The sequence below is a fragment of the Providencia sp. genome, assembly GCF_040396775.1.
Lineage (GTDB): Bacteria > Pseudomonadota > Gammaproteobacteria > Enterobacterales > Enterobacteriaceae > Providencia.
Window position 1 is genome coordinate 56,796 of sequence record NZ_JBEBNT010000012.1, and the last position, 57,671, is coordinate 114,466.

Annotated in this window: 54 protein-coding genes (2 of these 54 cut by a window edge); 18 read left to right on the forward strand and 36 right to left on the reverse strand. The window is 42.2% G+C overall.

Annotated features, from left to right (window positions below; all coding sequences use genetic code 11):
- Positions 1 to 256, reverse strand: partial view of a metalloprotease PmbA gene (gene pmbA / locus ABWP91_RS13480; protein WP_353243665.1) — the beginning only. The gene continues 1,085 nt to the left of window position 1, outside the view; the window shows 256 of its 1,341 coding nt (coding positions 1-256); its start codon is at positions 254 to 256; the stop codon falls past the left edge of the window.
- A gap of 179 nt (positions 257 to 435) precedes the next feature.
- Between pmbA and yjgA the strand changes: the two genes are divergently transcribed.
- From yjgA to ABWP91_RS13495, 3 genes are all read left to right on the forward strand, one after another.
- The gene (gene yjgA / locus ABWP91_RS13485) at positions 436 to 981 is read left to right on the forward strand and encodes a ribosome biogenesis factor YjgA (RefSeq protein ID WP_353243666.1); all 546 of its coding nucleotides are present in this window, start codon (positions 436 to 438) and stop codon (positions 979 to 981) included.
- 155 nt (positions 982 to 1,136) lie between these two features.
- The gene (locus tag ABWP91_RS13490) at positions 1,137 to 1,370 is read left to right on the forward strand and encodes a hypothetical protein (RefSeq protein ID WP_353243667.1); all 234 of its coding nucleotides are present in this window, start codon (positions 1,137 to 1,139) and stop codon (positions 1,368 to 1,370) included.
- Positions 1,367 to 1,699, forward strand: a complete 333-nt coding sequence (locus tag ABWP91_RS13495) for a low molecular weight protein tyrosine phosphatase family protein (RefSeq protein ID WP_353243668.1) — start codon at positions 1,367 to 1,369, stop codon at positions 1,697 to 1,699. The genes ABWP91_RS13490 and ABWP91_RS13495 overlap by 4 nt, the downstream gene beginning before the upstream one ends.
- Here the strand turns inward: ABWP91_RS13495 and ABWP91_RS13500 are convergent.
- The 11 genes from ABWP91_RS13500 to ABWP91_RS13550 all read right to left on the reverse strand — a co-directional run bounded on the left by ABWP91_RS13500 (position 1,680) and on the right by ABWP91_RS13550 (position 14,026).
- Positions 1,680 to 2,267 carry an RBBP9/YdeN family alpha/beta hydrolase gene (locus ABWP91_RS13500; RefSeq protein WP_353243669.1) on the reverse strand — a complete coding sequence of 196 codons (588 nt, stop codon included), beginning with the start codon at positions 2,265 to 2,267 and terminating at the stop codon, positions 1,680 to 1,682. The two genes, ABWP91_RS13495 and ABWP91_RS13500, sit on opposite strands and share 20 nt — an antisense overlap.
- Positions 2,268 to 2,326: 59 nt before the next feature.
- Positions 2,327 to 2,614, reverse strand: a complete 288-nt coding sequence (locus ABWP91_RS13505; protein WP_219244584.1) for a barstar family protein — start codon at positions 2,612 to 2,614, stop codon at positions 2,327 to 2,329.
- A 13-nt stretch (positions 2,615 to 2,627) separates the two neighbouring features.
- Entirely contained in the window at positions 2,628 to 3,113 is a 486-nt protein-coding gene (locus ABWP91_RS13510; protein WP_353243670.1) for a ribonuclease domain-containing protein, read from the reverse strand.
- Between the two features lie 86 nt (positions 3,114 to 3,199).
- Positions 3,200 to 4,645 (reverse strand): metalloprotease TldD, encoded by a 1,446-nt coding sequence (gene tldD / locus ABWP91_RS13515; RefSeq protein ID WP_353243671.1) that lies wholly within the window; start codon positions 4,643 to 4,645, stop codon positions 3,200 to 3,202.
- A 5-nt stretch (positions 4,646 to 4,650) separates the two neighbouring features.
- Positions 4,651 to 5,505, reverse strand: coding sequence for a deaminated glutathione amidase (nit1, locus tag ABWP91_RS13520; protein WP_353243672.1), 855 nt, complete (start codon positions 5,503 to 5,505; stop codon positions 4,651 to 4,653).
- The gene (yhdP, locus tag ABWP91_RS13525; RefSeq protein ID WP_353243673.1) at positions 5,505 to 9,287 is read right to left on the reverse strand and encodes an AsmA2 domain-containing protein YhdP; all 3,783 of its coding nucleotides are present in this window, start codon (positions 9,285 to 9,287) and stop codon (positions 5,505 to 5,507) included. Before yhdP ends, nit1 begins: the two co-directional genes overlap by 1 nt.
- Before the next feature lie 24 nt (positions 9,288 to 9,311).
- On the reverse strand, positions 9,312 to 10,781 hold the full coding sequence (rng, locus tag ABWP91_RS13530) for a ribonuclease G (protein ID WP_353243674.1): 1,470 nt from the start codon (positions 10,779 to 10,781) through the stop codon (positions 9,312 to 9,314).
- Positions 10,778 to 11,365, reverse strand: a complete 588-nt coding sequence (locus ABWP91_RS13535; protein WP_353243675.1) for a Maf family protein — start codon at positions 11,363 to 11,365, stop codon at positions 10,778 to 10,780. The genes rng and ABWP91_RS13535 overlap by 4 nt, the downstream gene beginning before the upstream one ends.
- Positions 11,366 to 11,402: 37 nt before the next feature.
- Positions 11,403 to 11,891, reverse strand: a complete 489-nt coding sequence (gene mreD / locus ABWP91_RS13540; RefSeq protein ID WP_353243676.1) for a rod shape-determining protein MreD — start codon at positions 11,889 to 11,891, stop codon at positions 11,403 to 11,405.
- Positions 11,892 to 11,936: 45 nt separating this feature from the next.
- Positions 11,937 to 12,899, reverse strand: a complete 963-nt coding sequence (gene mreC / locus ABWP91_RS13545; RefSeq protein WP_219244592.1) for a rod shape-determining protein MreC — start codon at positions 12,897 to 12,899, stop codon at positions 11,937 to 11,939.
- A gap of 83 nt (positions 12,900 to 12,982) precedes the next feature.
- The gene (locus ABWP91_RS13550; protein WP_047756254.1) at positions 12,983 to 14,026 is read right to left on the reverse strand and encodes a rod shape-determining protein; all 1,044 of its coding nucleotides are present in this window, start codon (positions 14,024 to 14,026) and stop codon (positions 12,983 to 12,985) included.
- Between the two features lie 607 nt (positions 14,027 to 14,633).
- Here ABWP91_RS13550 and acuI point away from each other — a divergent pair.
- The 4 genes from acuI to accC all read left to right on the forward strand — a co-directional run bounded on the left by acuI (position 14,634) and on the right by accC (position 18,161).
- On the forward strand, positions 14,634 to 15,617 hold the full coding sequence (gene acuI / locus ABWP91_RS13555; protein WP_353243677.1) for an acrylyl-CoA reductase (NADPH): 984 nt from the start codon (positions 14,634 to 14,636) through the stop codon (positions 15,615 to 15,617).
- Between the two features lie 231 nt (positions 15,618 to 15,848).
- Complete coding sequence (gene aroQ / locus ABWP91_RS13560; protein WP_353243678.1) at positions 15,849 to 16,313, forward strand: type II 3-dehydroquinate dehydratase; 465 nt, start codon at positions 15,849 to 15,851, stop codon at positions 16,311 to 16,313.
- An 18-nt stretch (positions 16,314 to 16,331) separates the two neighbouring features.
- The gene (gene accB, locus ABWP91_RS13565; RefSeq protein WP_219244595.1) at positions 16,332 to 16,802 is read left to right on the forward strand and encodes an acetyl-CoA carboxylase biotin carboxyl carrier protein; all 471 of its coding nucleotides are present in this window, start codon (positions 16,332 to 16,334) and stop codon (positions 16,800 to 16,802) included.
- Positions 16,803 to 16,814: 12 nt separating this feature from the next.
- On the forward strand, positions 16,815 to 18,161 hold the full coding sequence (accC, locus tag ABWP91_RS13570; RefSeq protein ID WP_219244596.1) for an acetyl-CoA carboxylase biotin carboxylase subunit: 1,347 nt from the start codon (positions 16,815 to 16,817) through the stop codon (positions 18,159 to 18,161).
- Between the two features lie 74 nt (positions 18,162 to 18,235).
- On the opposite strand, the gene ABWP91_RS13575 is transcribed toward accC, so the two are convergent.
- The 5 genes from ABWP91_RS13575 to ABWP91_RS13595 are packed head-to-tail and all read right to left on the reverse strand — an operon-like array spanning position 18,236 to position 23,485.
- A complete protein-coding gene (locus tag ABWP91_RS13575) occupies positions 18,236 to 19,486 on the reverse strand; it encodes an anaerobic sulfatase maturase (protein WP_353243679.1) in 1,251 nt (416 codons plus the stop codon).
- Positions 19,487 to 19,515: 29 nt separating this feature from the next.
- Entirely contained in the window at positions 19,516 to 20,232 is a 717-nt protein-coding gene (locus ABWP91_RS13580; protein ID WP_353243680.1) for a GntR family transcriptional regulator, read from the reverse strand.
- Between the two features lie 49 nt (positions 20,233 to 20,281).
- Positions 20,282 to 22,051 carry a sulfatase gene (locus tag ABWP91_RS13585; protein WP_353243681.1) on the reverse strand — a complete coding sequence of 590 codons (1,770 nt, stop codon included), beginning with the start codon at positions 22,049 to 22,051 and terminating at the stop codon, positions 20,282 to 20,284.
- Positions 22,052 to 22,063: 12 nt separating this feature from the next.
- Positions 22,064 to 23,065 (reverse strand): PTS sugar transporter subunit IIC, encoded by a 1,002-nt coding sequence (locus ABWP91_RS13590; protein WP_353243682.1) that lies wholly within the window; start codon positions 23,063 to 23,065, stop codon positions 22,064 to 22,066.
- On the reverse strand, positions 23,066 to 23,485 hold the full coding sequence (locus ABWP91_RS13595) for a PTS transporter subunit EIIB (RefSeq protein ID WP_353243683.1): 420 nt from the start codon (positions 23,483 to 23,485) through the stop codon (positions 23,066 to 23,068). It lies immediately after the preceding gene.
- Between the two features lie 164 nt (positions 23,486 to 23,649).
- Between ABWP91_RS13595 and ABWP91_RS13600 the strand changes: the two genes are divergently transcribed.
- The 7 genes from ABWP91_RS13600 (at position 23,650) to fis (ending at position 28,736) form a co-directional block, all read left to right on the forward strand.
- Positions 23,650 to 24,006, forward strand: a complete 357-nt coding sequence (locus ABWP91_RS13600; RefSeq protein ID WP_353243684.1) for a YidH family protein — start codon at positions 23,650 to 23,652, stop codon at positions 24,004 to 24,006.
- Between the two features lie 8 nt (positions 24,007 to 24,014).
- Positions 24,015 to 24,314, forward strand: coding sequence for a DUF202 domain-containing protein (locus ABWP91_RS13605; RefSeq protein ID WP_353243685.1), 300 nt, complete (start codon positions 24,015 to 24,017; stop codon positions 24,312 to 24,314).
- A 145-nt stretch (positions 24,315 to 24,459) separates the two neighbouring features.
- Positions 24,460 to 24,702: a YhdT family protein gene (locus ABWP91_RS13610; protein WP_353243686.1), complete on the forward strand. Its 243-nt coding sequence runs from the start codon at positions 24,460 to 24,462 to the stop codon at positions 24,700 to 24,702.
- Positions 24,692 to 26,131, forward strand: a complete 1,440-nt coding sequence (gene panF, locus ABWP91_RS13615; RefSeq protein ID WP_353243687.1) for a sodium/pantothenate symporter — start codon at positions 24,692 to 24,694, stop codon at positions 26,129 to 26,131. Before ABWP91_RS13610 ends, panF begins: the two co-directional genes overlap by 11 nt.
- A gap of 116 nt (positions 26,132 to 26,247) precedes the next feature.
- Positions 26,248 to 27,132, forward strand: coding sequence for a 50S ribosomal protein L11 methyltransferase (gene prmA / locus ABWP91_RS13620; protein WP_353243688.1), 885 nt, complete (start codon positions 26,248 to 26,250; stop codon positions 27,130 to 27,132).
- A gap of 316 nt (positions 27,133 to 27,448) precedes the next feature.
- On the forward strand, positions 27,449 to 28,432 hold the full coding sequence (dusB, locus tag ABWP91_RS13625; RefSeq protein WP_353243689.1) for a tRNA dihydrouridine synthase DusB: 984 nt from the start codon (positions 27,449 to 27,451) through the stop codon (positions 28,430 to 28,432).
- A 7-nt stretch (positions 28,433 to 28,439) separates the two neighbouring features.
- Positions 28,440 to 28,736: a DNA-binding transcriptional regulator Fis gene (gene fis / locus ABWP91_RS13630; protein WP_004258438.1), complete on the forward strand. Its 297-nt coding sequence runs from the start codon at positions 28,440 to 28,442 to the stop codon at positions 28,734 to 28,736.
- A gap of 80 nt (positions 28,737 to 28,816) precedes the next feature.
- On the opposite strand, the gene ABWP91_RS13635 is transcribed toward fis, so the two are convergent.
- Positions 28,817 to 30,373 carry a methyl-accepting chemotaxis protein gene (locus tag ABWP91_RS13635; RefSeq protein ID WP_353243690.1) on the reverse strand — a complete coding sequence of 519 codons (1,557 nt, stop codon included), beginning with the start codon at positions 30,371 to 30,373 and terminating at the stop codon, positions 28,817 to 28,819.
- Between the two features lie 464 nt (positions 30,374 to 30,837).
- Here ABWP91_RS13635 and ABWP91_RS13640 point away from each other — a divergent pair, with 464 nt between their 5' ends.
- Both ABWP91_RS13640 and ABWP91_RS13645 read left to right on the forward strand, forming a co-directional pair.
- Positions 30,838 to 33,003 (forward strand): TonB-dependent receptor, encoded by a 2,166-nt coding sequence (locus ABWP91_RS13640; protein ID WP_353243691.1) that lies wholly within the window; start codon positions 30,838 to 30,840, stop codon positions 33,001 to 33,003.
- Positions 33,004 to 33,023: 20 nt separating this feature from the next.
- Positions 33,024 to 33,974, forward strand: a complete 951-nt coding sequence (locus ABWP91_RS13645) for an energy transducer TonB (RefSeq protein ID WP_353243692.1) — start codon at positions 33,024 to 33,026, stop codon at positions 33,972 to 33,974.
- Between the two features lie 87 nt (positions 33,975 to 34,061).
- Here the strand turns inward: ABWP91_RS13645 and ABWP91_RS13650 are convergent, their stop codons facing one another.
- From ABWP91_RS13650 to ABWP91_RS13670, 5 genes are all read right to left on the reverse strand, one after another.
- The gene (locus ABWP91_RS13650) at positions 34,062 to 35,309 is read right to left on the reverse strand and encodes an aromatic amino acid transporter (protein WP_353243693.1); all 1,248 of its coding nucleotides are present in this window, start codon (positions 35,307 to 35,309) and stop codon (positions 34,062 to 34,064) included.
- A 66-nt stretch (positions 35,310 to 35,375) separates the two neighbouring features.
- Positions 35,376 to 36,779, reverse strand: a complete 1,404-nt coding sequence (locus tag ABWP91_RS13655) for a tryptophanase (RefSeq protein WP_353243694.1) — start codon at positions 36,777 to 36,779, stop codon at positions 35,376 to 35,378.
- Between the two features lie 536 nt (positions 36,780 to 37,315).
- On the reverse strand, positions 37,316 to 37,972 hold the full coding sequence (locus tag ABWP91_RS13660) for a DUF799 domain-containing protein (protein WP_353243695.1): 657 nt from the start codon (positions 37,970 to 37,972) through the stop codon (positions 37,316 to 37,318).
- Positions 37,969 to 38,325, reverse strand: a complete 357-nt coding sequence (locus ABWP91_RS13665; protein WP_353243696.1) for a DUF4810 domain-containing protein — start codon at positions 38,323 to 38,325, stop codon at positions 37,969 to 37,971. Before ABWP91_RS13665 ends, ABWP91_RS13660 begins: the two co-directional genes overlap by 4 nt.
- Before the next feature lie 6 nt (positions 38,326 to 38,331).
- Entirely contained in the window at positions 38,332 to 39,006 is a 675-nt protein-coding gene (locus ABWP91_RS13670; RefSeq protein ID WP_353243697.1) for a CsgG/HfaB family protein, read from the reverse strand.
- Positions 39,007 to 39,657: 651 nt separating this feature from the next.
- Between ABWP91_RS13670 and ABWP91_RS13675 the strand changes: the two genes are divergently transcribed.
- Positions 39,658 to 40,953: an MFS transporter gene (locus ABWP91_RS13675; RefSeq protein WP_353243698.1), complete on the forward strand. Its 1,296-nt coding sequence runs from the start codon at positions 39,658 to 39,660 to the stop codon at positions 40,951 to 40,953.
- Positions 40,954 to 41,003: 50 nt separating this feature from the next.
- Here the strand turns inward: ABWP91_RS13675 and ABWP91_RS13680 are convergent, their stop codons facing one another.
- Together ABWP91_RS13680 and ABWP91_RS13685 are read right to left on the reverse strand one after the other, a co-directional pair.
- Entirely contained in the window at positions 41,004 to 42,134 is a 1,131-nt protein-coding gene (locus tag ABWP91_RS13680; RefSeq protein WP_353243699.1) for a hypothetical protein, read from the reverse strand.
- Positions 42,131 to 43,384, reverse strand: coding sequence for a hypothetical protein (locus tag ABWP91_RS13685; protein WP_353243700.1), 1,254 nt, complete (start codon positions 43,382 to 43,384; stop codon positions 42,131 to 42,133). The genes ABWP91_RS13680 and ABWP91_RS13685 overlap by 4 nt, the downstream gene beginning before the upstream one ends.
- Before the next feature lie 276 nt (positions 43,385 to 43,660).
- On the opposite strand from ABWP91_RS13685, the gene hutC reads away from it, so the two are divergent.
- Positions 43,661 to 44,374, forward strand: a complete 714-nt coding sequence (gene hutC / locus ABWP91_RS13690) for a histidine utilization transcriptional repressor HutC (protein ID WP_353243701.1) — start codon at positions 43,661 to 43,663, stop codon at positions 44,372 to 44,374.
- A 92-nt stretch (positions 44,375 to 44,466) separates the two neighbouring features.
- Here the strand turns inward: hutC and ABWP91_RS13695 are convergent, their stop codons facing one another.
- The 11 genes from ABWP91_RS13695 to livH all read right to left on the reverse strand — a co-directional run.
- On the reverse strand, positions 44,467 to 46,149 hold the full coding sequence (locus ABWP91_RS13695; protein WP_353243702.1) for an electron transfer flavoprotein-ubiquinone oxidoreductase: 1,683 nt from the start codon (positions 46,147 to 46,149) through the stop codon (positions 44,467 to 44,469).
- A gap of 9 nt (positions 46,150 to 46,158) precedes the next feature.
- Complete coding sequence (locus ABWP91_RS13700; protein WP_353243703.1) at positions 46,159 to 47,109, reverse strand: electron transfer flavoprotein subunit alpha/FixB family protein; 951 nt, start codon at positions 47,107 to 47,109, stop codon at positions 46,159 to 46,161.
- Between the two features lie 15 nt (positions 47,110 to 47,124).
- On the reverse strand, positions 47,125 to 47,880 hold the full coding sequence (locus ABWP91_RS13705) for an electron transfer flavoprotein subunit beta/FixA family protein (RefSeq protein ID WP_353243704.1): 756 nt from the start codon (positions 47,878 to 47,880) through the stop codon (positions 47,125 to 47,127).
- Between the two features lie 152 nt (positions 47,881 to 48,032).
- Positions 48,033 to 49,472, reverse strand: coding sequence for a purine-cytosine permease family protein (locus ABWP91_RS13710; RefSeq protein WP_353243705.1), 1,440 nt, complete (start codon positions 49,470 to 49,472; stop codon positions 48,033 to 48,035).
- 283 nt (positions 49,473 to 49,755) lie between these two features.
- Positions 49,756 to 50,895 carry an acyl-CoA dehydrogenase family protein gene (locus ABWP91_RS13715; RefSeq protein WP_353243706.1) on the reverse strand — a complete coding sequence of 380 codons (1,140 nt, stop codon included), beginning with the start codon at positions 50,893 to 50,895 and terminating at the stop codon, positions 49,756 to 49,758.
- Complete coding sequence (locus tag ABWP91_RS13720) at positions 50,892 to 52,076, reverse strand: CaiB/BaiF CoA transferase family protein (RefSeq protein ID WP_353243707.1); 1,185 nt, start codon at positions 52,074 to 52,076, stop codon at positions 50,892 to 50,894. Before ABWP91_RS13720 ends, ABWP91_RS13715 begins: the two co-directional genes overlap by 4 nt.
- 51 nt (positions 52,077 to 52,127) lie before the next feature.
- Complete coding sequence (gene hutU / locus ABWP91_RS13725) at positions 52,128 to 53,795, reverse strand: urocanate hydratase (protein ID WP_353243708.1); 1,668 nt, start codon at positions 53,793 to 53,795, stop codon at positions 52,128 to 52,130.
- Positions 53,796 to 54,397: 602 nt separating this feature from the next.
- Positions 54,398 to 55,099, reverse strand: a complete 702-nt coding sequence (gene livF, locus ABWP91_RS13730; protein WP_353243709.1) for a high-affinity branched-chain amino acid ABC transporter ATP-binding protein LivF — start codon at positions 55,097 to 55,099, stop codon at positions 54,398 to 54,400.
- Positions 55,099 to 55,878, reverse strand: coding sequence for a high-affinity branched-chain amino acid ABC transporter ATP-binding protein LivG (gene livG, locus ABWP91_RS13735; RefSeq protein WP_353243710.1), 780 nt, complete (start codon positions 55,876 to 55,878; stop codon positions 55,099 to 55,101). The genes livF and livG overlap by 1 nt, the downstream gene beginning before the upstream one ends.
- The gene (locus tag ABWP91_RS13740) at positions 55,875 to 57,146 is read right to left on the reverse strand and encodes a high-affinity branched-chain amino acid ABC transporter permease LivM (RefSeq protein ID WP_353243711.1); all 1,272 of its coding nucleotides are present in this window, start codon (positions 57,144 to 57,146) and stop codon (positions 55,875 to 55,877) included. The genes livG and ABWP91_RS13740 overlap by 4 nt, the downstream gene beginning before the upstream one ends.
- A protein-coding gene (livH, locus tag ABWP91_RS13745; RefSeq protein ID WP_353243712.1) for a high-affinity branched-chain amino acid ABC transporter permease LivH crosses the window boundary here: on the reverse strand, positions 57,143 to 57,671 show its 3' portion. 398 nt of this gene lie beyond the right edge of the window; the window shows 529 of its 927 coding nt (coding positions 399-927); its start codon lies off the right edge, out of view; its stop codon occupies positions 57,143 to 57,145. The genes ABWP91_RS13740 and livH overlap by 4 nt, the downstream gene beginning before the upstream one ends.

Here is a 57,671-nt window from a genome sequence, read left to right on the forward strand (position 1 = left end):
CAATGGCTTCAGGGCTTAAATCTGTTGAAGATGCGCTACCTTTACGCTGTTGGTGGTAAACGGTGATACCTAACGCGCCATCGCTATTAAATTCCACATTTTCAACTTCACCTTGACGGGTGCTAACACTGATCCCTGTGCTTTTATTCACCGCCACTTCCGCGGCATCACAACGTGATTTGGCAAATTCTAATGCGTGCGCAACTGCATCTTCGAGTTTTTTACGTTGTTCTGTGACTTGTTCGGTTACACTCATGCATTCAATCCAATAATGTGGGGAAAATGTTTTTCTGCCCTAACATGCAAATGCTAGGTAGTCATAAAGGGGTTTTCCCAGTTACAATAGATAATAGTCAAATGTTAACACTCACAACGCAGTAAATCATATTAATTACGCGTAATTTCACTACTGTGTTTGAAAAAAGGAAAATCGATATGGCCAAACAGCCTGATGACTGGCTGGATGACATCCCAGCGCCGCAAGACGAAGAAGATGAGGAGATCATTTGGGTCAGTAAAAGCGAAATTAAACGCGATGCTGAGATCCTCAAAAAACTGGGGGCTGAACTCGTTGATTTAAGTAAAAGCGAGCTTGAACGTATTCCATTGGACACTCAATTACTTGAGGCCATTGAGCTTGCTCAGAAAATCAAACGTGAAGGTCGCCGTCGACAATTACAGCTTATCGGTAAATTATTGCGTTCACGTGAAGTGGAACCGATTACCGAAGCCCTTGATAAACTAAAAAACCGCCATAATCAGCAGATCGTCATTTTGCATAAATTGGAAGATTTACGCACCCGTTTACTGGAAGGGGGTGATGATGTGATTGAAGAAGTGGTTACGTTGTTCCCAACAACAGACAGGCAACAACTGCGCGCCCTTGTGCGTAATGCGAAAAAAGAGCGTGAAAGCAACAAACCGCCAAAAGCGTATCGTCAAATATTCCAATATTTGAAAGACCAGTCTGAAATCGCCTAATCGTTTTCCCCTACGCCTATTTTGGGCTAGGGGAAAATCCTAAAAAGCATCCCTTCCATTGATAGCCCGCGTAAAGCGGCGTACTATTCGCCTGTTAGTCATACTCTGACCCGTATTATCGCGGCTGCTGAACCCCGATAAATCATGAGGAAGATATGGATAATACTCGAAATAGAGCATGGCGCAGAGCCCAAGCTCGTACCAATAAATCACGTGATCAACTCAACGCTCGCCTTGTCGACTGTTATGCACCAGAAAAGAACTGGAAACAGATGTATGGGCGCAGTGAAAAAATGATCCGCGCAGCTCAACTTGGCATGGCCTACCCACAAGTAAGCAGTGCCAAACTGGTGCGTAATAGCCTTGATGAGATACAAAACGATCAGTGAATATTTTATTCATTTGCAGTAAAAATCAATGGCGTAGCCCAACCGCTGAACAGATCTGGCGCAATCATGCAAGCTGGGTCACCCGTTCAGCGGGAACAAGCCGCCACGCGAAGCGCCCTATCAATGCTGAGTTAATCCGTTGGGCGGATGTCATTTTCGTGATGGAACAAAAACACAAAAATCGCCTTAAAGCTGATTTTTCGCGCCTACTTGAGCACAAAACCCTTCATGTTCTGGATATTCCTGATGATTATCAGTACATGGATCCCGAACTGATCGCCCTATTGGAAGATAGCGTTCCTCACATCCTTAACCAAACTGCTGTTTAATTGCCTCAAGCAAGGTGGGAAACGCCGTATAGCCTTCTCTGTCGAGAAAATGCCCTGCATTCTCTTCCAAAATAACCTGTGTATTTAATGTTTTTGCCAGTGCTTTTGATGACGATGGTGAAACTATTTCATCATTGGTGGATATGATTGAAATACGCTTATCGGCTATATCAATTAATACAGTGTGATCGAGTGGGCTTAAGGTATGACCGCGCAGCTCAGGTAGCGTCTGTTGCTCTTCATCAAAACCAGACACTAAGATATACCCTTTAACAGCTTGCTGCTTATTTTGTAAAAAACGCAGTGCGGTAACACAGCCAAGGCTATGACCAATCAGAATGGACTCTTCATCAATATCAAAAGGAAGCTGTTGCAAACGCTGCTGCCATTTTTCTGGGTCTGGGGATAAAGCATCTGGCATTTCTGGCACATCCACTTGCGCACCAAGGGCTTCAAGCTGGCTTTTTAGCCATGGGAACCAGTTTTTTTCGGGAGAAGCTGTATAGCCATGGATAATAACGATTTTTTGATTTTTTAGTGGCTGTAATGCCGAAGTGAAGTGACTCATCCTAGAATTCCTATCAATTCAGTTGTCTTGCTTAGACTGTACCATGAGTGATAGGGTGATCAGTTAGAGCTTTTTGTTATATCTAACGCAAAAACAAATTCTTCTTCCCACATATCTTGTGCATCATTCATCACATCAATGACATCAGCAAATTCGATGCGTTGCTCTGCACTCATATGGCTAAAAATAATGGTTACGGGAAGCTCAATGCCTGCGGAAACCATGTCCCACAAAGCATCGAGGTTATGGCCAAACCAATCTGGAAGCGAAAATTGCTGAGCAAATTGCTGATAAAAATCATTCAATGTGTTTATCTGGCGAAAATCAAAGCTCACCTGTTTGCTCATCACTACGTTTCCTTTAATTGACTTGTTTAAAGCTCTTATAATGGTCGTGGGTTACAAAAATCATCCCATCTGAAGAGTATAGCAAACGATCGGCCCCACGGTGCCCACAACGGTAGTTGATATCCGCTTCAAACCATTGGCGATTATCTGCGATAGGCAACGATTTTTCGCGATTTGAAAAACGATCGCCCCCAATTGCCCGCCCCGGTAAGACATCACAAAGATTGCCCTTTTTGGCATCCCAGCCCGCTTGCCTCGCCTCTTTTTTTGTTAGATAAAATGCAGGAAGCTTTTGGTATTTCTGCATATAACTAACGACATTCTGCTGTTCAGTAAGTTGGTCTATGGTTTTTGGCTGGGCATTTTCTCGGGTGGTCGCTTGCTCAGAAGCCGCTGGTTTGTCTGCTTGTGGCTTATCTTGAACATCGCCACCACGGAAATACAAGCTCAGCACAATCAAAATAGCCATCAATACCAGTGATATGACTCTTTTATTCATTTAGTACCTTCATTATGACAATAACGGCAACCAATACTTTCGCAAAGGCTGCCGTTTAACTCGCTATTGCGTGGAAGATCGCAAAATTACGCGGTACCGCCTACCGTTAATTTATCCAATTTCAACGTTGGTTGACCGACGCCCACAGGCACGCTTTGGCCTTCTTTACCACACACACCCACGCCTTTGTCTAATGCAAGGTCATTACCCACCATGGAAATTTGCTGCATCGCCTCAACACCTGAGCCAATCAGTGTTGCTCCTTTCACTGGCGATGTGATTTTTCCATTTTCAATTAAATAGGCTTCAGAGGTTGAAAATACAAATTTACCTGAGGTGATATCAACCTGACCGCCACCAAAGTTTGGTGCGTAAATGCCTTTGTCGACGCTAGCAATAATTTCTTCCGGTGTTGAAGAGCCGGCAAGCATGTAAGTGTTCGTCATACGCGGCATTGGCAGGTGCGCATAAGATTCACGACGTGCATTACCTGTCGGGGAAACTCCCATCAGGCGTGCATTCAGTTTATCTTGAATATAATTACGCAAAATACCATTTTCTATTAGGACGTTATATTGCCCTGGTACCCCTTCGTCATCAATTGCCAGGGAACCACGACGACCCGCTATCGTCCCATCATCCACCACGGTGCACAGTGGCGAGGCCACCTGCTCACCCATTTGCCCAGAAAATACAGATGTGCCACGGCGGTTGAAATCGCCTTCAAGGCCATGACCAACTGCTTCGTGTAACAACACGCCTGGCCAGCCCGCACCTAATACCACAGGCATCATACCAGCAGGTGCTGCAATGGCAGATAAATTCACCAGCGCCATACGTACGGCTTCACGCGCATACTGCTCAGCCACGATTTGACCTTGGTGAATTTCTAAGAAATATTCATAACCATAACGACCGCCACCACCACTGGCACCACGTTCACGTTTGCCATCGTGTTCAACTAACACGCTAACCGAAAGGCGAACTAACGGGCGAATATCTGCCGCCAATGTGCCATCTGTTGCAGCAACTAGCACTTGCTCATAAACCCCCGTTAAGCTGGCGTTCACTTCGATAACTCGCGGGTCTTCAGCTCGTGCGACTTGGTCAACACGGTGCAATAAATCAATTTTCTGTTCACGAGACAGGCTCTGTAAGGGGTCGGCTACAGAATACAATTTTTTGTACTCAACATTGCTTAAGACACGTGATTTACCAGAGCCTTGTTCGTTCACAATGCTTCGTGCTGCGGTCGCGCTTTGCACCAGCGCTTGCAGTGAGATTTGGTCTGCATACGCAAACCCTGTTTTTTCACCGCTTACCGCTCTTACACCAACACCTTGGTCAATATTGTAAGAGCCATCTTTGATTATTCTATCTTCAAGCACCCAAGATTCATGGAAACTTGATTGAAAAAATAGATCCGCATAATCCAGATGGCGCTCAGATAATAACCCTAAAATGTCATACAGATTTTCTTGCCCAAGGCGGTTGGCGGCCAGCAAATGTTCGCTGACGGAAGCTAAACTCATATTCGTTACTCTTTGGTTGCGTCTTTTTTAATCAGAGAGGTCAGTTGCGGTCTGAAGCGGTTATGTTTTACCACTCGAATTTGCTCACGCATGACACTCAAGCTGTCTGTTTTGATATTCAATACTGTCGATGCCACTGCATCGACGTTCTTTTTCATCACTTTACCCCAGCCATCAACGGCAAGGCTGTGGCCCCACGTGCGTCGGGTTCCATGCACACCCACTTGAGCAGGCGCCAAAATATAGCATTGGTTTTCAATCGCACGGGCACGCAGTAATGGTTCCCAGTGTGCCTGACCGGTATAGCGGGTAAATGCGGCTGGAACAGAGATAATTTCCGCACCTTGCTCACGCAGCGCTTGGAATAAACCAGGGAAACGCAAGTCATAGCAAATCGTCATCCCTAAACGGCCAACAGGAGTATCCACCACCGTGATATGCTCGCCACGTTGATAAATGACTGATTCGTTGTAATTCCCTTGCTCGTCTTCAATATTCACATCAAACATATGAATTTTATCGTAGCGAGCTTTGATATTACCTTTGGAATCAAATAATAAGCTGCTGCTTGTAATACGTTCAGGATCTTCACGGCTGATCATCGGCATCGACCCAACGAGGATCCACACATTATACCGTTTCGCCATGGCGCTGATAGCGTCTTGCAACGGGCCTTTCCCTTGAACTTCAGCTTGTTTACGGTAGGTCGCCGCGTCCGCAAAGAGCAATGCATTTTCAGGTGTCAAAACTAACTGAACAGTCTCTGGCAACTGTTTGATTTGTTGCTCGATTTGCGCCAAATTGTGCTTAGTATTATTTCCGCTACATAACTGCAAAAGTGCAACGTTACCATTTTTCATTACTCTTGAGTCTCCTTTAGTTGACGTAATACTTCATCAATTTTTGGCTCGTCCAAGCTACCTGTCACGCGATAACGAATAACAGAAACTTTACTCCATAATGGGCCGAGCACTTTCGTCGCCGCAAACACCGCAGCGCCAGCAAATGGGTTGACCACAAACGCGGTTGCTACCCCTACTGTAGCAGAAATTTCAGGTGTAATAACCGCTTCTAAGTTAATTTGACGTTTAACAAGGTCAACCTCACCATTTAAAGCAATGTCCGCGACTAGACCGTCCACAACGGTATTTTTTGATGTCATCACGCCATTATGCAAGGTCGCATCACCTTTAATCGAGTCAAAATCGAAATCGTTGTTAAATGTATCGCGAAAATCGAACTGTAGCTTACGTAACAAAGCATCGAAACTGACTAAGCGCAGGATCTGCCCTGCTCGCCCACCACCCATTTTCGCAATAGCCCCTTTACCGAGTTTCACCGACAACTTCCCGTTTAATGAGGCAATGTTCGGTGACCACGGTAAATTGGCCCAGTCTAAATTAAATTCAATCGTATACGGGGACTCAATAATGGGCACTAACATACCAAAATAAGCTGCACTTTCATCGAAAGCTTCTCCCGTTAAGGAACCCGCCACTTCAGTTTTATTGCCGTCACCACTGTGCCAGATAGCATCTAATTTTAGCTGCATGGCACTATTGTTTAGCGTGCCATCGGTCAGTTGCAAAGAGTCGCCTTTCGGAATGATATTAGCGCTAATTTCGCCCAGCTTTTGCCCTGCAATCCAACACTCTTTACAGGTTATATTTAATTGCGGCCATTGGCTAAAGTCAACGCGCTCAGAGCCTGTTGTGCTTTCGGCCACCGAACTTGGGTTGTAATACAAGTAATCAACAGCCACTTTCCAAGGTTGTTTTGCATAGATTTGTAGCGAGCCTTTGAGATTTTCGCTATCCACGCTAACCGCTTGCTCATCACGTTGTAAATCATAGGAAAAATTTAAATCTTTCCAGTACTGCCCGCCCAAATAAATGGAGGCGAGTTTAACCTCAAGCACTTCAGGGAGGCGAATATTCCCCCCACCTTGTCGGCTATTTGATGAAACGAGCAACCCTGCGAGTTTGTCCAAATCCATCTCTTTTACTGGTGGTAAATCAACAACAATCGCCGCATTTTTTGGTAATTCAGGTGCTTTGTTTTGCCACTGAGCAATATGCGCTTTGACAAGCCTTAATGGCTTGTCGGTTAAGTTCCATTGGGTATTAAATCCAAGGCACTTGCCAATATCACCACCAATAGTCAGTTGCTCAGTATCGCCTTTCGCTTGAACATTAATTTGCCCCAATTCCGCCAGTAATTGGCTATTTAGGACAGGTAACTGGCTTTTTAGCTGCTTAAGGTCTGCGGTAACATCAATTTGTAAACCGACTTTTTCTTTTGCTGAATCAGGTAAGTTAATCGAGACATGGCTTTTCCAATCACTGGTACCCGACACTTTCTGTTTGATTTCATCGGGGATCATCGCCAGTTTATTCAGCGCCCAATTCCCCGCAATATTCACATCAACCTGATAATCTTTCTGGCCTGTCAGCGTCGTAAAATCAACCGAAATAGGCTGGCCAAACCACTGCCCCTGTAACTTATCACCTATCAAGTCGCCATTATTAAAGCTAAAGCTACCGGTTAAAGACGAAATAGTGCTATCAATTGGCTGAATCAATAAATCATTTTTATTGAGGTTAACCTTCCCTTTTGCGACAACCTCTTTCCCCGCACTCAATGGGATAGACAAACTGAGCTGCCCATTCACGGTGCCACCAATTTGTAACTCTTCCAAAGTATCACCGATAGAATGTTTCATCGGTGTGTGCACAAAATATTGCTGAATTTGCTTGCCAGTACCGCTTATATCCGCATCGATATACAGCATCTCATCAGTGTAATCACGGATAATCGCATCAAGGTTGGTCGCAGTGGCGTCTGCCAGTTTGACTGTTGGCGCATGCATGTACAGGCCTGCACGGCGAAAATCTAAATTCATGTCCAAGTTAAGTAATGCTGGCCATTCGCTGTCATATTCGAAAGTGGCATCTCTCAGTGGCACATACACTTGGAATTGGCCGTCATTGTGCTCATACGGGAAATTGGCAGGGTCGCCTTTGTACACCAATGTGGCGTTGTCGACCTTCCCTGCAATAATCGCTTTTGTCAGGTAGTCAGCAACATCTTGCCCCATTAATTTTTGTGGGAAATAACGCCATGCATCCCCGGCATCATCCAGTCGAATACCCGATAAAATAGCTAAATCTGCATAATCGCCTTTTTTGGCTTTGGCATAACGAAATTCACCGTTCGCCCACAGAGACGTGGCTTGCACATTTAAGGCTGGGCTCCAAAGCTTAAATTCGCTGTCATTATCCACCCAATACAGCTGCCCTTTTGCAGTAGAAATATTAAACGGCGCTTTAAACTCATCACGGTAATCAACTTTGCTGTCTTGCAGGTTGAAAGAGATACCACCACTTTGCATTCCCCCAATTAATACACCAGAGAAATGATCCACAGAAGGAAGTTCCTTCCACTTTTTCCAACTGACATCCTGCCAATCGACGCTAATTTGTAGAGATTCAGGCCTATTTTGTGTCGCATCTAGGGCAAATTCACTCACAACCCCAGTAGGTTGGCGATGCTGCCAATCTTGCACCATATCTGGCGTAAGAAATGAAAATGTTGGCAAGACTTCACTTAAGCGCTCAAGTTCGATATTTTTTGCTCGAACACGCCAATGGTCGTTATCTTGGTATTTTTTCGATGCCGGCAGATACAGCACCGATACGCTACCTTGAGGCCAAATAGACTCATTGGTTTTTAATGTATCAAGTTCGGGAATATTAAATAGCCAACCATTTCCCTGTCTTTTCATGCGTAGCAATAAATCATTGACTTGCAGATTTTGAGTTAGCTCGCCCTCCCCCCAGTTCGCTTCCCCTTGGCGCAACTGAATCAACCCACTTTCAATACGATTGTCTTTTAAACTGATCCAAGAAGACAAACTAAAGTTAGCATCACGCAATGAGGTGTTATCGCGCAGCCAGCGGCTTAACCAAGGCTGCATATCAATATTGTCAGCTTGAAGGTAAAAAATACCGTCACTCAGCACACCATTTTTATCTGATACATCAAGTTTAACTTGCAAATAACCATGTTGTTTATTGATGGTTTCAAGGCTGACAAAGCCTTGCGCACGGTGACGTTCATTTTCATTTAGCCAAGAAAGCTCTGGCAGAATTAACGTGGTTTTTTGCTCGGAGGGTGTTAAAAAGGTCAGTTGACTGTCTTTTAACGTAAAATGGTCGAACTGGCGCAAAAATAGGTCTTCAACGCCATCTAATGTCTCTCCTTCAGCGGAGCCTTCAAACAAGAAAGGGACTTTGTAATCAACATTCAGTTGGTAGAAAGTCAGGTCACGAAAGCGCCAACGTAGAGAAAACAGTGAGTTCCAGATATCGAGTTCAAGATGAATTTGCTTAGCACTGACATCCGTTGTGTCACTTTGCAGCGAGACATCGGATAACGTGAGAACGGGGCCAAAATAGCGCCATGCCCCTTCCATCTCACCTATCTGAACCGAAACATCGGCCTTTTTTTCGATATAAGCAATGAGATCGGGGCGATAGCTATCAATATTCGGCAGAAGGAAACGCAGTCCTGTCAGCACCAGCGCGCACAGCAATAAAATAACCGCAGTGGTCACCAGTACTACACGTGGCAGTCGTTTCACTCACATCTCCTTTAAGAAAACAGGCTACATCATTACAACATCAAAGCGTTCTTGGCTGTATAACGGCTCAGTCTGAACTTTCACTTGCTTCCCAACGAAGATTTCCACTTCTGCCAGTGCGTGTGATTCATCCCCTTTAAGCACATCTACCACGGCTTGAGATGCGTATACCAAGAAGCGATCAGCGTCGATTGTGCGGTGAACTCTCACGATTTCACGTAAAATTTCATAACATACCGTTTCCACTGATTTCACCGTACCACGGCCTTGGCAAGTTGGGCAGTCATCACACAATACGTGTTCAAGGCTTTCCCTTGTCCGCTTACGGGTCATTTCGACTAAACCAAGCTGCGAGAAACCGTTGATCGTGGTTTTGACTTTATCTTTACTAAGCGCTTGTTCCAGCGAGGCTAATACGCGGCGACGGTGCTCAGCATCGGTCATATCAATAAAGTCGATAATGATGATCCCGCCTAAATTGCGTAAGCGTAACTGACGTGCAATCGCTTGAGTCGCTTCAATATTGGTATTGAAAATAGTTTCTTCTAGATTACGGTGGCCAACAAATGCCCCCGTATTGATGTCGATGGTGGTCATGGCTTCAGTTTGGTCGATAATCAGGTAACCACCTGATTTCAATTCAACTTTTCTGTCCATCGCCCGTTGAATTTCATTTTCAACATCAAATAAATCGAAAATTGGCTGATTGCCTTGGTATAACTCCAGTTTTGCCGTCATTTCCGGCACATACTCTTCGATAAATTCTTGTAATTGAGTATAGGTCAAACGGGAGTCAACGCGAATTCTATCGAGATGAGCGCCTGCAAAATCACGGATAATGCGAAAAGCGAGTGCTAATTCACCGTAAATTTTCGTGCGGGTCACATTACGTTTTTTCCGTTCAATGACTTTCGCCCAAAGACGTTTTAAGAAAGCTGCATCTTGCTTAACGTCATCTTCACCCACGCCTTCCGCTGCGGTACGAATAATAAAGCCACCGTTTTCGTCACAATATTGGGCAACACACTGTTTTAAGCGCTCTCGTTCTTCTTCGCTTTCAATACGTTGAGAAACCCCTACATGGGAAGCCCCAGGCATGAAAACTAAATAACGTGAAGGTAGCGTAATGTCCGTCGTCAAGCGAGCACCTTTGGTACCCAGAGGGTCTTTCACCACTTGCACAATCAGGTCTTGACCCTGTTTAACCAGCTCAGCAATGTCCCTAACGTGGAAATTTTTTTGCTCATCACCCGCAATGCATTCGGTGTGCGGCATGATATCTGATGCATGCAAAAAAGCGGCTTTATCCAGACCAATATCAACAAAGGCCGCCTGCATTCCGGGTAGAACGCGGCTCACGCGGCCTTTGTAAATATTCCCTACGAGTCCTCTTTTTGCTTCTCGCTCAACATGTATTTCTTGTAAGATCCCACCATCAATATAAGCTACGCGCGTTTCAGATGGTGTAATGTTCACTAATAGTTCCGCTGTCATGACTTCCCCTTACCATCACCTAACGCTAAAAATCGTTGAATTAATTCATTTGTTTCGACCAAAGGTAAACCCACTACGCCATGGTAGCTGCCATTAATTTTACGAATAAAACGACCACCAAGACCTTGAATTGCATAAGCTCCCGCTTTATCCATTGGCTCACCTGACTGTATATAATCCTGTATTTCAAGTAAAGATAACCCGCTGAATGTCACATCTGTCACAATCAGCTCATGTAATGTCTGCTGGCTATCGGAAATTGCAATTGCGGTCATCACTTGGTGAGTTTTACCCGATAACGCACTGAGCATCTCTTGTGCATGTTGATTATCACGGGGTTTTTCAAGGATTTTGCCTTCCAGAACGACAATCGTATCGGCCCCTAAAACAGGCTTATCTTCGGGTGCAATGGCAACACCTGCTTGGGATTTATCACACGCAAGACGTTGTACATAGCCCGCTGGCGTTTCACCTGGTTGCCAATGTTCTTCTACCTCTGGACGTAAAATTTCAAAATGGTAGTCAAGATATTGCACCAATTCACGTCGGCGGGGTGAACCCGATGCCAAATAGATTAAATCCATAAAATATATTTCCCGTCAGAAACGACAGCTAAAACCCTTAACACACTGAAAACTGTCGACGAATTTTTCGTAAAAGCAAAAACAGCCATGGCCACAGGATACCATTGACGAGGCTATTCCAGAATACTTGCGGATGGAATAATACCTGAGATGATAAAAACTCAGCCCAGAATACCGCCAGATCTTGGATAACAGTCAAAAACATAATCACGAGCGCTTGCTGCCATAGCGCCATATTGCGTAATAATTGGTGTTTATAAGCGACGAGATAACAAATGATACTGAAGGAAAGTGCATGAACGCCAAGAGCAGAGCCTTGAATGGAATCAACAATAATACCTAAAATAAAGCTGGTGCCAACGCTCACTCGGTGTGGCAACGCCATCACCCAATACGCTAAAATCAACAGCAGCCATGATGGCCGATAAAAATTAAGCTGTTCTGGCCACGGCATGACTTGCAAAATCAGAGCAATAATAAAGGACAGCCAAATAATGACGCGTCCATTACCACGGTATTCATCCATTTAATTCATTCCTCCTACCCATAACCATAATAACGTTTCCTTTACCTATGGTTGCGGTGCCATTGATGGTGGCAATGGTGGCCCTTGAATTTCACTTGGATTCGGCAAAACTTGCGGGAGCACTTTCATTAAGCGTTCATTCGCTGCACGATAGACTTCCGAAGGCTGTAACGGGGTTTTCGGATCGCTGTCATTGCCCCATAAAAGCAGAAGATAACGTAAACGTTGCAGCTCCGCGCTTGGTCTCGCACTGATGATAGTATAGGCGCGCTGTGTATCATGTTTCACCGCTGAGACAACCCCAACAGGGTAACCCTCAGGAAAACGCCCACCGAGACCAGAAGTAACGAGTACATCCCCAACACGGATATCCGTGTTTTCAGGCAATGGTTCAAGCTGTAAATCATCCGCACACCCTGAACCTGCGGCAATAACACGCACATCATTACGCAGCACCTGCACAGGAAGGGCATGGGTAGTGTCGCAAATGAGTAATACGCGGCTATTAAAATTGCTCACACCCACCACTTGGCCGACAACGCCTTTATCACTAATAACTGGCTGCCCTTCATAAACGCCTTCATTGCTGCCTTTATCAATCACCACTTGATCACGATAAGGTGTATTCGCACCTGAAATGACTTGTGTCACCATCATGTGTTCATCTTGGCGTAATGGCGAACCGAGAAGCTCCCTTAAGCGTGCATTTTCTTGCTTAAGTTGTTCCAGTAACAAGTTATCGGCTTTTTTCAGTAACAGCTCTTGGCGCAATGCTTTGTTTTCAAATTGCAGCTGTTCCCGTGAAGAGAAATTTTCTGAAATGTTGTCCAGAAACTGGCGCGGACCATTGGCTAAAAAATAGAATGGGCTGACCGCCGTGTCTAAATAGTTACGGACTTTATTGAAGGGCTCGAATCGATGGTCAATCACCACCAGCACAAGTGCAATGATTACCGCAAAAAAAATGCGTAACTGTAGGGATGGACCTCGCCTAAAAATGGGCTTCATGTGTGGCTATGTTTCGCTAATGTCAGAGGATCAAAAATAGTCAAAGCAGCTAGGTATCGACCTAACTGCTTATAGTTGGCCATTTAGTCTTCGCTAAACAGGTCACCACCGTGCATATCAATCATTTCTAACGCTTTACCGCCACCACGGGCGACGCAGGTTAGTGGATCTTCTGCAACGATAACTGGGATACCAGTCTCTTCCATTAATAAGCGATCTAAATTACGAAGAAGTGCACCACCACCCGTTAAGACCATACCGCGTTCTGAAATATCAGACGCTAATTCAGGTGGACACTGTTCCAGCGCAAGCATAACCGCGCTAACGATACCCGTTAACGGCTCTTGTAATGCTTCTAAGATTTCATTGGAATTCATTTTGAAACCACGTGGAACCCCTTCAGCGAGGTTACGACCACGGACTTCAATTTCAAACACTTCATCGGTTGGGAATGCAGAACCAATACCGTGTTTAATACGCTCAGCCGTTGCTTCACCAATCAGTGAACCATAATTACGGCGAACATAGTTAATGATAGATTCATCAAAACGGTCACCACCAATACGAACAGAGGATGAGTACACGACACCGTTTAATGAGATAACAGCAACTTCAGTCGTACCACCACCGATATCAACCACCATTGAACCAGTTGCTTCAGATACAGGGAGACCCGCACCGATAGCGGCAGCCATAGGCTCTTCAATTAAGAAGACTTCACGCGCTCCCGCACTTAACGCGGATTCACGAATGGCTTTACGTTCAACTTGCGTTGCACCAACAGGCACACACACCAACACACGAGGGCTTGGGCGCAAGAAGCTGTTGCTATGAACTTGTTTAATGAAGTGTTGTAACATTTTTTCAGTCAAGAAAAAGTCAGCAATAACGCCGTCTTTCATTGGTCTGATTGCAGAAATATTACCTGGTGTACGTCCCAGCATCTGTTTGGCTTCACCACCGACTGCTGCCACGCTTTTCGGCGAACCTGCACGGTCTTGACGGATGGCTACTACAGAGGGTTCATTTAATTTGACGCCCTGTCCTTTGACATAAATGAGGGTATTGGCCGTACCCAAGTCAATAGACAAGTCATTAGAAAACATGCCACGAAATTTTTTAAACATAACGAAAGAGTTATCCTGCAAGCTGGGGACGAATATAAACCCGTCTACTCTACCAACCACTTGAAGCGGTCTCAAGACGTTAATGAGCTGCTTCTATAAATATGGTCAATTCATCTATTTTTCACGTACCGTACTGTACATGCTTCTTATCTAAACGAAGCAGATAAAAACCTCAAAAATAGATATTAATTTCACTTTTTCCATCACTAGATAGAATTACGTAAAAATAACCCCTACTCTTTGGCTGTTATATACTCCATTGTTTGTATTCCCAGTGTGACAAGTAATTGTGACTACAAGTTCAAATAATATTTATATCTTTTTATTATTGCTACGCACTGGTTATTTTCACTACAAATCAGATGAATTTCACGAGTGTTCGCTCTATTATCTACCAAAAATGAGGCAAATTTGTATTAGTACGCAAAATGAATTCGTCGCGATGCGTTATTTTGCATGATAAAAGCCTATTTATGCCAGAAAAAAATAAATTTTTACAAAATAATTACATTATTAATAGCTTAAGAACCGTTATTACGTCAATGAAATACCCTTAAATTTTCGGCATTTTAAATGACATATTTAATCATTTCACTAGGAGTGAACGATGAAAGCTCTTGTCCTAAACAAATCCGATGAAAAAATCACCGCTGATATCCAATCTCTGACAACGGAAATGCTACCTGCCGGGGATATTATAGTCGATATTCACTGGTCCACACTAAATTATAAAGATGCCCTCGCCATCAACGGCAAAGCGGGTGTTGTCAGACAATATCCGATGGTGCCTGGTATTGATTTTTCTGGGGTTATTCACCACAGTGAAGACCCGCGTTTTCAAGTTGGGCAACATGTATTATTGACGGGATGGGGGGTTGGTGAAACCCATTGGGGCGGCTTAGCATCCCAAGCGCGTGTTCCTGCGAATTATTTAACGCCCCTTCCTGAACAACTGTCTTTAAAACAGGCCATGGTTATCGGTACGGCAGGTTTTACCGCCATGCTCTGTGTAAATGCGCTAGAGGATGCAGGTATTACGCCTGATAAAGGTGAAATTGTTGTCAGCGGGGCAAGTGGTGGTGTTGGCAGTACCGCAGTTCAACTGTTATCTTTATTAGGCTATGACGTGGTCGCGATTTCTGGACGTGAAGAAAATAACGCTTATTTGCAGAAGTTAGGCGCAAAACGCGTCCTACCGCGCAGTGATTTTACTCAACCAGCCAAACCGCTCGATAAACAACTTTGGGCGGGTGCTATCGATACTGTGGGCGGTGATTTGCTCGCAAACTTGCTGGCACAAACACATTATAATGGCGCCGTTGCAGCTTGTGGTTTAGCGGGCGGTTTTAACCTACCGACCAGTGTGATGCCATTCATTTTACGTAATGTGCGCCTACAAGGGGTCGACTCTGTCTATTTCCCAGCAGCTAAGCGCGCGAAAGTGTGGGAACGTCTTACACAATTGCTACCGGTTTCTTTCTATGAGCAAGTGTGCTCTGAAATTAAATTGGAAGATGCCGCTGAATATGCAAGAAAACTATTAAAAAATGAGGTTACTGGGCGTACCCTAGTCAATCTTTGCGAAAAATAACCGAATATGTGCGGCCATCTGGCAAAAATACGGATTACCGCACATTTCACAAAATAAATTCGGGTAATTTCTCTGATAAGACCAGTATTTTGCTGCTATATGCCACGAAATAATTATAATAGCGTCCTTTGTCAGTAGAAATTCCATTTATTTTTATGATAAAAGATGACAAACGCGCAACATCGCGTTATGTTGTCGGACTATTGATATATCGTCGGAGTTAGCAGCATAATGGCAGAAGATATTCACATTTTACTCTTGAACGGGCCGAACCTAAACCTGCTAGGAATGCGTGAGCCAGGTATCTATGGTAACAAGACCCTACCAAACATTGTTTCCAAACTAACGCAGGAAGCTGGTGATTTAGGTGTAAAATTTAGCCATTTTCAATCAAATGCAGAACATGAACTCATCGATAGAATTCATGCTGCACGCCATGATGTTGATTTTATTCTCATTAACCCGGCTGCATTCACACATACTAGCGTAGCTATACGTGATGCATTACTGGCCGTGTGTCTCCCATTTATCGAGATTCACTTGTCTAATGTGCATGCGAGAGAACCATTTCGCCAACATTCTTATTTCTCCGATATGGCTGTCGGTGTAATTTGTGGTCTAGGCGTAGACGGCTACAGTTTTGCTTTACAAGCTGCAGTTAACCGTGTGCGTCTAATTAATTCAATCCAAATATAAGAGTACGGAATCATATCCATGGATATTCGTAAAATTAAAAAGTTGATCGAGCTGGTCGAAGAGTCTGGCATTTCTGAACTGGAAATTTCTGAAGGTGAAGAGTCAGTACGTATCAGCCGTATTTCACCTGCATCTCAGGTTATGGCTGCACCTCAACAATTTTACTCAGCACCTGTTGCACAACAACCTGCACTGGCTAACGCTGTTGCACCATCTGAAGCGATGGCAACACCAGCTGCACCAGCTGTAGTTGCAGGGCACCAAGTTCGCTCACCAATGGTAGGGACGTTCTACCGCGCACCAAGCCCAGAAGCGAAATCATTCGTTGAAGTTGGCCAAACTGTTAGTGTTGGTGACCCACTTTGCATCGTTGAAGCGATGAAAATGATGAACCAAATCGAAGCAGACAAAGCAGGCGTTGTTAAAGCCATTCTGTTGCAAAACGGTGATGCAGTAGAATTTGACGAGCCATTAGTTGTCATCGAATAACGAGGCGTCTCCATGCTGGAAAAAATTGTCATCGCAAACCGCGGGGAAATCGCACTACGTATCTTGCGTGCCTGTAAAGAATTAGGCATCAAAGCTGTAGCGGTTCACTCCACGGCTGATAGCGATCTAAAACACGTGTTGCTGGCTGATGAAACCATTTGTATCGGCCCAGCAGCCTCTGCAAAAAGCTACTTAAATATTCCTGCGATTATCTCCGCAGCTGAAATTTCAGGCGCACAAGCAATTCACCCAGGATACGGTTTCTTGGCTGAAAACGCTGATTTTGCAGAACAAGTTGAAAACTCAGGCTTTATTTTTATCGGTCCAAAAGCTGAAACCATCCGCCTAATGGGTGACAAGGTTTCTGCGATTAGCGCGATGAAAAAAGCAGGTGTTCCGTGCGTTCCGGGTTCTGATGGCCCATTAGGTAACGACACTGAAAAAAATAAAACCATCGCAAAACGTATCGGTTTCCCTGTGATTATCAAAGCCTCTGGTGGTGGCGGTGGTCGTGGTATGCGTGTGGTTCGCAACGAAAAAGATTTGGAATCTTCCATCAATCTGACGCGTGCAGAAGCGAAAGCAGCTTTCAATAACGATATGGTTTACATGGAAAAATACCTTGAAAACCCACGTCATATTGAAATCCAAGTCATGGCTGATGGCCAAGGCAACGCGGTTTATTTAGCAGAACGTGACTGTTCAATGCAACGTCGCCACCAAAAAGTGGTTGAAGAAGCACCGGCACCAGGGATCACCCCTGAAATTCGCCGTAGCATCGGTGAGCGCTGTGCCAATGCTTGTATTGAAATCGGTTACCGTGGTGCGGGTACCTTTGAATTCCTGTTCGAAAACGGTGAATTCTACTTTATCGAAATGAATACCCGTATTCAGGTTGAGCACCCTGTGACTGAAATGATCACTGGTGTTGACTTAATCAAAGAGCAATTACGCATTGCCTCTGGTTTACCACTATCTGTTAAGCAGGAAGATATCGTGGTTCACGGCCATGCTGTTGAGTGTCGTATCAACGCAGAAGACCCGAAAACCTTTATTCCTAGCCCAGGTAAAATCACACGTTTCCACTCTCCGGGTGGCTTCGGTGTGCGTTGGGAATCTCATATCTACGCAGGCTACACTGTACCTCCGTACTATGACTCAATGATTGGTAAGCTGATCACCTATGGTGAAACTCGTGAAATCGCGATTTCTCGCATGAAAAACGCATTGAATGAGTTAATCGTTGATGGCATCAAAACCAACATCGAACTGCACCAAATGATCATGAACGATGAAAACTTCCAAAAAGGTGGAACTAACATCCACTATTTAGAGAAAAAACTGGGCATTTCTGAGTAATCTTGAAATTGTCTGTTTGACTCATCGTCAATCAATGCCGCAAAGCTCTGCTTTGCGGTTTTTTTATTTAAAAATTAATTAACTTGCCGAACTGAAATGGTATTTCCTATAGCAGCAACAGGGTGGAATAAATGCAAGTTATCCATTATTGACGCAGGAGGACGATGATAACGCAATTCATTTGCCATATATTTCATATAAGGGTCAATATGACTAAATATCGCTTTATAGCCCTCACATAAATGGTTGTGCCATTTATTTTCAACTTTATCTGTTCTATGTTTTGGGCATCCGCCGTGACAAGCGAATTTAAATTCACATTGTTGGCACATAGAGGAAAGGTTTAGCTTTTGCTGACCAAAACGCTGCTGTTGCTTGCTGTATACGAGCTTATTAAGCGGCTTATTTAATAAATTACCCAGCTTAAATTCAGGGTAAACAAAATGGTCACAGCTATAAATATCCCCATTTTGCTCAGCAACAAGGCCATATCCACAAGAAGGCTGCATAACACAGAAACTTGGCATATCACCAGACCATGCTGCAAGTGAGTTATCAAAGAGTTGAACAAAGACGCTTCCAACATCCTTTTTTATCCAAACATCGAAAACTTTATTGATGAAATCACCATATTGCTTGCCCGTGATTGACCATGGAGTTAGCTGCTTATCACCTATTTCCTGTGGGTAACTCAAATGCCCCAACACACTGTTTTTTATTTCGTGTTCAACCACAGGGATAAATTGCAAATAATTTGCTTTCAACGTTTCCGTGATAAAACGATAAATTTCTTCGGGGTATTTAGCGGTTTCGTTATTAATAACAGTCAATATATTGAAATCAATCTGATATTCTTTCAGTAAATTAACTGCATTTATGACTTTATCAAAAACAGATTTTCCTGCGTTTGATTTTCGATAAATGTCATGGAGCCATTGAGGACCATCTAAGGAAATACCAACCAAAAAATTATGTTCTTTTAAAAACTTAGCCCATTCAGAAGTGAGTAATACGCCGTTTGTTTGTATGCTATTGTAGATTTGCTTTCCTTTTCCATAACGTTTCTGGTACTGAATAACGCGTTGAAAAAAGTCTATCCCCGCCATTAGCGGTTCGCCACCTTGCCAAGTGAAATCAATTTCATGGCTCGGCGATAGCTCAATATACTGGCGAATATATTCCCGCAATGTATTATCATCCATACACTTGAGTTTTTTATCGTTAAAGCCAGTTTGGTGCTCTTTTTCTAAATAAAAGCAGTAATCACACTTTAAATTACACTGATAGCTTGTTGGCTTTGCCATAATGTGAAACGCTTTTTTCATAATAACCTCTCAAGTGATGGCTACAGACGCTAACTACCATTCACCTTATATTCATAATAATCACTCAGATAACTCCCTTCCATGTACAAAATGGCTTCATTATCTTTATTATAATCAACACGTCGGCGAGAAAATATTGGTGTCTTCTCATCAACATTGAGTAATTCCATTTCTTGTTTCGTTGGAACAATGGCTGATAATTTTTCGGTATAGTGGTTAGAATTTAAGCCCCGCGACTCTAAAAAGAGATAAATTGACTCTTCTAAGTCCTCTTCAGTAATACTTTCAATGCAAGGTGGAAAATAAAAGCAATTATATTGAATGGGTAAATTGCCTTTCGTGATAACCCTTTCCACTTTGGTTAAGGTCGTTCCTTCGGGTAATGCCATAATCTCGGAAAGCTCGCGATTTAAAGTGACTTTTTTTATCGAAATAATTTTTCGTCTTACTCTTTGTGTCGAGATACCCAATATTTGGGTATGAACCGTTGCATAAGCTTTTTTAGAGTTACGAATAACAAGAGTGCCAACACCACGGGAACGTTTGACATACCCTTCTTTTTCCAACTCAGAAAGCGCCCTCCTTGCTGTAATTCGGCTGATACCAAACATCTCCTGAAATTCTGCTTCGGTTGGGAAAGTATCATTTTTCCGATATTCTCCCTTATTCAATTTATCCACCAAAATATCATATACTTGCGCATATAATGGTTTTGAGTGTGTGCTGTAATCCAATTGTTTTTTCATATATTAATCGCAATTACCCAGTTTTAGCCCACCGGGTAATTGCTCTTGTTTATTTTAATCTCATTTCTAGAGCTACCCGGTACATAAGCTCATTATGGTTTTCTAGTGGAAAATTATCAATAATGAAATCAATTAGTTGTTTTTGTGTACAGCCAATATTTAATTGATTGATAAATTTAGTTTTTATATCCATTAAATTACGGGTTTCCATATACTGTAATAATGACATAGCGCCATATTTCACCTCTTGAGAGAGTGGATATTGGTCAAGCTCTGTTTTTGCAGCGCCAGCTTGTTGGTGTTCTTGCTCTATTTGCTCGAGCGTAACTTCTTGCGTTTTAGATAGCCCATAACGTACATATAGTTCATTTGGTGCATCATTTTCCAACATCATTAAGCGAATATTTTCAAGTAAACGCTGTTCCACAACCTTGTCAGTAACTGGTGTCGTTTGTGCTGGATCCTGCTTAATATTGTATAAACGGTGACCAAAACGATCAGAATCTGCCGTCATTACGCTAGTTGCTGGAATTTTTAATACTGAACAACCTTGAGTAAAATCAAAACCATCATGTAATTCAGCACCTTGTAACTCTTTCGGTGTAAAACGGCGATTAATACGCGTTGGCATCAATGTGTAATCATGGAGCCCCTCCGTTCCCTGAACAATCGGCGAGCGCATATACACATATTCACCATCTGTAATATTAATTTGGCATCCATGGTAGCCAAATAGCGCATATTCACGAATCGGCTCATCCTTTTCTAATCCTGCCAATAAGCTTTTACCGTGCATATTCTGGGGAATGGGAGCATTAAAGTAATCCAATAATGTCGCTGGAATATCAATCGTCTGTGCCAACATTTGACGTGTTCCTGACACCTGACTGAGGCTTGGATGACAAATAAAAAACGGCGTATTGGCAATTTCATTATAAAGGGGCATGATATTTTTCCCCCACCAATCATGTTCGCCGAGTAAAAAGCCATGATCGGTGTTAACTATCAACAGCGTATCTTCCCAAAGATTATATTTATCAAATATATCCAGAACTTGGCCAACATAAGCATCAACCATTGTCACAAGCGCCTGATAAAACCCACGGATCACTTTTTGCTGAGATTCATCTTCTGTAACTAAATAGTAAGGTGGCCACCCATCAAAGTCGTTATTAGATAACCCATACATTTTTAGATATTTTTCAGGCACATAAAAAGGCTCATGGGGATCAAAACACTCAAGTTGCAAAAACCAGTGATCATCAAGATGGTTTGTTTCAATAAACTCAACGCCATGGTTAATCGTTTGAACCAAAGGGTGATCTTTCTCATCTTGCATATACTGCTGATTAATCAGATGCTGAGTGCGACTAGCAATTTTTCGTTGTTTATTTTCTTCCGGTTCTCCCGATTCATAATGAACAACAGGTTTATTCACCACCCCTTTCCAATTATCCCCCTCTTGGCCACGAATAAACTCATAGGTAGAAAAACGGGAATGATAAGTGGCGCCACCGTCACGCCAATAATGCTTATGATCCGTCACCAGATGTGTATGAATACCTTGTTTTTTCAGTATTTCAGGCATCGACTCGTCAAAGGGTTCAATCGGTCCCCAGCTACGGTGAAGAAAATTATATCGCCCAGTATGGAGCTCTCTTCTTGCTGGCATACAAGGCATACTGCCAACATAAAAATTATCAAACTTCAGTGAACGCTTTCTAAGCCGTTCAAAATTAGGTGTTATTGTTGTTTGGCACCCATAGGCCGACAACATATGCTTATTTAATGAGTCAAACATTAACATGACAGCTTTCATGATTAATCCTTTTTACTGATATTTCCTGATGCGTCCAACAAAGTAGGTCAGTAAGAAAGCAATACTTGCGCCAACTAACCAACTGAAAATATATTGAAGGTATTTACCATCAGCGATAAGTGGCAAAGCTGATAATCCTGCGGCCCCCACACCATTTGCAGTCACATCTAACAAGACAATCATCATTCCCCCAAAACCTGCACCAATCGATCCGGTAATAAACGCGAAACCAGCGGGAATATTGACGCCAAAAATCGTCGGTTCACCAACCGCTAAAATACTGGTTGGTATAGCGCCTTTCGCAACACGCTTCATCACGGGATCTTTTGTCAGCAATAAGACAGCAATAGCAGCACCGACCATGCCTGAATTACTCATGATCTGGATCGCAAATAATTGTGAGCTACCTGTTGCTTGAATTAATTCAAGATGAATTGGAATTAGCCCTTGGTGCAAGCCAAGAGAAATTAAGAATGGAAACAAGGAAGATAAAATAAAGCCAGCCGCTAATCCGCCATGCTCTAAAATACCAGATAATGACCCTAGAATCGCATTTGAGACAATGCCTGCAACAGGCATGATGCCAAATAACAACAGTGCAGTCATAATGATGATAGTGAAAGTCGGTGTGGCAATGACATCTATCATGCTTGGAATATAACGGCGTAATCGTTTTTCTAACCAACAACTAATCCAAACAGCAAAAATAACGCCAATTAACCCGCCTTGCCCAGGTGTCAGCCCCAGAATAGCAACTTGAGGCGCTATAGTTATAGCCCCTAAAATTCCGCCTAATATTTCAGTTCCTTTAAATTCTTTTGCGGCAAAGATACCCGTGAATACCGCTAATAAACTAAATAAACCGCTGGCGATAATCCCCATGATGGTACTAATTTCTAACAACCCTTTTTCTTGCAGAATGACTTGGGCTGCGGACATATTTGCGGTTGCTTGAATTCCCTGAGTTAGCGCCTCTGCATGTGCAGAATTAACAATAATATTATTGATCCCCATTCATGTACCTGCGGCAATTAAGCCCGGTAATAATGGAACAAAAATATTCGCGATACTTCTTAGCACCGCTTTAACCGGTGTCTTTTTCTTTGCCTTATTTCTTGCAATTTCAGCTTTAGCCAATACATCGCTTTCTGTTGTTTTATCAAGTAAACCTGAATCTTCAGGCTCACCTTCTACCAGCAACTGGTTAATTGCATCCGCAATATTGTTACATTTTCCAGGCCCAACAATCACTTGTAAGGTTTCATCACTCACAACACCCAACACCCCAGGTAATGCTTTCAGGCCTGCAACATCTGCTTTTCCTTCATCTTTCAGTGTCATTCTGACACGTGTCATGCAATTCGTGACATGAACAAAATTTTGGGAACCGCCTGATAGTTCTATAATTTTTTTTGATACTTTATCGAGATCCATAATGCCTCTCTTACGGCGTAGTAAGGTAAGATGACTTGTTATATTATTATAACATTTAGATTAATATATGATCAGAAAGATAAAGCCCACACCCATATCATTGTTTTGTGATTTTCTTCTCATTTTTTATTTTGTCTAAATATCATGAAAGATAGGAAAAACCGATGGCTACAAAAAAAGAAAGCTGGAAAACATTAGGAAAAACACCGGATTATAGATTTTCACTCGCCAATGAAAGAACATTCTTAGCATGGATAAGAACCGCTCTCGCTTTTTTAGCAGGTGCGATTGCTATTGAACAATTATTACAATCAGTTGATTTTACATGGATAAAACTAGCTTTAACCCTCTTATTAGCTTCCGCGGGTGGGATCACCGCTATCATGGCCTTGTACCGTTGGAAACAGAATGAAATCGCAATGCGGCAAGACAACCCACTGAAATACACTTCATTTTTAGTCTTAATCACATTGTTTATTACCGCTGCTGCTGCGATATCACTTTTGCATATTTTACTGTAGAGGGCGCTATGCGAGATCCTGGATTACAACCTGAAAGAACACAGCAAGCTTGGAGTCGCACTTTGTTGCTCTTAGCGCTCAATATATTACTGTTTTTTCGTTCAGGATTATTAAGTCACTCTTGGTTGATGTTAATGGGGTCGTTTGCAGGTGGCATACTTTTTTTAATGATTTGTTTTAAAAGGCAGATGACCCCAAGTTACACTAAAAAAGGGTTAAAAATAGACAGTCGTTTATTCTTACTATTTTCATCCTTAGCCCTCGTTTTTATGTCTCTCATGCTAGTTATGAAAATTTTGTTCGATTAATCTCGCTTTTTGTTCGCCAACTCACTCAGTTACCCTTAAATAAATCATGGTTATTTTATTCCTTTTTTCGCAATTTCTTACACTCTACCTACGGATTATCGTACAATCCCTGATTATTTTTTATGTGAGTGAGGAGGAATAACGGATGGACAAACGTTTTCTTCAATCCAATAAGGAAGCACGCTGGTCTCTCTATTTGACTATCGCATACATGATAGGCTGGATAATTAGTGCCTATCTACCCGACAATACGCGAGGCATCACTGGCCTGCCATTATGGTTTGAGTGGTCATGCCTTATTGTTCCCATCATCTTTATTTTGCTCTGTATTATGATGGTTAAAATCATTTTTAAAGATATTCCCCTGGAGGAGAAGGATGCAGATTGAAGTTCTTCTCCCTTTAATTGGTTACCTAGCATTGGTTTTCCTGTTATCCGTCTATGCCTATAAGAAACGGACAAAAGGGGAATTCCTCAACGAGTACTTTTTAGGTAACCGTTCCATGGGTGGGTTTGTCCTAGCCATGACCATTACAGCAACCTACATCAGCGCAAGCTCGTTTATTGGCGGGCCCGGTGCCGCGTATAAATATGGCCTAGGCTGGGTGCTACTTGCCATGATACAGCTGCCAGCTATTTGGCTGTCTCTTGGGGTATTAGGCAAAAAATTCGCTATCTTGGCGCGCCGTTATAATGCAGTGACCCTCAACGATATGCTATATGCTCGCTACCAGAGCCGATTCTTGGTGTGGTTCGCCAGTATTAGCCTATTGATTGCCTTTTTTGGCGCAATGACCGTGCAATTTATTGGCGGGGCAAGGCTGCTCGAAACCGCTGCGGGTATACCCTACACGTATGGGCTAATTATCTTCGGTGTCTCCATCGCACTGTATACCGCAATTGGCGGGTTTAGAGCGAGTGTCCTAAACGATGCCTTGCAAGGGCTGGTCATGCTGCTGGGAACAGTGATTTTACTCGTTGCCATTATTTATCACGCCGGTGGTTTACCCGCTGCGATTGAAAAAATGCAGGCCATTGACCCGAAACTGGTCTCTCCTGAAGGCGCTGACGACATCCTAAGTGGGCCATTCTTAGCCTCATTCTGGATTTTGGTCTGTTTTGGTGTGATTGGTTTGCCGCATACGGCAGTACGTTGTATTTCCTACAAAGACAGTAAAGCAGTTCACCGTGGTATCATTTTAGGCACCATCGTGATGGCAGTATTGATGTTTGGAATGCATTTCGCTGGCGCATTAGGCCGAGCCATATTACCCGACCTAACCATCCCTGACCAAGTTATCCCAACCTTGATGGTACAAGTGCTACCGCCTTTTGCCGCTGGCATTTTCTTGGCGGCGCCTATGGCAGCAATTATGTCCACCATTAATGCTCAGTTACTGCAATCTTCAGCAACCATCGTCAAAGATATTTACCTGAATGCAGCGCCTGAACAAATAAAAAATGAGAAGAAACTCGCACGAATCTCCAGCTTTTCTACCCTGATCCTAGGCGCATTGCTTCTCATTGCTGCGTGGAACCCGCCACAAATGATCATCTGGCTAAATCTACTCGCCTTCGGGGGGTTAGAAGCCGTTTTCTTGTGGCCACTGGTACTTGGCCTGTACTGGGAAAAAGCCAATGGAACGGGTGCGATTAGTGGCATGGTTGTCGGGGGAGTTTGCTATGCAATCTTAGCCAGCTTCAAAATCGAAATCATGGATTTCCACGCTATCGTGCCATCACTGATTTTTAGCTTAATTGCATTTCTTGTTGGTAATCTTTTTGGCAAAAATCCAGTACAATTGGCGACAAATTAATTTAGAGGCCTATTTTTGATATTGCCTCGCAACATGAAATTCATGCTCTGAATAGTTTGAGTTATCTACACCAACAATAGGATAACCCAAACTATAACGAGCATTTAAGGAACACTATGCCTTGGATCCAAATCAAAATTAACTCCACAGCTCAACACGCAGAAGCACTGGGTGACGAACTGATCGAAACGGGCGCCGTCTCTGTAACATTTCAAGACAGCCACGATACCCCTGTTTTCGAGCCATTACCGGGGGAAACCCGTCTGTGGGGTGATACCGATGTGATTGGCTTATTTGATGCAGAAACGGAGATGAAATTCGTTGTTGCACAATTAGAAAATAGCCCACTGCTGGGTGCTGGTTTTACCCATAAAATCGAGCAGTTAGAAGACAAAGACTGGGAAAGGGAGTGGATGGATAATTTCCACCCTATGCGTTTTGGTGAGCGCTTGTGGATCTGCCCAAGCTGGCGAGATGTCCCTGATCCAACCGCGGTTAACGTGATGCTTGATCCGGGCTTAGCATTTGGAACAGGAACTCACCCAACCACATCCTTGTGTTTACAATGGCTTGATGGCCTTGATTTAGAAGGCAAAACCGTGATCGACTTTGGTTGCGGATCCGGAATTTTAGCCATCGCCGCTCTCAAACTCGGTGCCGCTCATGCCATCGGGATCGATATTGATCCTCAAGCGATTACGGCAAGCCGCGATAACGCTGAACGTAACGGGGTTTCAGAGCGTTTATCTCTCTACTTATCGAAAGACCAACCTCAAGACTTACAAGCCGATGTGGTGGTTGCTAACATCCTTGCTGGGCCATTGCGTGAATTAGCCCCAATGATTAGCGTGCTACCACGTGCAGGTGGATTCCTCGGGCTTTCGGGTGTTCTCGCTACGCAAGCAGAAAGCGTTGCTGATGCTTACCGTACCGCCTTCGAGATCGACCCAGTTGCTGAGAAAGAAGAATGGTGCCGCATCACGGGTGTCAAGCATTTTTAATAGAAATATTATAAAAATCAGAGAATAATTTCTTTGAAAATAACACCAGAATAGATTATCTTATAGCTCAAATATTGCTCAGTTGCTGGCGATAATCTGTTCTGCACGAGATTTGAACAGAGCTACAGTTATTTTAATAAATGGTTAAGTAACCACCCTAACCATTTGTAAAATATAACTAATTTTAAAATTGCAAAAATGCAAGATAAAAAAATTAGTGATAAATAACCGTTTGCTCAAAGTTTGTCCTTTCATATCTCGTAAAAAATGCGTAATATACGCGCCCTTGCAGTCACAGTATGGCCCCCATTTAGATATGCGAATCGGACAATATCAGTTGAGAAACTGTCTTATTGCTGCCCCCATGGCAGGCATTACAGATAAACCGTTTAGGTCGCTCTGTTATGACATGGGTGCTGGAATGACAGTATCGGAGATGCTTTCTTCTAATCCTCAAGTTTGGAAGACTGACAAATCTAGACTCAGAATGGTTCATCGCGATGAACTTGGGGTTCGTTCTGTTCAAATAGCTGGCAATGATCCCGATGAAATGGCTGCCGCGGCTCAAATCAACGTTGAGAGTGGCGCTCAAATCATCGATATCAACATGGGCTGTCCAGCTAAAAAAGTGAATCGTAAGCTTGCAGGTTCGGCACTGTTACGTTATCCAGACATCGTGAAATCGATTCTTGAAGGCGTTGTTAAAGCAGTGGATGTTCCCGTTACTCTTAAGATCCGCACAGGCTGGTCACCTGAAGAGCGAAACTGCATAGAGATTGCCAAATTGGCCGAAGATTGTGGCATTCAAGCCCTCACTATTCACGGCAGAACTAGAGCCTGTCTGTTTAATGGGGAAGCTGAGTATGACAATATTCGGGCAGTTAAGCAGACTGTTACCATTCCGGTTATTGCCAATGGCGACATTACTGACCCGCTTAAAGCCAGAGCAGTTCTAGACTACACAGGGGCGGATGCCTTGATGGTAGGCAGAGCGGCTCAGGGAAGACCCTGGATCTTTCGGGAAATCCAGCATTATCTGGACACAGGTGAGATCTTGCCACCAATGCCTATGGCTGAGGTACAACGCATTATGCTCGCGCACGTACAGGAATTGCACGACTTTTATGGTCAAGGCAAAGGAGCCCGTATCGCGCGCAAACATGTTTCTTGGTACTTAAAAGAACATGCACCTGATGACCAGTTTCGGCGCTCATTCAACACCATTGAGGATGCCAGCGAACAGCTGGAGGTGTTGGAAGCATTTTTTGAAAATTTTTGCGTAAATAAAGATAAGAGCTGACAGAACTATGTTCGAACAACGCGTAAATTCTGACGTACTAACCGTTGCTACTGTAAATTCACAAGATCAAGTAACTCAAAAACCGTTACGTGACTCAGTTAAGCAAGCACTGAAGAACTATTTTGCTCAATTAAATAATCAAGATGTTAATGATTTATATGAGCTGGTATTGGCTGAAGTAGAACAGCCTTTGTTGGACATGGTTATGCAATATACCCGTGGAAACCAGACCCGTGCAGCCCTGATGATGGGTATCAACCGCGGCACTCTGCGTAAGAAACTGAAAAAATACGGCATGAACTAATCCTAGTCGGTTAATGCAGTGTTTTTGTGAGCCCTCGCTGTGAGCAGTGAGGGCTTTTTATTGTCTTAGATTTAGTAAAATTAAGCCATTTGTGGATTTAAATTAAACTGCTGAACCGCCTGCTGTAACTCCTGCGTTTGCTCAGCTAATGAGCTAGCAGCGGTTGCCACTTGTTCCACTAAAGAAGCATTTTGCTGTGTGACACTGTCCATCTGTGTAATCGCTACACCAACCTGTGCAATGCCTTTACTTTGTTCTTCAGAAGCCACTGTTATCTGCTTCATAATCGCAGTCACTTCATTGATGCCTTGCAGGATGTTTTCCATAGTTTTACCCATTTCATTGACTAACCCTGTCCCTTTTTTAACACAGTCCCCTGAATCAGCAATCAAACGTTCGATTTCCATTGCGGCATCCGCACTGTGACTGGCTAACTTACGAACCTCAGCCGCTACGACCATAAAACCACGTCCATGCACCCCCGCCCTTGCTGCCTCAATGGAGGCATTTAGCGCTAATATATTAGTTTGAAAACTAATATCATTAATCATATTGATAATATCTGCGATTTTTTGTGAGCTTTGGGATATCTCATTCATTGTCACCACAACCGAATCAACGAGAGTATTTCCTTTGTTTGCCACAACAAACGCTTCACTCGCTAATTGGTTCGCTTGAAGGGTATTTTCCATATTCAGCTGCACCGCTGCGGTAATTTGTTCCATACTCGCCGCCGTTTCCTCTAACGCTGCTGCTTGCTCCTCCGTTCTCGATGAAAGGTCGCTATTACCATTGGAAATTTCGCTCGCGCCAAGATAAATATTTTCACTGCCCTGCCGTATCATGCTAACTGACCCACGTAAGCTTGTTTGCATCTCTTCAAGCAACGGAAATAACTTACCAACACAATTATTTCCAAAAGGTTGAATCGTTTGGCTAAGGTCACCTTTCGCTATCCGCGAAAAGGATTGCCTTAATAAATCCAAGGGCTTTTGCATCATCGCAGCAAGGTAGCGATCGGTGAAAATCAACGTTAGAACACCTAGCACTGTCGCGACAATCATCACTACACGGGTAATATCCATTTGGTTGTCGACTTGGCTGCGTGTTGCACTGATCATCTCCTCTGCTGATTGATTAAACTTTTGGATTGATGCGCCAAATGTTCTGCTCAATGCGGGTGTTACATTATGCGCGTGGGTGAGATATGCTTGTGCATTATCTCCCATACCAAGAACTAACTGTGGCTTAACCCCCGCATCAAGCAATGTTTGCCAGCTATTAATCACCTGCTCAGAAATTTCATTGTCCATTGGCCCTGGCGAAATTGCTTTCATCTGCTCAAGATAGCTTGCCATGTTTTCCATCGCATCCTTAACAGGTGCATAATCGATGGTTTTTCCCTCATTTTTACTTTCCATCACACGCGTTAACCGAGTCACAAAACGAAAATATTGGTCATTACCTTGGCTCAGTACCGTCATTTGTTTGACAAGTTGCCGGTCAATATCATTACCATCTGCGATACGGGATAGCGACCAACCGCTGTATAAACTGGTTCCCCCTAAGATCACACATAAAATACCTAGCAATACGAGCATGACAGCACGAATTGAGTAGTTTCGAAGTTTCTGCATACAATTTCTCTTTTGGTGGGATAAAATGACGATATTTAACTTTATCGGCGATAAAGAGAAAAAAATTAGCCTCTGAAACGGCTTAGTTAATAGATAAAAAGCAATTAAATACGTAAAAACACTTATAATTCAACAGGGTTATTATTTGGTTTTAAGAGAATTAATTTTACATACGGTATAAATTAATTTTATAAATTTGATAAAGATCGCTAAATACAGTTTCTTAACCCTAAGCTTATGCATCAATTTTTATCTTTGCTCAACACTGTTTTCATACTCAATTCCCGTAGCATAACCGATGTCATCATTAATCATGTCGATATCAATTCACGATTTATTCCCACTTAAATCAAATAATTATCTATCGCATAAATTGACTTAAATATATTGATCTTGAAATTACTTTTAATATAATAATATTGATTATCATTTGCATTATCATTACAAAAGGCAAGCCTACTCCAATGAAAACTATCTCACCCGTTGGAAACAATAGGGTTAAACTTAAGCCAAATATCATTTGCTTTACTATTTTATCTATTCTTTCTTTTACGACTTATGCAGCCAACACAGAACCCAAATCGTCACAACCTCAAGGTGATGATGATGCGATTGAGCTACAAGATAGCTACGCTCGGCCAGATTATGTTGAAATTGAACGTTTGCGAGATACCAAACAAATTATTGTTATTACAAAAGAAGATATTCAGGGAAAAGGGAACCGCACCATATCTGATGTGCTTAAATCTGTTCCTGGTATTAGCGTAGATACCTCTGGGCAAGGAAATATTGACCTGCGTGGGCAAGGCGCAGAAACCTCACAGCGTAATCTGCAAGTGTTACTTGATGGCGCCCCGATTACGACTCTTGCGAATCACCCTTATACCACTAACTACGATATCATCCCTGTTGAACAGCTTGAGCGGATTGAAATTATTCCGGGAGGTGGAAGCGTTATTTATGGTTCAGGCACTGCGGGTGGCGTTATTAACATTACCTCTAACTTAAGAAGTATGGCAGATCCTAAAACCAGCGTTTTATCTGAATGGAACTCAGAAGGATACCGCTTAAATGCCAACTTAGGTGCTCGGGTTAATGATAAATTCTCCTTATTGGGGACAGCCAGTAAACTCAACCGTGACCTCTACTATAAAGATACTTACCGTAACTCAGAATATTACTCGTTAGGTGGGAGATGGGATCTCACTCCGGATCAAAGTCTTATGCTACGTGGAAGCCATCTCACAGAAAGCTCGCAGTACGTTAAAACGCTGACTTCACGTAATATCAAAAAATACGGTAAAGACTACGTTCCACCAGATAAAACCGTCACTGTAGGTATTGATGAAAATGGCCAGCTGATTAAAAAAACCATTAGTGGTTATTTAATTGGAGATCGCGAGGTCGATAGCTATAACCTTAGCTATCAAAATGCATTTACCGATAAGCTAAATTTTGCCACTGATGTTTTCTATACCGATGGTTTTTATACCAATAATGCCAATTGGGAACAAAAAGTTGATCAAAAAAGTCACGGCACAAAAATAAAATTAGATATTGGTTACCTTGATAATAGCAATTTACTTCTTGGTGTTGATTATTCGCAACAAAAAGCCTCAATTCATTATATTGGTAGCTATAAAAAAGATAAGAAAGGCCGCTATTATGGAGTTCCTCATAATTTCGATTACGATAAAACAACAAAAGCCATTTATGCACTTAATAGCTTGAAATCAGAACAGTTTGTATTTACGCAAGGTTTAAGACGTGAATTGTCTGAATGGTCATTTGATAAAAGTGGTACGGTAAATGGCTCGGGTACCTCAGACCGTTGGAATACCGCGGCGGAGCTCTCCCTTGCTTATCTTTATCGTGATACTGGCCGAGTGTATGGGCGATACGAACGAGGTTACACCCTTCCGGACGGCCTGCAAATCAGCGATCAATCCGTTGTTAATGGTGAAAAAATCTATACCCCGACTAAGGCCGAAGATGAAAAATATGACTTATTTGAGCTTGGCCTTAGAGATAAATTGGCGTTCAGCACAGTCAATGTAACGCTCTGGACATCAAATACCAATAACCAACTAAATCGTATTTATCTCACCAGTGTTAATGACGCGAAAACGATGAACTTACTAAAAACTCGCCGCTGGGGAGCCGATGTCGACTTCCAGCAAACTCTCGGCGATTTCACCTTCCAAGAGTCTTATTCATGGCTCAGAGGACGCTCAGATTACAATAATCATGGACGCCAATTTTTGGAGGAAAATGGTAAAAACACCATCGACTATACCAAAAGCGGTTTAACCAAAGTGCCAGAGCATTCCGTTAAACTAAAAATTAAATACGACTTTACCGAGGACTTATCAGGAGATATTCAATACACCTATTACGGTTCGTACAATAATTTCCTCTCTGATGCCAATAAAGAAGAAGATGGCGTAGTGAAATCCCGTGAGCTTATCGACCTCAGTGTTCGTTATGCACCTATTGAACATATTGAATTATATGGTGGTGTTACTAACTTGATGAACAAAACTTACTACGATTACGTCACCTCAGGCTATGGTTCATTAATTCCGGGAAATGAGCGTTCATTCTTTGCGGGTATAAAAGCGACCTATTGATTTAAACAGGAAACGTTTCGGTGACTATACATCCCTCTTTTCGTTATAAACTCGCCTTAACGGTGTCACTCGTCATTCATATCACTGCTATTGTGTTTATCGCCCTACAAACTGGTAGGGCGCTCCCCATAGTGGAAGGTGTAGAAACAATAACGTTATCCCTTGGTGGACCAATGAGCTCTCAAGGGAGCTCAAGTCTAGCAAGTCACCAAGGAGAGCCTCTGAGACAAACAATAGCCTCAGAGCAAATCTCAAAATCAGAGCCTATTTCTCAACAAAAGCCGGCAAATAAAGCTCAAAACCCGCCAAAACGCGACCCTATTTCTGCGAATATACCCATTGATGATACCGTTGAGTCCCCATTACTTACTCAAAAAACAAAAGTGATGAAAAAACCTAAACCCGTTCAATCCGCACACAAGTCAGAGCAGAACACACCACATCAATTAGTTGCTGATAATCCGCCTAAAAAGGCGGAGAGCCAACTGATGACAAAAGATCCGCATCAAATAACACCATCAAGCTCACAAGACAAAGCGCAGGCGATGACATCCAATGCTCCCGAAAAAAATGGTTCCACCGCAACCCCATTGGCGTCAGAAAACAGCCCAAGTGGCCAAGGGATAAATGCCTTATCCGGTAATAGCCAATTTGCAGCAAATGGGGATGGCAGCTATACCGCACTGGGTTCGAGCGGGATCTCCTACACAATTTTACAGGATGCAAACCCTAAATATCCCAAAGAAGCTCGCTCCTTGGGTTATACAAAAGTGGTTAAAGTGCAAATTCGATTATTAGTAGGGTTAGATGGCCAAGTTGAGTCCGTTGAAATATTGAATAGTAAAATCCCTGATTTAGGTTTTAAAGAAGAAGCTGTGAAGGCAATTAAAAAAATGGCATTTAAACCCATTATTTACCAAGGGCAAAACATTAAAATGTACTTTAAAAAAACAGTAGTTTTTCAGTATTGATCAACTATTACACAGGCTTATAGTCAGAAAAAAGGTACAGCAAACCCCGCTGTACCTTTACAGTTAGCTTAAAACAAGGTTGAAAAATTAACGGTATATCGGTAACAAATTAAACTGAGCGAGTAATTGGCAGATGATACCAAAAACACCAAAGGCAATAACGGCATAGATTAGCCCTTTCCCGCCCCACACTTTAAATTTTGAATCTGGGAAACGTTCTCTCACTTTCAGTGCCATAATTGCTGGACAGATTATCGCCCAAATACATGCAGCCATACCTGCGTATGCAATTGCAATTAAGAAGCCATTTGGGAATAACATGCAAAGAATTAAAGGGGGTAAAAAGCAAAGTAATGCTGATTTCATTCTCCCCGATGGATTATCTTTAAAATTCAAGGAAGCAAGTATGTAATCAAATAACCCAATAGCAACACCTAAGAATGAGCAGAATACGGCGCTAATAGAAAACCAGAGTAAAAATGTCGCAATGTGTTTGCTGTTAAGAACCGCATAAAGTGATTCAATAAATGCGTCTAAGTTACCGCCTTTATTAATAATCGTTAAAAACTCGGCTCTTGGTAAGTTACCCATTGTTCCCATAATCCAAAGGAAATAAAGGACTAATGCGAGTAAACAGCCAATCACGCAGCTCTTAACCACTTTTCTTTCATTTTCATGATATAACTTGTACAAGCTACACACATTACCATGGTAGCCAAACGAGGTAATCGCATAGGGAATAATAATAAAGACAAAAGGTAGTAATGCGGTTTGTCCACCTTCAACAGGTGACGTTAATAATAAATCCGTTTTGACAATTAAAAATAACCCAGAGAATGCGAGTATAAACAAAATTATTTTTATAAATAAAAATAATGATGTTAAACGACTTGCCCCAACACCACTCCACCAAATACTCGCACCTAATATTAACGTGAAGGTAATAAATATAAACCTTAAGTTAATATCATAACCATAAATAGCCGCAGCCTCCTTAATAACAGAGCCCGCTGCAGATATATAGGCATAAATTAATATATACAGTACGAATATTAATGCCATGTTAGCAATATAACAGGCCCATTTAGGTAAAAGTTCTTTCGATATAAAGAAATAGTTCGTCCCTGATCCATATTTGGAGATACATTCTAAAATATAAATTCCTGAGTGAAACATAAAAAAGCAAACAACTAACAAGATAACTACAGAGTTAATAAACCAAGCTCCTGCCATAATAGTCGGCAAACTAAACATTCCTGCCCCTATCATAGCTCCGCCTAGCACAAAACCCCCTACCATTATGGAGGGTTCTTTCTTGGCTGCCGAATTATTCATGGTGTTCACCTTAATAATAAGGATAAGGTTCCCGCATTGCACGGGAACCATAAGATATACCTATTTTTATTTAATAGGTTTTAATCTTGCTGTGAAGTGTCTTAGTACTGGTGGCTCATATTCAAAATCCAACCCTTTTAAGGTCGCAAATTTATCTTTTAAGCCAATCAGAGCATCTGCAATATAATCCATATGGTCGTTGGTATAAACACGCCTTGCGATAGTTAACCGCATAAACTCCATGTCAGCATGCTTTTGTTTTCCTGTTTCTGGGTCACGCCCTAATAAGAACGATCCAATCTCAACAGCACGAACACCTGACTCTAAATATAACGCATTAATAACAGCTTGCGCTGGGAACTGATCACCTGGAATATGTGGAACCAGTTTTTTACAGTCAACAAATACCGCATGTCCACCTGTAGGGTATTGAATTGAAATTCCACCTTCACGTAAACGATCACCTAAATATTTTACTTGGCCAATACGGTAATGCAGATATTCCTCGCCAGCACCTTCTTCAAGTCCTTGAACCATCGCTGCCATATCTCGGCCAGCTAGCCCGCCATAAGTCACGAAACCTTCCATAGGAACACAGCGCTGCCTTGCTAACGTAAAGATTTTTTCGTCATTTTTAATACTGACTAACCCACCAATATTTAATAATGGATCTTTTTTCGCTGACATGGTTAATGCATCAGCATATTTATACATATCAAGAATGATTTGTTTAATCGTTGCGTTTTTATATTTCGGATCACGTTCTTTAATAAAATACGCATTTTCACAAAAACGTGCAGAGTCCATAACAACAAAAATATTATGTTGTTTTGCAATTTCATAAACTTCTTTCAAGTTAGCCATTGAAACAGGCTGACCGCCCGCACTATTACAAGTGACGGTTGAAACAATGGCAACAACATTTTCTGCGCCGTGTTCTGCAATATTATTTTTTAATTTTTGAATATCAAAGTTACCTTTCCAGTCATCATAGGTATCTGAGTCATAGGCTTTTTCGGTAACAATATTAATTGCTTTACAGCCATTTAATTCAACGTGCGCTGCTGTTGTATCAAAATGGAAGTTTGAAATAAATACGGGTTTTTTAGCCCCACCTTGTTCCTGTTTTACTTTCAGCAATACTGGAAACAACATGTTTTCAGCACCACGGCCTTGGTGAGCAGGAATAATATAATCGTAATCAAACATCTCTTTAACTTTATCTTTTAAATCATAATAGTTACGAGATCCTGCATACGCTTCATCACCCGTGATCATTGCTGCCCACTGGTGGTCACTCATGGCATTGGTACCAGAGTCAGTCAATAAATCGATATATACAGCACTGCTTGGTAATAAAAATGGGTTGTATCCCGCTTCTTTTAATGCCGCTTCACGCTCTTCTCTCGATGGAATACGAATGTTTTCTACCATTTTAATACGGAACGGTTCTACGATTCTTTTAGCCATGATAATACCTTTAATTTTTCATTAAATAATAAATACAAGAATTCGAACTTATAAAAAATAAGCTAACGAAATTTTTAACGCAGGAAAAATTGAAAGGTTAATTGTTTGGAAAAAAGAAGGCTAGGGAGATATCAATATTGAACCATTTCTTCATATAGAAGAAATACCTTGATATTAGTGACTCGTTTAACAAGAACATACTATGACTCCTATCAACAAGGAATTAGTACAACCATATGGATTATATATATAACAGTTACATTCTTAAATTAACTCCTATTGTCATGTTATTATACCTATATCACATTATTTAGGTTAAATAACACAAACCCTTTGAGCTCAGTCACAGTGTTTATTTTATGCAATTTAAGTGTTAAAAAACATTTTAATTAATTAATTTATTTCAGCAGAAACTAATAATAAAAAAGCTAATTTAATAATTAGAAAGAATAATTTAACTTAATAAAAAAATACCTTAATTAAAATTAAATGGATAAAGCCTTACAACAAGGCTTTATCCATAACTTAGCTAATCGTTACTGAGCATCTTTACCATACTTTGGTGATCTTGGACCGTATAAGATCCCATTAGGACTACCTGCAGATAATAACCGAGCACTTGTTATACCTGCTATTGCATAGCTTTTATCTGTCATCGTGTCTGCTATTTGGTTCACAACAGCAGAAACTAGTGCACCTAGAATACCATTTGAAGATGAGTTGTTTTCCATACTTGATGCGCTTGCAGAACCACTCCACAGTAAAGTTCCCGTTCTTGCGTCAAGTAGTTTTGCGCTCGCAGTTACGCGAGTATCACTTGCAATCACTTGGTAACTCGTCCCATATTCCGTAATATCCAAATAAAGAACAGCGTCAGCGCCAAAAATTTCATGTAGTTTAGTAGGTGGAACAGCTTGAATATCACCCGCGTTTATCATGCCATTTTGTTTAAAGGTTTCTTCAACAACAGCAACTGGGAAAACATAATAACCCGCTTCAGCTAATGGAAGCGCAGTTTGTGATAATAAGCCATGACTTGCTTGAACTTCTGGTGAGCTATTTTGTGGCAACAGCACTAAAATGCTTTTAGGCTTACTTTGATGAAATGCAGTGTAATCAACTTTGGCTGGCTGTGCACATCCCGTTAATAACCAAGCAACCACGAAACTACTGAGTATTAATAGGCGTCTCATTTAATTTTCCCTTTATTCTTCATTAGAAAGTCCATGTAAGCTGCTGACTCTGGATACAACGCCTTTTCAGTGTTGAACTCCGTCATTGCTAAGTCAATTGAACCTACTGTTGAATAGAGCAACCCTAAATGAGCATGTAAACCAGGAGGAGTAGCAAGGTTTTTTGCTTTACTCATTTCTAGATTTTTTTTCAGTGTTTCAATTTGATCTTGGGGACTCGTTTCTGTTTGCTGATAATATTGGTAAACCGTAGTTTGATAACCATCCCAGTTATATAATGGCTTAGGTTCATTTACACAGCCAGTTAACAAAGTAGCACCTACAAGAAGTAACAATAATTTAAATTTCATCATATTCCCTTATTTCGCTGGCTGCCATGCGCCGTTCTCAATCCCTGAAACTAAATTATTCACAGCCTCTCTAATAGCCAGATCTAATACTTTTCCATTTAATGTTGAGTCATAACTTGCTGTGCCACCAAAACCAATCACTTCGCGGTTTGATAATTCGTATTCACCCGCACCTTGCGAAGAGAATACCACTTCAGAAGTTTGAACATTGACTACATTTAAATTAACTTTAGCGTAAGCGACTTGTGTTTTACCACGGCCTAAAATACCGAATAATTGACGATCCCCCACTTCTTTTCTACCAAATTCCGTTACATCACCGGTGATAACGTAAGTCGCACCTTTTAATTGTTGGGTTTGGCCTTTAATTCCTGCCTCTTCTTTTAATTCCTGCATATTTGCACGGTCTAGTACATTAAATCGACCTGTTTGTTGAAGGTGGGTCATTAAAATAGTTTTTGATTGATTCCCTAAACGATCAACACCGTCAGAGAAAATACCATTCATATAACTCGAACGATTATCAAACTTACCTATTGATATTGGGCTTTTTGGACCTGAATAATTTGTATTGTATGTTGCAACTTTTTCGACTTCTAATGAGCGTGAGGATTCTTTTGCACAACCGCTAAGTACTGCACTAGCAATAAAAATGGAGGCAATGCTGAGTTTAGATATATTCATTTAGCTGTCTCAATTAAATTTAATTAGAATTAATTTTTGCGACTCTATTTTGCATCAATTATGGAACAGGATCTAGTTATTATTCCTTAGCCATTACTATTCATAATTCAATACCAATTGAATGGTTATTTAAAATTTATAAACCATAGCTTTATTGTGTTAATTATTAAGTGAAAATTATTTATATAATTAAATCAAGCTATTAATTGAATTTCAAACTAATATTAAAAGATAATTAAACCTCTGTAGTCATCATTAATGAGATATCCATTAAACTCAACTTTAACATTAAATATACATTTATATAGGTGTAATAAAATAAATAGGATAATAACAATAAGCAATAAAATCATTATCTAAAATAAAATTAATTGTTTTATTTTTATCTAAAAAATGACCATTTACTTATACTTTATATTATTTTTGATTTATATATAACCTATAGAGTTTATGTCTATCCCACATACGGTTCAAACTCTCCAATGGAGTTTTCTGCATATTATATCCATATACTGCATCATTTTAACTTTCTCTTAACATTAGCGATTGTACTTTCTCTCAGAAACAGTGAGTGTAGGGAGGACACCTTGTGACCATAAAAATAAGCCTGCTCCTAAAAATTATTAAACCCTCATGATAAGAGAGTTAATTATGACGATGCAAACAATCGCTGTGAAATCATTTGGTTCCACAAAAACAACATCAAAGGTTTTGTTAATTTGCTGGATGAGTATTTTATTTGAAGGATACGATGTCGGTGTGATGGGGGCAGTGCTTCCGACTCTTGCTGAATATAAGCAATGGAATTTATCTCCTCTTGAGCTAGGGGCACTAAGTAGTTATGCACTCGTTGGCATGTTTTTTGGCGCCTTTATTATCGGGACATTAAGTGAGTTATATGGCAGGCGCCGCATGTTATTAGCCTGCGTAACGTTATTTTCAATCACCATGTTAGGGGCTGCATTTGCACCAACACCGTGGGTATTTGGTGTCATGCGTTTTATCGGTGGAATTGGTTTAGGTGGTGTCATTCCTGTTGCTGCCGCTTTAACCATTGAATATTCTCCCAGTGAAAAACGCTCCTTTAATTATGGCATTATGTATTCTGGCTATTCGTTGGGGATTTTAAGTGCGGCACTGGTCGCTATGTGGTTACTTGAACAATTCGGCTGGCGAAGCGTGATTGCTTTTGGTGCATTACCGTTATTACTTATTTGGCCAATGGCACGTATTCTCCCTGAATCACTCGAATATTTAACGCATAAAGGCTTACATTCTGAAGCCAAAGCATTAGCTAAAAAACTGGATATTGATTACCAACCAACATCAGAACATGTACAACATAAACCACAACGCATTAAGGAAATTGTGGCCGTTGTATTTGCTTGGCGTCACCTGCGTGCCACCGTCTGTTTTTGGGTAGCCTTATTCTGTGGCATGCTATTAGTCTATGGATTAAATACTTGGCTACCTTCTATTATGCGCAAAGAAGGATATAACCTAGGTTCCAGCTTAACATTTCTAATTGTATTTAGCTTAGCCTCTGCGCTGGGTGGATTATTCTTAGGAAAAATTGCAGATAGATATGGCGTTCGAAATTCGGTGGCCCTCTTCTTTTTACTGGGTGCTATTGGTGTGGGCTGCTTGGTATTCAAACAAAATATTTATATGAATTACGTTCTTGTTGCTTTTGCCGGTGTGGGCAGTATTTCAGCGGCATTAATACTAACAGGTTATATTGCCAATTATTACCCATCCAATGCACGCGCATCTGCAACTGGTTGGGCGCTGAGCTTTTCACGAATTGGTGCAATGACAGGCCCAATGTTTGGGGCTTATATTGCCAGCCTTGGTATTGCTACCAGCTGGAATTTTATTGCCTTTGCTGTCGTGGCCGTTATTGCGGCTACCGCCGTGATTTTATTACCGAAAAAACGCGCTGAATAATCGTTAAAAAGGATAGGGAATAAACCCTATCCTTTTATTTTAAATATAGATTAATGCATTGATTGGTAAGAAACGGAGGAGCCTTCCGTAATTTCAATATCCTCTGAATACATACTCTCCAATTCAATAAAAGACTTATTACCACCATTAAATACTGTTTTATACATAGGTAGCTCAGAACGATGTGAAATTTCATTTGTCTGTACATCCATCGTTAATAATTGTGTTGATCCCCTAACCGATTCTGTCACTGCCAACCCTTGCTTGCCCACTTTTAGACTTGATAAATAGTTATAGCCTGTTTCTGCCAGTAATTTAAAACTGCCATTGGTTTCATATTGCATTAAAGAAAACAATTTACGAGACGGTTCTTGAGCAATAACAAAAATATCACCATTCAGGTTTTGTGCTGCCTCATTAATACGCACGGGTAGCCATTTACTGCTAACTACTTGTTTGCTCGGAATATCCATAACGACTTCTAGCGACCCCATTTGGTGGCCATAGCTATACCACATGACAACCTTGTCCCGATATGTGGCAAAAGTAAATTCAGAGCGACTATCAATTTCTTCAGGGTACAGTGACTTAGCAAGATCCCGAACATCCATAAAATGTTCCCATGTCATGCCTTTATCTTGACTAACAAAAATCTTTTCATTATTCGCTACAACATAAGCAGGGTAATTTTTAGATTGATAAATTTTACCTGTTATCAACCCCGCAAATTGAACGCCAGATTTATCTTCCCATGGCATCACTTTACTGGCTGATAGTGTCGTTAAATCGATAGTTTGATAGCCATCTCTCAAAAATAATAAACACTGTTTTCTCTCGCATACCGCATTATAGAAACTCTTGTCACCGCGAGTAATAAAACGGACGCCTTGATTATCTGCAAATAATACTTGGTAATCATACTCCCTAGCAGCATATGTATATGGGTTATATGATGAATAATAATTTGAGCTCTGACTTTTTTGCGTAACAATTAAAATACCGTTCTCTGTTTGAAAAGTGCTAGCCCAATCATAATAGGCAATTGCAGAACCATTTTCTTGATGATTTTCTATTTGCCAAGCAACTACACTACCACGCACAAAAATAAAAAAAGTGGATAATAGACTTACCACAAAAATCACGGTTAATAAGAGAAAGCGCTTACTCAAAAATGGATTCATGAACGCACCTCCGTCACATAGTCTGTTTGACCATGTTGGCGACGTAGGTGTTTTAAAACATATTGCGCATGATAATAAGCGTTCCCACGCTGGGAAATTTGATAATATATAGCAACGCCTAAGCCAATTAAAACGCTAATTCCCAATAAAATAGTCACTGTAAAGCTAATATACATCCCCCCAGTGTCCAATATATTGACCCAATCCCAAGAGTCCCAATAACCGCCTTTTTCTACTGTTTCTGAAATAGATAATCCACCAGCAATAAGAACAAAGAAAATTGCAATAAAGCCGATAAAACCCCATAAACCAAAGTAAAAACCGCGTTCTTGAGGTGCTCCTCTGCCAATTAAGCTATAGGCAAGCTCATCTTGATGGTTATAGATGCCAAATATTGCCTGTTCATTTGAGTGGTCTTGGATATTTTTATGGAAAACTTCGAGCTCATCGCCTTGCGCAATAAATAAGCTGTGGTTATTAAACAAAGGCTCATTGGCTGAAACTAAAACCTCCATATGGCTTTTATTAATTTGTAAACTGATAAGGTTTAGCGCTTGCTCTGTATCCCCTGCCTTAATAGTCAAACTCCGATTATCTGTAATATTCACCTTACCACGAGTAACAGATAATGAGGTTTTCTCAATGCTAACATCTTTAGCCTTACGTAAATTACTGGCCTTAGATTTGGGGTTTTTAATACCTTCAATCTCAATCAATGGGCCCTGTTCGTTAATTTTGTATCGCCCCTCAATAATAAGGTCTAATGCTTTTAAAATTCGTTTTCGTTTAGGGCTAATAATGCGTTTCGTTTGTGCAAGAGCTAGGCCAAATAAAACGATGCCACAAAAAGCAGCGCAGCCTAAAATTGCCACCAGCGCTATCATTAAGAAGCTATCTTCCGCAGCCATAAAGCAATAATACACCACGGGGATCAAGGCCATTAATACGAACGAAATGATATATTGTTTGCCTAAAGATCGCGTGAAACTCACATTTCTCTCAGGCTCTAATCGCCCATGCTTCTCGTGGTAAACCCATTCAAGCCAATAACTACCATCATTCAGTTCTTCTGCACAAATAACCAAAGAGTCACCTTCTTGTAAGCGCTCTAAAAATACTTGGCTATTTTTGAAGTCATCTTGATTAAAGAAAAAAACTTTCCCTGATGCTATCAGCCTTGCCATACCAATTGGGCTGACATTGAGATAATCACACTGAGTAAGATTGACATGGAAATATTGAACTCGCATGAATAATGCCTATTTCGCTAAGTAAATTTAACATTATGATAATAAATAAAGGCATATAGCCCTAGCGGAACTTATCTTATAATAAAATAATTCAGACAATGATTAGCACCTTTATCCATCTGTTTTTCGATGTTTTATACTTATAAATGCACGCTATCTACTAGTAAAGCCAATAATTACTGATAAACTTGCAATCACTAAAAAGTCTATACATTAACTATGGCAATAAAACCGTTTACTCTGGCCTTCCTCTAACGACAATTTTGAATAAAAGCGATGACATCACAACCTGCTTATAAGCAAATTCAGTCTTACATTTTACGCAGCATTGATTTGGGTATTTTTAAACCCGAAACACAAATTCCCACAGAGCTTGAGCTATGTGCGCAGTTTAATGTTAGCCGTATGACCGTAAACAAAGCCATTTCTGAATTAAGCCAAAAAGGAATTTTGAACCGAATTGCAGGGAAAGGCACTTTTGTCGCGACACAGAAACACGAACTTCCTGTTACTAAAGCATTTGATATTTTTGATGAAATATCGCTAAGTGGCAATAAATACAGTGGGCACCAATTACAATTAAAAATCATCCCCGCATCAGCAGAAATTGCCCTACAGCTTGGGATTAGTGAAGGAAGTGAAGTGGGTTACTGTAAAGTGTTGCATTTTGAAAACGATATTCCACTCATGTTGGAAGAGCGCTACGTTAACCACGCTATCGTTCCAGAATTTGTTAAGCAAAAATATGGGGATACAGAAACACCCAGTGGCTATTTACAACGCCATTTTCCTGTAAGTGAAATGGAACATACCATCGAAGCGGCATTAGCCACCAAGTCAATCGCACAATCATTATCGATTAAAGAAAATTCACCTTGCCTGCAACTTAGACGCCGAACGTGGACTGGAAATACGCTGATTAGCTACGTTAATATGGTCACGGCAGGTTCTCGATACAAATTAAAATTACATTCGCGTATTGAGAATTAATGCAAAGATAAAAAAAGGGGGCAAAATTGCCCCAAAGCGACTGATAAATATAAAAAGACATCAAGCACATCTACATCACAACAAATTCGTATTTACATCCCCTGATAGATTGGCCCTTCTCCTCCTTGGGGGGCAGTCCAAGTAATATTTTGCAGTGGGTCTTTTATATCGCAAGCCTTACAATGCAAGCAGTTTTGCGCATTAATCTGTAATTTTTCTTGGTGTTGCTCGCCAATAATTTCATATACCCCTGCAGGGCAATAACGTGTTTCTGGTGCGGCGTATTTCGTTAAATTAATTTGAATTGGTACTGTTATATCTGCCAATTTAAGATGACAAGGTTGCTCTTCTTCATGGTTGGTATTCGATAAAAACACAGAAGAAGGCCGATCAAAGGTCAATTTCCCATCAGGCTTAGGGTAGATTATTGGCTTGAAGTTTTTAGCTTCTTTCAACCTTTCATGATCCGCCTGTTTGATCTTTAATGTCCATGGGCTACGGCCTTTTAACAACAATTGCTCTGCACCAAATAACATTGAGCCCATCACTAACCCTTTTTTCATATAGGGTTTGAAGTTACGGGCCTGGTAAAGTTCTTGATACAACCAGCTCTGTTCAAATTTCTGACGATATTTCAAAGTAAATTCAGTAAAATCAATCGATTGATTTTTAAAGCACGCGAAAAAAGCATCTGCGGCCAATGCCCCACTTTTCACCGCACAATGCGTTCCTTTAATCCTTGCACCATTGAGAAAACCAGCATCATCACCAATTAGCGCACCACCCGGAAAACTCAATTCAGGGAGTGCCGATAACCCCCCTGCAACCATGGTTCTTGCGCCGTAACTAAGCCTTTCTCCCCCAGATAAGAAGGTACTAAAAGCTGGATGGGTCTTTAAACGTTGAAACTCTTCAAACGGTGATAAATATGGGTTTTCATAATTCAAACCAACAACTAGACCTACCGCAACTAAATTCTCACCATAGTGATAGGCAAACCCGCCACCGTAAGTTTGGTTATCTAACGGCCAACCTACAGAGTGGATGACTAACCCTTCTTGATGTTGCTCTTTTGGAATTTGCCAAATTTCTTTGATCCCTAAACCATAGCTTTGTTTGCTACTATTTGAGTCTAAATCAAAGTGTTTTATCAGCTGCTTACCTAATTGACCACGACAGCCCTCGGCAAAAAAGGTCATTTTAGCCAACAGGTTCATACCGGGTTGGTACATCGCCGTTGGGTTACCCGATTTATCTAACCCCATATCACCCGTTGTTACGCCGATGACTTGGCTCGCATTATTAAAAAGCACCTGTGTTGCCGCAAAACCAGAGAAAACATCTACCCCCAAAGCCTCGGCTTCAACGGCCAAAGCTGCACTCACTTGCCCTAGACTACCAATTAAGTTTCCTTTATTTTTTAAGCAATTAGGTAATAGTGGTAACGGTAATTGGCTTGAGCCATTTTCTTTTAACCATAAAAAACTATCCTGACTGACGGGAGTTAACGGCGTCGAAATTTTATCTTGCCAATCAGGGAGTAATTCATTTAATGCCCGCGGGTCTATCACTGCACCAGATAAAATATGAGCACCGATTTCCGCACCTTTATCTATCAAGCAGACAGATAGTTCCGTGCCTTGCTCAATCGAAAGCTGCTTTAAACGAATCGCTGTTGATAACCCCGCAGGCCCGCCACCGACAATCAGGACATCAAATTCCATCGATTCCCGCTCGGGAGCCTCGTTTATATTTTCAATATTGTCGATAGCCATATGCACCTCTTACGCAAGCGCCTTATCAAATTCAGGTAAGATCTCAAACAGATCGCCGACAATGCCGTAATCTGCCACTTGGAAGATCGGCGCTTCAGGATCGCTATTAATGGCAACGATCACCTTACTTTCTTTCATGCCTGCAATATGTTGAATTGCACCAGAAATCCCGACAGCAATGTATAAATCTGGTGCGACAATTTTCCCTGTCTGCCCTACCTGATAATCATTAGGAACATACCCAGCATCTACTGCTGCGCGGGATGCACCAACTGCGGCACCCAGTTTGTCTGCGATGGTTTCTAACAACGCAAAGTTTTCCCCCGAACTTAACCCCCTGCCCCCTGAAATCACGACTTTTGCTGAACTCAATTCTGCGCGGCTAACTTGTGTCAGTGACTGGCTTTTCAGTTGAGTTCGTTGAACGAGTTCATTTGGTGTGATGTGTTCAATTTCTGCATTATTTTGTGTCTCACTCGCACCACTAAATGCTGAACTGCGTACGGTGATCACCACTTGATGCCCGTTATTTTGTACAGTTGCCAATGCATTTCCCGCATAAATAGGCCGAATAAAATTTTGTGCGTCAATGACTTGTGTGATGTCAGAAATTTGTGCGATACCTAGTTTTGCAGCAACACGCGGAGCGATATTTTTACCAAAGGTCGTCGCAGGGAACAGCAAATGGCTATAATTTTGCGCAACTGACATAATGGCGCTGGTCATGGGTTCAGCCAACTGGTCTTTTAGAGTATCTGATTGAATCGTTAATACTTTATTCACACCTTTTAAGCTTGCCGCTTGTTCCACCACGTTTTCAGCGTTATCACCCGCAACCAGCAAATGCAGTTGTCCCCCCGCAGACAGAATATCCAGCGCAGCCGTAATACTATGAAAAGTTGATGATTTTATGGTTTGATTATCATGCTCAACAATAACTAAAACTGACGATTGGCTCATTGTCATTCCCCTTGGTTAAATCACTTCTTTTGCTTGTAAGGTGCTCACTAATGCCGCTGCATCATTGAGTAAAGTGCATTGCCCTGCCCGTTTTTTCGGTTCAGACACCTTGATAGTTTTGGTTTGCCCCAAAGGAGAGAAGTTCATGTCCGAAATATCGATAATATCTAACGGTTTTTTCTTTGCTTTCATGATGTTCGGCAAGGTTGCATAACGGGGTTCGTTGAGACGTAAATCGGTTGTCACAACCGCTGGGAATTCCATCACCAGTGTTTCCAAACCACCATCAATCTCACGGGTAACTTGCAATCCGTTACCTTCAACAACAATTTGTGATGCAAACGTCGCTTGCCCGCAATCTAATAATGCTGACAACATTTGCCCTGTCTGGTTGCAGTCATCATCAATCGCTTGTTTGCCTAATAAAATTAAATTGGGTTGCTCATTTGCCACTACTTGCTGTAATAAACGCGCGATATCGAGTGATTCTAAAACTAATTCCATTGGACGTTGAATTAAAATGGCACGGTCTGCCCCAATCGCCATCGCACCACGTAAGGTTTCTTGATAACTGATATCACCAATAGAAACGGCAACAACTTCGCTCGCTTTACCGGCTTCTTTTAAGCGTACAGCCTCTTCAACCGCAATTTCATCAAAGGGGTTCATCGCCATTTTGACGTTAGTGAGCTCAACTCCCGAGCCATCAGCTTTTACTCGTACTTTAACGTTATGGTCAATCACTCGCTTCACTGCGACTAAAATTTTCATAGCAACTCCTATCCCAATTCTATTAACGATTGGCTTTTACAAAGGTGGTTTGAATCGTTTTTAGGTTGAAGGAAGCCTTAGCAGTGAGAACTTCACTGCTATTGGCTAGCTCAATGTATTCTTTTCTTAATTAAATCAAAGGGTAAATTTGGTTATTTCGTGGTTGGTAATATCAGCCTATCAGCAACCGACATTGGCCACTTTTTAATCGCAGCATAATAAATAATGCTGGTCGCGACTAAGCCCACAATCCATGAAACATCGACGCCACCAAGGTGTTCAACTAGTGGGCCTGTGTAGAAACCCGTTGAAATAAAGGGCAATTGGATCAATACGCCAATGATGTAAGTGAAGATACCCACTTTGTTCCAGCGACCATAGCGACCATTTGGGTTTGCCAGTTCAGGTACATCATAACGACCTTTGGTCACCCAATAGTAATCAACAAGGTTGATTGCACTCCATGGAGTGAAAAATGCCAGTAAAAACAGCAAGAAAGCGGAGAACAATTTTAAGAACGAGTGTTGACCTGCTAACCCTAATAAGGTTGAGAAACTCACCATTAAAACGATGAAGAACAGCCTCTGCCCTCTCGTAATGGTATTTTTTCCTCTAAACCCACAAACAATTGCCGCCATCGACATAAAGCTACCGTATGCATTTAACGCCGTGATGGTCACTTTCCCAAAGAAAATAGTGATATACAACAGTGCAGCAATGAGGCCTGTACTTCCTAATCCCACAATGTAGGAAACTTCGTTGCCTGCAAATTTATTCCCCGCTAAGGCTGCCGCAAACACCCCTAAAATCATTGATGCTTGGGTACCAATGACCGTCCCTGATCCCACCGCCAGAAAGGCTTTAATGGTTGGTGTTTTAGTTGGTAAATAACGAGAGTAGTCAGCAACATAAGGGCCAAAAGCAATTTGCCAAGATGCAGAGAGTGACATGGCTAATAAGAAATGAGTCCAATCAAAATGGCGATTTTCCATTAATACGGAGACATCATTCATGTAAAACAAGCGGAAGAATAGATAAAAGAACGCAATAACGCCAACAACACTCGCGACCTTACCTAAAATATGTATGATCCGATAGCCACAGATAGTGATCCCGATAATCACCGCACCAAAAATTAAGATCCCAACCCAATCAGTCACATGGAGTAATTGCCCAACAGCTTGGCCTGCTAATACCGTTCCACTGGCTGAAAACCCAACATACATCATACAAACCAATAGGATAGGGATAACCGCACCATAAACACCAAACTGTACACGGCTTGAAATCATTTGCGGTAGTCCCAGTTTTGGCCCTTGCACCGCATGCAATGCCATCACTGCCCCGCCTAATAACTGACCAATAAATAAGCCAATCAATGACCAAAATACATCGCCCCCTAGTACAACTGCGAGCGCCCCAGTAACGATAGCTGTAATTTGTAAGTTAGCACCAAACCAGAGTGTAAACTGACTAGATAAGGTGCCATGGCGTTCAGATTCAGGAATGTAATCGATGGAACGCGCTTCGATAAGCGGGACATTGTCCTGCCGACCTTTTTGCCCTGTTGCGATGTCGTTTGAAACTGTCATGGTAAATCCTCTTTAAGCAGGCTGGCTTAAAGAATGAACCAATTAACTGTAATGAATTCGTAAAAACCGTGATAGTGAATACAGTAATTACACATTACATTGGGTGATGTTTTATCTGTTATCCACCCATAATCTATAATTGAAATACATTCTTAAACCTGATTGTTGTTGTGTTTTTAATTCCATGATCCTGTTGTCAGGTAGTGCTTCCTATGTTGCTTGACTCGCGAGTAGCCGCCTGTCCCGTCTACCCGCTTCTGGTAAAAATAACGGTTTGAATAAATTACACAGCATCCAATACAGCACGTGAAATAATAATTTTTTGAACTTCTGACGTGCCTTCAAAGATACGCAAAATACGTGCATCACGAACATACCGCTCAAGGGGTAAATCACGAATATACCCATATCCCCCATGAAGTTGCAGTGCAGCATCGGTGACAAAACCAGCACACTCTGCTGCAAACAGTTTTGCTGTCGCCGATTGCAAACTAAAACGTTCACCTGAATCACGCAGTTCCGCAGCACGCCAAGTCAGCATACGAGCGGCCTCAAGCTGTGTATGCATATCCGCAAGACGCCATTGTGTACCTTGGTATGCTGCTAATGGTTTTTTGCCAATTTGGCGCTCTTTCACCCAGCCCAGCGTGCTTTCCATCGCTGCGCGAGCAATACCCAGTGACGTTGCCGCGACTTCAACACGGCCTTTGTCTAAGACTTCCATTGCTGTATGGAAGCCTTTATTTTCTTCACCGAGTAAAGCAGATTCAGGTAACCAGCAGTTCAGTGCTAACTCGTAAATAGTACTGCCGCGTAACCCCATGGTTTTTTCTGGCTGAGAAAATGCCACACCTTCAGTGCCTTTTGGGATCATAAATGCACTAATGCCACGTGCCCCTGCCTCAACATCCGTTTTGGCATATAACACAATAAAATCAGCTTCTTTGGCGTTAGTAATATAGTGCTTATTCCCCCGAATACGCCAGCCACCATTTTCACGCGTCGCAACAGTGCGCATATCAGCGGGGTTCGAACCCGCAGCGGGTTCCGTTAAACCGAAAGCACCCAATAACTCACCAGATGCAGCTTTCGGTAACCAATAGGCTTTTTGTTCTTCAGTTCCACCAATCAAAATGGAGTCAGTGGCTAAAAAATGGGCAGTTAAGGAGGAGGATGTCGAGGCGCAAGCTGCCGCGACGGCTTCAACAATCATACTCATCGCGATACTGCCAAGGCCGAAACCGCCGTACTGTTCAGGCAGGTTAATTCCCCACGCCCCCATTTCACCTAATGCCGTTAAGCTTTCTGCACAAAATGTTTCCGTTTCATCGTAACCCTGTGCGTTGGGTTGTAAAATATCGCGGCACACTTTTTCAATTGCATCCACAATGGCTTGCTCTGTTTCATTAATTTCAAAACTCATTGTACGGCCTCCCTATTTTTGCTTGTTGTTTTTGCCGATTTATACAGTGCATTTGCTTCCCCCAAGACAGGGGCTCTTCGTGTTGAATGGGGTTTTTTACCATTAAAGAAAACGGGCTGAGAAATCAATGGAGTACCACCATCATTCAGGTGTATGAGAACCTGCCGAACTTGAGCATGTTCACTTTGTGTCGCTTGCTGTAGGTTATGAATTGGCGAGGCGGGAACCCCAGCATTTAGCAGCAAGTCACAAACTTCATCCACCGTTTTTTGCGCTGTCCAACCTTCAATTTCAGCCCTTAACTCCCCGTGATGACGTGTGCGGCTTGGATCATCTTGAAAACGTGAGTCTTGGCATAAATGCGTTTTACCCATACATTCACAAAAACGTTGGAACAGTTTTTCACTCGCAATAGCGATAACCACTAAACCATCTTTGGCATGGTAGGTATCAAACGGCGTGGATACAGGGTGACGATTACCCACTAAGCCCGGTGCTTTATCATGTGCAAATAAATTAGAGAGGCCAGTTAATTGCATACTAAGCAGGACATCCACCATCGCAACATCAATATATTGTGCTGCTTCGTTATGACGTTCTCTGGCAAATAGCGCACTGCTAATCGCCCAAGATGCAAACATCCCCGCGCACACATCTCCAATAGATTCACCGCTACGTGTTGGGCCCGTTTCAGGGAAACCCGTCACGCTCATCAGCCCTGACAGGGCTTGTGCCACAATGTCGTAAGCAGGGTAGCTTGCTAATGGGCTATTTTGTCCAAAACCGGAAATGCTTGCGTAAATCAGTGCAGGGTTGTGCTGTTTTAAACTGTCAAAATCAATACCAAGGCGTTTGGTCACACCCGGACGGAAGTTTTCAACCACCACATCACTTTCTTTAACCAGCTGAAATAAAATGGCGCGATCTTCCTCCGCTTTAAGATCCAGCTCAATGCTGCGCTTCCCTCTGTTGATCAAGCCGTAATAAACACTTTCGCCCTCAATAAAAGGCCCTAAGTGGCGGCTGTCATCCCCATGATCTGGCACTTCAATTTTGATCACTTCTGCACCGAGATCAGCCATCATTCCCGTGCAATAAGGCCCTGCTAAAACACGGCTTAAATCAATTACTTTGATCCCAGCCAGTGGCCCTTGTCTTTTCTGAGTTGACGCAGCATTCATACTGAATTCCTTATTTTCCAGAAAGTTGCCGACCTAAGCCGGCAAACGACATTACTTCACCATTGGCAAATTCAAACCTTGCTCTTTCGCGCAATTGATGGCGATGTCATACCCTGCATCCGCATGGCGCATTACGCCTGTCGCAGGGTCATTGTGTAGAACACGCGCTAAGCGCCTATCCGCAGCATCAGTGCCATCACAGACAATCACAACACCTGAGTGTTGAGAGAAGCCCATGCCAACGCCGCCGCCGTGGTGCAAACTCACCCATGTCGCCCCACCTGCGGTATTTAATAGGGCATTCAGCAGTGGCCAGTCGGAAACTGCATCAGAGCCATCTTTCATCGATTCTGTTTCACGGTGTGGACTGGCAACCGAACCTGAATCTAAGTGGTCACGGCCGATTACGATAGGGCCTTTTAGTTCGCCATTTTTCACCATCTCATTGAAAGCACGCCCTAATCTTTCGCGATCTTTTAAACCTACCCAACAAATACGCGCAGGCAGACCTTGGAATGCAATTCGCTCACGCGCCATATCTAACCAGTTATGTAAGTGCTTATCGTCAGGCAGTAATTCTTTGACTTTTTGGTCTGTTTTGTAGATATCTTCAGGATCGCCAGACAAGGCGACCCAACGGAATGGGCCGATGCCTTCACAAAATAGAGGGCGGATATAAGCAGGAACAAAACCTGGGAAATCAAAGGCATTTGCGACACCTTCGTCTTTTGCCATTTGGCGAATATTATTACCGTAATCAAATGCTGCCGAGCCCCGTTTTTGCATGGTTAGCATCGCATCCACTTGTACGGCCATGCTTTTTTTCGCCGCGTTGGTCACGTCAGCAGGTGCAGTTTCTTGTTTTTCGCGCCACTGACTTAATGTCCAACCTTGCGGTAAGTAGCCATGTACAGGGTCGTGAGCGCTGGTTTGGTCTGTGACTGAGTCAGGTGTGATATTGCGTTTCACTAATTCGCTATACACATCCGCTGCATTGCCTAATAGGCCAACAGAAACAGGCTTGCCTGAGACTTTAGCTTCTTCAATATATTGCAGCGCTTCATCAAGGGAAGTCGCTTTTTTATCGACATAGCGTGTTCTTAAGCGGAAATCGATACGGCTTTCATCGCACTCGACAGCAATCATGCTAAATCCTGCCATCGTCGCCGCTAATGGCTGCGCGCCACCCATCCCACCTAAGCCACCAGTTAAGATCCAACGCCCAGCAGCCTTGCCATTAAAATGTTGTTTTGCCAGTGAAACAAAGGTTTCGTAGGTACCTTGGACGATCCCTTGTGAACCGATGTAAATCCATGATCCCGCTGTCATTTGGCCGTACATCATCAAGCCTTTTCGGTCTAACTCATTGAAGTGATCCCAATTTGCCCAGTGTGGCACGATATTTGAGTTGGCAATTAAAACGCGAGGCGCATCAGCATGGGTTGGGAATACACCGACAGGTTTACCTGACTGGACTAACAGTGTTTGGTCGTCTTCCAGCGTTTTCAGCACCTCTAAAATTTTGTCGTAACATTCCCAATCACGGGCTGCACGACCGATACCACCGTACACCACAAGGCTTTGCGGGTGTTCAGCTACTTCAGGGTCGAGGTTGTTTTGGAGCATGCGGTAAACGGCTTCAGTCAGCCAACTTTTGCAGTTTTTTTCGCTGCCACGAGGTGCGCGGATCACACGTGTTGAATCAGTACGGTTTAACATGGTTGTATCCCCTATCATCCATTTTTCAATTAACGCTAAATTAACAACTTTTGGTGATAATAATCTGTGAGGTACTTTGTTAGTGACTGTACAATTTTATTTTAAGTCGATTAATTAATTAAAAATCAATTAATTAATAATTCACCAACCTGCTCAAAGCTATTTATTCACTGAAGCCATTTCTCTTGCTTTTAAATATATATACATTTACTTCACAAAGTATATACATTTAATTTTGAAATTTTATACGAAGAGTGGAGGTCTGAAGGAACGGGGAGTTATACAACAATAAGTAGCTCTCTGTTTCTAGAGGAAAAGTTGTATATACATTTAATTTTATGTATAGAAACAAGCAAATAATGGATTTGCGAGTCGCTTCACAGAACCTTGCAACAATGTAGAGAGGCCAAATTTACACCGCCGCCCAAAATGCAGTACATAAAAAAGCAAAAACGGGCTACCTGCATCAACAGGCAACCCGTTTAACTAAATGTAGTCAGTTTATAACTTACTGTTATTTTCTAGCTCACTGTCATTTTCTAAATCATTCGCGTTGTGGCTAGGGTTAGCGAGTGAAGCCAACACCGCCACAACACGAAATTTTAGCCACCGAGATAAGCGCTGCGTACTGCCTCATTCGCCAGCAACGCTTTTCCGCTATCTTCCAGCACTATGTGCCCATTTTCCAGCACGTATCCCCTATCCGCTAATTTAAGCGCTTGGTTAGCATTTTGCTCCACGAGGAAAATGGTCATTCCCTCTTCACGCAATTGCTGAATAGTATCAAATATTTGCATGATAATAATTGGCGCTAACCCCAATGAAGGCTCATCCAGTAGTAGCAGTGCGGGCTGGCTCATCAGTGCTCGACCAATTGCTAGCATTTGTTGCTCACCACCAGACATCGTCCCTGAGCGTTGACTGCGGCGTTCATAAAGCCTTGGGAATAGCTTGTACACCCGCTCAATACGTTCTAGATATTGCTGGCGCGTGGCAAAAAAACCGCCCATCGCAAGGTTTTCTTCCACGGTCATGCGGGAGAAAACGCGGCGCCCTTCTGGTACAAGTGCAATATCTTCACGCATAATTTTTGAGGTCGGTAGCTGGGTGATATCCACATCACGGTACAATACTTGCCCCTCGGAAGCTCTTGGGTCGCCGCAAAGCGTACTTAAAAGCGTAGTTTTACCTGCCCCATTTGCCCCAATCAGAGTGACAATCTCACCTTTTTGGATATTTAAGCTAATCTCATGTAATGCTTGGATTTTTCCATAATGAGCAGAAACTTTTTTAAACTCTAACATCAGTAAGCTTCCCCCAAATAGGCTTTAATTACATCAGGATGTTGGCGTATTTCACTTGGCGTGCCGTTCGCCAATGGCGTGCCCTGATTGACGACGTAAATGCGGTCTGAAATCCCCATGACCAACTTCATATCATGTTCAATTAATAAGATTGAAACATTATGATGAGTACGTAATTCGGCAATCAAATCATCCAAATCATTGGTTTCTTTTGGGTTAAGCCCTGCCGCAGGTTCATCTAACATCAAAATTTCAGGGCGTGTCACCATACAGCGTGCAATTTCTAATCGACGTTGCTGACCATAAGCTAAGTTACCCGCTTGCCGGTTCGCAAATGCCAGTAAGTCCACGCGTTCTAACCACTTAAACGCATTGTCTAAAGCTTCAGATTCCGCACGGCGAAATGCAGGCGTTTTCAATAGCCCTGAAAAAATACCACTTTTTAAATGCTGATGCTGTGCGACCAACAAGTTTTCAATAACAGTCATTTCCTTAAATAGCCGCACATGTTGGAATGTACGGATCACACCGAGTCGCGCAATATCTTGTCCGGTTAAGCCTTCAAGATGCTTTTCACGGTATAGAATCGTCCCGCTAGTCGGTTTATAAAAACCGGTTAAGCAGTTAAAAATCGTTGTTTTTCCTGCGCCATTTGGCCCAATTAGAGAAACAATTTCCCCTTGGTTAATAGTGAGCTCGACATTGTTCACCGCAAGTAAACCACCAAAACGCATGGTTAAGCCGCTAACCTGTAATAAAGGTGTCGTTAACTGGCTCATACCCCCTCCCCTTCAGGTATTTTTTTCACCTGAACTTGACGGCGCTTCATTGGTAACAAGCCTTGTGGCCGCCAAATCATCATTAACACCATCAATGCACCGAGCAGTAACATGCTGTATTGGTTGAGGTCACGCATCATTTCCCTTGATACAACTAAGATAATTGCCGCTAAGATAACGGAGGTTTGTGAGCCCATTCCCCCCAGCACCACGATGGCTAAAACAAACGCTGACTCAACAAATGTAAATGATTCAGGGCTGATGAACCCTTGCCTTGCAGCAAATAACGTTCCCGCAAACCCCGCAAATGCAGCACTAATAGTGAATGCAGTGAGTTTGATGCGCGTTGGGCTTAAACCAAGCGATCGACATGCAATTTCATCTTCACGTAGCGCTTCCCAAGCACGGCCTAGTGGCATCCGCAATAATCGATTAATGATAAATAGAGTTAAAACTACCAGCAATAAGGCGACAAAATAAAGGAAAATGATCCGATCGCCTGGGTTGTAATCTAAACCAAAGAAATTATGGAAAGTATCCCACCCTTCTTTTGCTGTTCGACTAAATTCGAGGCCAAAAAATGTCGGTTTCGGCAGTTGGCTGATCCCATTCGGGCCACCTGTGATTTCCGTATTATTCAATAATAAAATACGAACAATCTCCCCAAAACCTAGCGTCACAATGGCGAGATAGTCCCCCCTTAACCTTAACACAGGGAACCCGAGTAAAAAGCCTGCCAACGCGGCTGTTAGCCCTGCAATCGGTAAGCTCTCCCAAAAGCCAAAGCCATAATAGTGGTTGAGTAAACCAAAGGTATACGCGCCAATAGCATAAAAGCCTGCATAACCTAAAACCAATAGGCCCGATAAGCCCACAACGACGTTTAACCCCAGCCCTAACATCACATAGATGAGTGTTAAAGTGGCAATATCAACACTTCCACGTGAAACAATAAATGGCCAAATAATGGCAGCGATAATAATAAGAACAGCAAGGATTTTTTGCTTGGTTGTTGAGCCATCAAAATCAGGGATCGACCACGCTTTTTTCGGCATACCTTGCCAAACTTTGCTTAATGTTGGACGAACCAGTTGATAAACAAAAATGATCGCAATCCCCACGATGATCCAGTTCCAACGAACAGAATCACCGACAGTAACCACTAGTTTAGTGCCATCCAGTGCAAGCTGTAACCCCATCATAAATAAGGCTAAAACAAAGAAGGTTGCGGATGCCACAATGGCATTGATCCAATTTTCTTTTCTCATACTTTTTCGACCTCCGGGCGTCCCAGAATGCCGGTCGGCATGATTAACAGCACACCAATTAACAAACCAAATGACACAACATCTTTGTATTCAGTACTAAAATAAGCCGAAGTCATCGCTTCAGCCACGCCGAGGATCAAACCACCTAACATGGCGCCCGGAATACTGCCAATCCCTCCTAACACCGCGGCAGTGAAGGCTTTCATGCCTGCCATAAAACCGATGTAAGGGTTGATTACGCCATAAAATTGCCCCAATAACACTCCTGCGACAGCAGCCATTGCTGCGCCGATCACAAAGGTTAAGGAGATAACGCGATCCGTGTTGATCCCCAATAAACTGGCCATTTTGAGGTCTTCGGCACAGGCTCGGCAAGCACGACCCATTTTCGAATAGCGAATAAACAAGGTTAATGCCAGCATGGCAAGCAGCGTGACCACCCAAATAGTGAGCTGCATTTTTGTTACTGTTGCTTCAAAGCCATCACTTTCCCCTAATACCCACTGACCCGTAATTAAGCTAGGT

Excerpts from the sequence above, each read along its gene's own strand:
- ABWP91_RS13595 (WP_353243683.1), bottom strand. The coding sequence starts at position 23,485 with ATGGATCTCGATAAAGTATCAAAAAAAATTATAGAACTATCAGGCGGT.
- nit1 (WP_353243672.1), bottom strand. The coding sequence starts at position 5,505 with ATGAAAAATGGTAACGTTGCACTTTTGCAGTTATGTAGCGGAAATAAT.
- mreC (WP_219244592.1), bottom strand. The coding sequence starts at position 12,899 with ATGAAGCCCATTTTTAGGCGAGGTCCATCCCTACAGTTACGCATTTTT.
- ABWP91_RS13720 (WP_353243707.1), bottom strand. The coding sequence starts at position 52,076 with ATGAATGCTGCGTCAACTCAGAAAAGACAAGGGCCACTGGCTGGGATC.
- ABWP91_RS13510 (WP_353243670.1), bottom strand. The coding sequence starts at position 3,113 with ATGAATAAAAGAGTCATATCACTGGTATTGATGGCTATTTTGATTGTG.
- ABWP91_RS13585 (WP_353243681.1), bottom strand. The coding sequence starts at position 22,051 with ATGAAAGCTGTCATGTTAATGTTTGACTCATTAAATAAGCATATGTTG.
- ABWP91_RS13680 (WP_353243699.1), bottom strand. The coding sequence starts at position 42,134 with ATGAATCCATTTTTGAGTAAGCGCTTTCTCTTATTAACCGTGATTTTT.
- ABWP91_RS13535 (WP_353243675.1), bottom strand. The coding sequence starts at position 11,365 with ATGGATTTAATCTATTTGGCATCGGGTTCACCCCGCCGACGTGAATTG.
- ABWP91_RS13580 (WP_353243680.1), bottom strand. The coding sequence starts at position 20,232 with ATGAAAAAACAATTGGATTACAGCACACACTCAAAACCATTATATGCG.
- ABWP91_RS13550 (WP_047756254.1), bottom strand. The coding sequence starts at position 14,026 with ATGTTTAAAAAATTTCGTGGCATGTTTTCTAATGACTTGTCTATTGAC.
- ABWP91_RS13670 (WP_353243697.1), bottom strand. The coding sequence starts at position 39,006 with ATGAATATATCTAAACTCAGCATTGCCTCCATTTTTATTGCTAGTGCA.
- ABWP91_RS13685 (WP_353243700.1), bottom strand. The coding sequence starts at position 43,384 with ATGCGAGTTCAATATTTCCATGTCAATCTTACTCAGTGTGATTATCTC.
- ABWP91_RS13740 (WP_353243711.1), bottom strand. The coding sequence starts at position 57,146 with ATGAGAAAAGAAAATTGGATCAATGCCATTGTGGCATCCGCAACCTTC.
- acuI (WP_353243677.1), top strand. The coding sequence starts at position 14,634 with ATGAAAGCTCTTGTCCTAAACAAATCCGATGAAAAAATCACCGCTGAT.
- rng (WP_353243674.1), bottom strand. The coding sequence starts at position 10,781 with ATGACAGCGGAACTATTAGTGAACATTACACCATCTGAAACGCGCGTA.
- ABWP91_RS13490 (WP_353243667.1), top strand. The coding sequence starts at position 1,137 with ATGGATAATACTCGAAATAGAGCATGGCGCAGAGCCCAAGCTCGTACC.
- ABWP91_RS13710 (WP_353243705.1), bottom strand. The coding sequence starts at position 49,472 with ATGACAGTTTCAAACGACATCGCAACAGGGCAAAAAGGTCGGCAGGAC.
- ABWP91_RS13695 (WP_353243702.1), bottom strand. The coding sequence starts at position 46,149 with ATGGCTATCGACAATATTGAAAATATAAACGAGGCTCCCGAGCGGGAA.
- ABWP91_RS13605 (WP_353243685.1), top strand. The coding sequence starts at position 24,015 with ATGCGAGATCCTGGATTACAACCTGAAAGAACACAGCAAGCTTGGAGT.
- hutC (WP_353243701.1), top strand. The coding sequence starts at position 43,661 with ATGACATCACAACCTGCTTATAAGCAAATTCAGTCTTACATTTTACGC.
- accB (WP_219244595.1), top strand. The coding sequence starts at position 16,332 with ATGGATATTCGTAAAATTAAAAAGTTGATCGAGCTGGTCGAAGAGTCT.
- aroQ (WP_353243678.1), top strand. The coding sequence starts at position 15,849 with ATGGCAGAAGATATTCACATTTTACTCTTGAACGGGCCGAACCTAAAC.
- ABWP91_RS13610 (WP_353243686.1), top strand. The coding sequence starts at position 24,460 with ATGGACAAACGTTTTCTTCAATCCAATAAGGAAGCACGCTGGTCTCTC.
- ABWP91_RS13660 (WP_353243695.1), bottom strand. The coding sequence starts at position 37,972 with ATGAGACGCCTATTAATACTCAGTAGTTTCGTGGTTGCTTGGTTATTA.
- yjgA (WP_353243666.1), top strand. The coding sequence starts at position 436 with ATGGCCAAACAGCCTGATGACTGGCTGGATGACATCCCAGCGCCGCAA.
- ABWP91_RS13505 (WP_219244584.1), bottom strand. The coding sequence starts at position 2,614 with ATGAGCAAACAGGTGAGCTTTGATTTTCGCCAGATAAACACATTGAAT.
- ABWP91_RS13635 (WP_353243690.1), bottom strand. The coding sequence starts at position 30,373 with ATGCAGAAACTTCGAAACTACTCAATTCGTGCTGTCATGCTCGTATTG.
- ABWP91_RS13650 (WP_353243693.1), bottom strand. The coding sequence starts at position 35,309 with ATGAATAATTCGGCAGCCAAGAAAGAACCCTCCATAATGGTAGGGGGT.
- ABWP91_RS13665 (WP_353243696.1), bottom strand. The coding sequence starts at position 38,325 with ATGATGAAATTTAAATTATTGTTACTTCTTGTAGGTGCTACTTTGTTA.
- ABWP91_RS13705 (WP_353243704.1), bottom strand. The coding sequence starts at position 47,880 with ATGAAAATTTTAGTCGCAGTGAAGCGAGTGATTGACCATAACGTTAAA.
- prmA (WP_353243688.1), top strand. The coding sequence starts at position 26,248 with ATGCCTTGGATCCAAATCAAAATTAACTCCACAGCTCAACACGCAGAA.
- livF (WP_353243709.1), bottom strand. The coding sequence starts at position 55,099 with ATGTTAGAGTTTAAAAAAGTTTCTGCTCATTATGGAAAAATCCAAGCA.
- ABWP91_RS13590 (WP_353243682.1), bottom strand. The coding sequence starts at position 23,065 with ATGGGGATCAATAATATTATTGTTAATTCTGCACATGCAGAGGCGCTA.
- ABWP91_RS13575 (WP_353243679.1), bottom strand. The coding sequence starts at position 19,486 with ATGAAAAAAGCGTTTCACATTATGGCAAAGCCAACAAGCTATCAGTGT.
- mreD (WP_353243676.1), bottom strand. The coding sequence starts at position 11,891 with ATGGATGAATACCGTGGTAATGGACGCGTCATTATTTGGCTGTCCTTT.
- dusB (WP_353243689.1), top strand. The coding sequence starts at position 27,449 with ATGCGAATCGGACAATATCAGTTGAGAAACTGTCTTATTGCTGCCCCC.
- tldD (WP_353243671.1), bottom strand. The coding sequence starts at position 4,645 with ATGAGTTTAGCTTCCGTCAGCGAACATTTGCTGGCCGCCAACCGCCTT.
- ABWP91_RS13700 (WP_353243703.1), bottom strand. The coding sequence starts at position 47,109 with ATGAGCCAATCGTCAGTTTTAGTTATTGTTGAGCATGATAATCAAACC.
- livG (WP_353243710.1), bottom strand. The coding sequence starts at position 55,878 with ATGAGCCAGTTAACGACACCTTTATTACAGGTTAGCGGCTTAACCATG.
- fis (WP_004258438.1), top strand. The coding sequence starts at position 28,440 with ATGTTCGAACAACGCGTAAATTCTGACGTACTAACCGTTGCTACTGTA.
- hutU (WP_353243708.1), bottom strand. The coding sequence starts at position 53,795 with ATGTTAAACCGTACTGATTCAACACGTGTGATCCGCGCACCTCGTGGC.
- ABWP91_RS13675 (WP_353243698.1), top strand. The coding sequence starts at position 39,658 with ATGACGATGCAAACAATCGCTGTGAAATCATTTGGTTCCACAAAAACA.
- accC (WP_219244596.1), top strand. The coding sequence starts at position 16,815 with ATGCTGGAAAAAATTGTCATCGCAAACCGCGGGGAAATCGCACTACGT.
- ABWP91_RS13640 (WP_353243691.1), top strand. The coding sequence starts at position 30,838 with ATGAAAACTATCTCACCCGTTGGAAACAATAGGGTTAAACTTAAGCCA.
- panF (WP_353243687.1), top strand. The coding sequence starts at position 24,692 with ATGCAGATTGAAGTTCTTCTCCCTTTAATTGGTTACCTAGCATTGGTT.
- ABWP91_RS13600 (WP_353243684.1), top strand. The coding sequence starts at position 23,650 with ATGGCTACAAAAAAAGAAAGCTGGAAAACATTAGGAAAAACACCGGAT.
- ABWP91_RS13715 (WP_353243706.1), bottom strand. The coding sequence starts at position 50,895 with ATGAGTTTTGAAATTAATGAAACAGAGCAAGCCATTGTGGATGCAATT.
- ABWP91_RS13500 (WP_353243669.1), bottom strand. The coding sequence starts at position 2,267 with ATGAGTCACTTCACTTCGGCATTACAGCCACTAAAAAATCAAAAAATC.
- ABWP91_RS13655 (WP_353243694.1), bottom strand. The coding sequence starts at position 36,779 with ATGGCTAAAAGAATCGTAGAACCGTTCCGTATTAAAATGGTAGAAAAC.